General features: G+C 47.3%; 57 protein-coding genes and 1 riboswitch (2 of these 58 cut by a window edge). Of the genes, 21 read left to right on the top strand and 36 right to left on the bottom strand.

Going from position 1 to position 57,178, the window contains the following annotated elements; all coding sequences use genetic code 11:
- From ACN0TF_RS08695 to trxA, 5 genes are all read right to left on the bottom strand, one after another.
- Positions 1-175: the beginning of a TonB-dependent receptor gene (locus ACN0TF_RS08695; protein ID WP_417441603.1), read on the bottom strand. Its footprint begins 1,955 nt before the window's first position; 175 of the gene's 2,130 nt are visible here — the first part of the coding sequence; its start codon is at positions 173-175; the stop codon falls past the left edge of the window.
- A 49-nt stretch (positions 176-224) separates the two neighbouring features.
- Positions 225-323, bottom strand: a riboswitch (TPP riboswitch).
- A gap of 50 nt (positions 324-373) precedes the next feature.
- Positions 374-1,075, bottom strand: coding sequence for an NAD(P)H-flavin reductase (gene fre / locus ACN0TF_RS08690; protein WP_417441602.1), 702 nt, complete (start codon positions 1,073-1,075; stop codon positions 374-376).
- A complete protein-coding gene (gene ubiD / locus ACN0TF_RS08685) occupies positions 1,076-2,548 on the bottom strand; it encodes a 4-hydroxy-3-polyprenylbenzoate decarboxylase (RefSeq protein WP_034822675.1) in 1,473 nt (490 codons plus the stop codon). It abuts the gene before it with no gap.
- A gap of 7 nt (positions 2,549-2,555) precedes the next feature.
- A complete protein-coding gene (rho, locus tag ACN0TF_RS08680) occupies positions 2,556-3,824 on the bottom strand; it encodes a transcription termination factor Rho (protein ID WP_011235587.1) in 1,269 nt (422 codons plus the stop codon).
- 249 nt (positions 3,825-4,073) lie between these two features.
- The gene (gene trxA, locus ACN0TF_RS08675; RefSeq protein ID WP_011235588.1) at positions 4,074-4,400 is read right to left on the bottom strand and encodes a thioredoxin TrxA; all 327 of its coding nucleotides are present in this window, start codon (positions 4,398-4,400) and stop codon (positions 4,074-4,076) included.
- A 91-nt stretch (positions 4,401-4,491) separates the two neighbouring features.
- On the opposite strand from trxA, the gene rhlB reads away from it, so the two are divergent.
- Together rhlB and ACN0TF_RS08665 are read left to right on the top strand one after the other, a co-directional pair.
- Positions 4,492-5,769, top strand: a complete 1,278-nt coding sequence (gene rhlB, locus ACN0TF_RS08670; protein ID WP_417441601.1) for an ATP-dependent RNA helicase RhlB — start codon at positions 4,492-4,494, stop codon at positions 5,767-5,769.
- A 1-nt stretch (position 5,770) separates the two neighbouring features.
- Positions 5,771-6,697 carry a Ppx/GppA family phosphatase gene (locus ACN0TF_RS08665; protein ID WP_417441600.1) on the top strand — a complete coding sequence of 309 codons (927 nt, stop codon included), beginning with the start codon at positions 5,771-5,773 and terminating at the stop codon, positions 6,695-6,697.
- Here ACN0TF_RS08665 and hemB read toward each other — a convergent pair.
- Genes hemB through trmH form a run of 11 tightly spaced genes read right to left on the bottom strand, consistent with a single transcriptional unit; the run spans position 6,694 to position 17,428 of the window.
- Positions 6,694-7,701, bottom strand: coding sequence for a porphobilinogen synthase (hemB, locus tag ACN0TF_RS08660; RefSeq protein WP_417441599.1), 1,008 nt, complete (start codon positions 7,699-7,701; stop codon positions 6,694-6,696). The genes ACN0TF_RS08665 and hemB overlap by 4 nt on opposite strands.
- A 17-nt stretch (positions 7,702-7,718) precedes the next feature.
- Entirely contained in the window at positions 7,719-9,497 is a 1,779-nt protein-coding gene (locus ACN0TF_RS08655) for a diguanylate cyclase (protein ID WP_417441598.1), read from the bottom strand.
- Positions 9,490-10,281 carry a TatD family hydrolase gene (locus tag ACN0TF_RS08650; protein ID WP_417441597.1) on the bottom strand — a complete coding sequence of 264 codons (792 nt, stop codon included), beginning with the start codon at positions 10,279-10,281 and terminating at the stop codon, positions 9,490-9,492. Before ACN0TF_RS08650 ends, ACN0TF_RS08655 begins: the two co-directional genes overlap by 8 nt.
- Positions 10,271-11,005: a twin-arginine translocase subunit TatC gene (gene tatC / locus ACN0TF_RS08645; RefSeq protein WP_417441595.1), complete on the bottom strand. Its 735-nt coding sequence runs from the start codon at positions 11,003-11,005 to the stop codon at positions 10,271-10,273. Before tatC ends, ACN0TF_RS08650 begins: the two co-directional genes overlap by 11 nt.
- Positions 10,998-11,348: a Sec-independent protein translocase protein TatB gene (tatB, locus tag ACN0TF_RS08640; protein ID WP_272989508.1), complete on the bottom strand. Its 351-nt coding sequence runs from the start codon at positions 11,346-11,348 to the stop codon at positions 10,998-11,000. The genes tatC and tatB overlap by 8 nt, the downstream gene beginning before the upstream one ends.
- Positions 11,349-11,570 carry a twin-arginine translocase TatA/TatE family subunit gene (gene tatA, locus ACN0TF_RS08635; protein WP_011235596.1) on the bottom strand — a complete coding sequence of 74 codons (222 nt, stop codon included), beginning with the start codon at positions 11,568-11,570 and terminating at the stop codon, positions 11,349-11,351.
- 20 nt (positions 11,571-11,590) lie between these two features.
- The gene (ubiB, locus tag ACN0TF_RS08630) at positions 11,591-13,252 is read right to left on the bottom strand and encodes a ubiquinone biosynthesis regulatory protein kinase UbiB (protein ID WP_417441671.1); all 1,662 of its coding nucleotides are present in this window, start codon (positions 13,250-13,252) and stop codon (positions 11,591-11,593) included.
- Positions 13,253-13,254: 2 nt separating this feature from the next.
- Positions 13,255-13,860 (bottom strand): ubiquinone biosynthesis accessory factor UbiJ, encoded by a 606-nt coding sequence (locus ACN0TF_RS08625; protein WP_417441594.1) that lies wholly within the window; start codon positions 13,858-13,860, stop codon positions 13,255-13,257.
- The gene (ubiE, locus tag ACN0TF_RS08620; RefSeq protein WP_011235599.1) at positions 13,860-14,615 is read right to left on the bottom strand and encodes a bifunctional demethylmenaquinone methyltransferase/2-methoxy-6-polyprenyl-1,4-benzoquinol methylase UbiE; all 756 of its coding nucleotides are present in this window, start codon (positions 14,613-14,615) and stop codon (positions 13,860-13,862) included. The genes ACN0TF_RS08625 and ubiE overlap by 1 nt, the downstream gene beginning before the upstream one ends.
- 41 nt (positions 14,616-14,656) lie before the next feature.
- Positions 14,657-16,738, bottom strand: a complete 2,082-nt coding sequence (gene recG / locus ACN0TF_RS08615) for an ATP-dependent DNA helicase RecG (RefSeq protein WP_417441593.1) — start codon at positions 16,736-16,738, stop codon at positions 14,657-14,659.
- Between the two features lie 9 nt (positions 16,739-16,747).
- The gene (trmH, locus tag ACN0TF_RS08610; RefSeq protein ID WP_417441592.1) at positions 16,748-17,428 is read right to left on the bottom strand and encodes a tRNA (guanosine(18)-2'-O)-methyltransferase TrmH; all 681 of its coding nucleotides are present in this window, start codon (positions 17,426-17,428) and stop codon (positions 16,748-16,750) included.
- A gap of 96 nt (positions 17,429-17,524) precedes the next feature.
- On the opposite strand from trmH, the gene ACN0TF_RS08605 reads away from it, so the two are divergent.
- On the top strand, positions 17,525-18,733 hold the full coding sequence (locus tag ACN0TF_RS08605) for an EAL and HDOD domain-containing protein (RefSeq protein WP_417441591.1): 1,209 nt from the start codon (positions 17,525-17,527) through the stop codon (positions 18,731-18,733).
- Between the two features lie 5 nt (positions 18,734-18,738).
- Here the strand turns inward: ACN0TF_RS08605 and ACN0TF_RS08600 are convergent, their stop codons facing one another.
- Entirely contained in the window at positions 18,739-20,268 is a 1,530-nt protein-coding gene (locus ACN0TF_RS08600; RefSeq protein WP_011235603.1) for a bifunctional GNAT family N-acetyltransferase/carbon-nitrogen hydrolase family protein, read from the bottom strand.
- 122 nt (positions 20,269-20,390) lie between these two features.
- Here ACN0TF_RS08600 and ACN0TF_RS08595 point away from each other — a divergent pair, with 122 nt between their 5' ends.
- On the top strand, positions 20,391-21,731 hold the full coding sequence (locus ACN0TF_RS08595; RefSeq protein WP_417441590.1) for a Na+/H+ antiporter NhaC family protein: 1,341 nt from the start codon (positions 20,391-20,393) through the stop codon (positions 21,729-21,731).
- On the opposite strand, the gene ACN0TF_RS08590 is transcribed toward ACN0TF_RS08595, so the two are convergent.
- The 4 genes from ACN0TF_RS08590 to gmk all read right to left on the bottom strand — a co-directional run bounded on the left by ACN0TF_RS08590 (position 21,732) and on the right by gmk (position 25,304).
- The gene (locus ACN0TF_RS08590) at positions 21,732-22,124 is read right to left on the bottom strand and encodes a RidA family protein (RefSeq protein ID WP_011235605.1); all 393 of its coding nucleotides are present in this window, start codon (positions 22,122-22,124) and stop codon (positions 21,732-21,734) included. It lies immediately after the preceding gene.
- A gap of 1 nt (position 22,125) precedes the next feature.
- Positions 22,126-24,231, bottom strand: a complete 2,106-nt coding sequence (gene spoT, locus ACN0TF_RS08585) for a bifunctional GTP diphosphokinase/guanosine-3',5'-bis pyrophosphate 3'-pyrophosphohydrolase (protein ID WP_417441589.1) — start codon at positions 24,229-24,231, stop codon at positions 22,126-22,128.
- Positions 24,232-24,333: 102 nt separating this feature from the next.
- Positions 24,334-24,603: a DNA-directed RNA polymerase subunit omega gene (gene rpoZ / locus ACN0TF_RS08580; RefSeq protein ID WP_011235607.1), complete on the bottom strand. Its 270-nt coding sequence runs from the start codon at positions 24,601-24,603 to the stop codon at positions 24,334-24,336.
- 68 nt (positions 24,604-24,671) lie between these two features.
- Positions 24,672-25,304: a guanylate kinase gene (gene gmk / locus ACN0TF_RS08575; protein ID WP_417441588.1), complete on the bottom strand. Its 633-nt coding sequence runs from the start codon at positions 25,302-25,304 to the stop codon at positions 24,672-24,674.
- Between the two features lie 76 nt (positions 25,305-25,380).
- Between gmk and ACN0TF_RS08570 the strand changes: the two genes are divergently transcribed.
- The gene (locus ACN0TF_RS08570) at positions 25,381-26,628 is read left to right on the top strand and encodes a CynX/NimT family MFS transporter (protein ID WP_417441587.1); all 1,248 of its coding nucleotides are present in this window, start codon (positions 25,381-25,383) and stop codon (positions 26,626-26,628) included.
- Here the strand turns inward: ACN0TF_RS08570 and ACN0TF_RS08565 are convergent.
- Entirely contained in the window at positions 26,612-27,202 is a 591-nt protein-coding gene (locus ACN0TF_RS08565; protein WP_417441586.1) for a TetR/AcrR family transcriptional regulator, read from the bottom strand. The two genes, ACN0TF_RS08570 and ACN0TF_RS08565, sit on opposite strands and share 17 nt — an antisense overlap.
- A 143-nt stretch (positions 27,203-27,345) precedes the next feature.
- Here ACN0TF_RS08565 and pyp point away from each other — a divergent pair, with 143 nt between their 5' ends.
- Together pyp and ACN0TF_RS08555 are read left to right on the top strand one after the other, a co-directional pair.
- On the top strand, positions 27,346-27,723 hold the full coding sequence (gene pyp, locus ACN0TF_RS08560; RefSeq protein ID WP_114982259.1) for a photoactive yellow protein: 378 nt from the start codon (positions 27,346-27,348) through the stop codon (positions 27,721-27,723).
- Between the two features lies 1 nt (position 27,724).
- Positions 27,725-28,993, top strand: a complete 1,269-nt coding sequence (locus ACN0TF_RS08555; RefSeq protein ID WP_417441585.1) for an AMP-binding protein — start codon at positions 27,725-27,727, stop codon at positions 28,991-28,993.
- Here ACN0TF_RS08555 and ACN0TF_RS08550 read toward each other — a convergent pair.
- Positions 28,990-30,156 carry a PAS domain-containing protein gene (locus ACN0TF_RS08550; protein ID WP_417441584.1) on the bottom strand — a complete coding sequence of 389 codons (1,167 nt, stop codon included), beginning with the start codon at positions 30,154-30,156 and terminating at the stop codon, positions 28,990-28,992. The genes ACN0TF_RS08555 and ACN0TF_RS08550 overlap by 4 nt on opposite strands.
- A gap of 153 nt (positions 30,157-30,309) precedes the next feature.
- Between ACN0TF_RS08550 and ACN0TF_RS08545 the strand changes: the two genes are divergently transcribed.
- The gene (locus tag ACN0TF_RS08545) at positions 30,310-32,352 is read left to right on the top strand and encodes a BCCT family transporter (protein ID WP_417441583.1); all 2,043 of its coding nucleotides are present in this window, start codon (positions 30,310-30,312) and stop codon (positions 32,350-32,352) included.
- A 112-nt stretch (positions 32,353-32,464) separates the two neighbouring features.
- The gene (locus tag ACN0TF_RS08540; protein WP_417441582.1) at positions 32,465-33,355 is read left to right on the top strand and encodes a MaoC family dehydratase; all 891 of its coding nucleotides are present in this window, start codon (positions 32,465-32,467) and stop codon (positions 33,353-33,355) included.
- 17 nt (positions 33,356-33,372) lie between these two features.
- Here ACN0TF_RS08540 and ACN0TF_RS08535 read toward each other — a convergent pair whose 3' ends face one another.
- The 3 genes from ACN0TF_RS08535 to ACN0TF_RS08525 form a co-directional block, all read right to left on the bottom strand.
- Positions 33,373-34,647, bottom strand: coding sequence for an amidohydrolase family protein (locus ACN0TF_RS08535; RefSeq protein WP_417441581.1), 1,275 nt, complete (start codon positions 34,645-34,647; stop codon positions 33,373-33,375).
- Between the two features lie 94 nt (positions 34,648-34,741).
- Positions 34,742-35,194, bottom strand: a complete 453-nt coding sequence (locus ACN0TF_RS08530; RefSeq protein WP_417441580.1) for an RrF2 family transcriptional regulator — start codon at positions 35,192-35,194, stop codon at positions 34,742-34,744.
- 18 nt (positions 35,195-35,212) lie between these two features.
- Positions 35,213-36,154, bottom strand: a complete 942-nt coding sequence (locus ACN0TF_RS08525; RefSeq protein WP_414018726.1) for an META domain-containing protein — start codon at positions 36,152-36,154, stop codon at positions 35,213-35,215.
- A gap of 231 nt (positions 36,155-36,385) precedes the next feature.
- Between ACN0TF_RS08525 and ACN0TF_RS08520 the strand changes: the two genes are divergently transcribed.
- Positions 36,386-38,521, top strand: coding sequence for a TonB-dependent receptor family protein (locus ACN0TF_RS08520; RefSeq protein ID WP_417441579.1), 2,136 nt, complete (start codon positions 36,386-36,388; stop codon positions 38,519-38,521).
- A 65-nt stretch (positions 38,522-38,586) separates the two neighbouring features.
- Here ACN0TF_RS08520 and ACN0TF_RS08515 read toward each other — a convergent pair whose 3' ends face one another.
- Positions 38,587-39,534: an ATP-grasp domain-containing protein gene (locus ACN0TF_RS08515; protein ID WP_414018728.1), complete on the bottom strand. Its 948-nt coding sequence runs from the start codon at positions 39,532-39,534 to the stop codon at positions 38,587-38,589.
- A gap of 9 nt (positions 39,535-39,543) precedes the next feature.
- Entirely contained in the window at positions 39,544-40,767 is a 1,224-nt protein-coding gene (locus ACN0TF_RS08510; protein ID WP_417441578.1) for an APC family permease, read from the bottom strand.
- Between the two features lie 88 nt (positions 40,768-40,855).
- Here ACN0TF_RS08510 and ACN0TF_RS08505 point away from each other — a divergent pair, with 88 nt between their 5' ends.
- Genes ACN0TF_RS08505 through ACN0TF_RS08495 form a run of 3 tightly spaced genes read left to right on the top strand, consistent with a single transcriptional unit; the run spans position 40,856 to position 43,849 of the window.
- The gene (locus tag ACN0TF_RS08505; RefSeq protein ID WP_417441577.1) at positions 40,856-42,220 is read left to right on the top strand and encodes an SLC13 family permease; all 1,365 of its coding nucleotides are present in this window, start codon (positions 40,856-40,858) and stop codon (positions 42,218-42,220) included.
- Positions 42,221-42,280: 60 nt separating this feature from the next.
- Positions 42,281-42,619 carry a zinc ribbon domain-containing protein YjdM gene (locus ACN0TF_RS08500; RefSeq protein ID WP_034822721.1) on the top strand — a complete coding sequence of 113 codons (339 nt, stop codon included), beginning with the start codon at positions 42,281-42,283 and terminating at the stop codon, positions 42,617-42,619.
- A gap of 21 nt (positions 42,620-42,640) precedes the next feature.
- Positions 42,641-43,849: an ectonucleotide pyrophosphatase/phosphodiesterase gene (locus ACN0TF_RS08495; protein ID WP_417441576.1), complete on the top strand. Its 1,209-nt coding sequence runs from the start codon at positions 42,641-42,643 to the stop codon at positions 43,847-43,849.
- Here the strand turns inward: ACN0TF_RS08495 and ACN0TF_RS08490 are convergent.
- Positions 43,846-44,340 (bottom strand): DUF4199 domain-containing protein, encoded by a 495-nt coding sequence (locus ACN0TF_RS08490; RefSeq protein ID WP_011235625.1) that lies wholly within the window; start codon positions 44,338-44,340, stop codon positions 43,846-43,848. The genes ACN0TF_RS08495 and ACN0TF_RS08490 overlap by 4 nt on opposite strands.
- A gap of 103 nt (positions 44,341-44,443) precedes the next feature.
- Between ACN0TF_RS08490 and pgsB the strand changes: the two genes are divergently transcribed.
- Genes pgsB through pgsW form a run of 3 tightly spaced genes read left to right on the top strand, consistent with a single transcriptional unit; the run spans position 44,444 to position 47,387 of the window.
- Positions 44,444-45,649, top strand: coding sequence for a poly-gamma-glutamate synthase PgsB (gene pgsB / locus ACN0TF_RS08485; RefSeq protein ID WP_011235626.1), 1,206 nt, complete (start codon positions 44,444-44,446; stop codon positions 45,647-45,649).
- A complete protein-coding gene (gene pgsC, locus ACN0TF_RS08480; protein WP_011235627.1) occupies positions 45,646-46,221 on the top strand; it encodes a poly-gamma-glutamate biosynthesis protein PgsC in 576 nt (191 codons plus the stop codon). The genes pgsB and pgsC overlap by 4 nt, the downstream gene beginning before the upstream one ends.
- A 14-nt stretch (positions 46,222-46,235) precedes the next feature.
- Positions 46,236-47,387, top strand: coding sequence for a poly-gamma-glutamate system protein (gene pgsW, locus ACN0TF_RS08475; protein ID WP_417441575.1), 1,152 nt, complete (start codon positions 46,236-46,238; stop codon positions 47,385-47,387).
- A gap of 25 nt (positions 47,388-47,412) precedes the next feature.
- Here the strand turns inward: pgsW and ACN0TF_RS08470 are convergent, their stop codons facing one another.
- The gene (locus ACN0TF_RS08470; RefSeq protein ID WP_034822727.1) at positions 47,413-48,303 is read right to left on the bottom strand and encodes a TIGR00730 family Rossman fold protein; all 891 of its coding nucleotides are present in this window, start codon (positions 48,301-48,303) and stop codon (positions 47,413-47,415) included.
- A gap of 77 nt (positions 48,304-48,380) precedes the next feature.
- Positions 48,381-48,827, bottom strand: coding sequence for a GNAT family N-acetyltransferase (locus ACN0TF_RS08465; protein ID WP_417441574.1), 447 nt, complete (start codon positions 48,825-48,827; stop codon positions 48,381-48,383).
- 132 nt (positions 48,828-48,959) lie between these two features.
- On the opposite strand from ACN0TF_RS08465, the gene ACN0TF_RS08460 reads away from it, so the two are divergent.
- Positions 48,960-50,138 carry an MFS transporter gene (locus tag ACN0TF_RS08460; RefSeq protein WP_417441573.1) on the top strand — a complete coding sequence of 393 codons (1,179 nt, stop codon included), beginning with the start codon at positions 48,960-48,962 and terminating at the stop codon, positions 50,136-50,138.
- Positions 50,139-50,273: 135 nt separating this feature from the next.
- On the opposite strand, the gene ACN0TF_RS08455 is transcribed toward ACN0TF_RS08460, so the two are convergent.
- A complete protein-coding gene (locus tag ACN0TF_RS08455; protein ID WP_417441572.1) occupies positions 50,274-50,696 on the bottom strand; it encodes a secondary thiamine-phosphate synthase enzyme YjbQ in 423 nt (140 codons plus the stop codon).
- A gap of 86 nt (positions 50,697-50,782) precedes the next feature.
- On the opposite strand from ACN0TF_RS08455, the gene ACN0TF_RS08450 reads away from it, so the two are divergent.
- Together ACN0TF_RS08450 and ACN0TF_RS08445 are read left to right on the top strand one after the other, a co-directional pair.
- Entirely contained in the window at positions 50,783-51,217 is a 435-nt protein-coding gene (locus ACN0TF_RS08450) for a nuclear transport factor 2 family protein (protein ID WP_417441571.1), read from the top strand.
- Between the two features lie 26 nt (positions 51,218-51,243).
- Positions 51,244-51,522 carry a peptidylprolyl isomerase gene (locus tag ACN0TF_RS08445; RefSeq protein WP_417441570.1) on the top strand — a complete coding sequence of 93 codons (279 nt, stop codon included), beginning with the start codon at positions 51,244-51,246 and terminating at the stop codon, positions 51,520-51,522.
- Here ACN0TF_RS08445 and ACN0TF_RS08440 read toward each other — a convergent pair.
- Positions 51,519-52,961, bottom strand: coding sequence for a diguanylate cyclase (locus ACN0TF_RS08440; RefSeq protein ID WP_417441569.1), 1,443 nt, complete (start codon positions 52,959-52,961; stop codon positions 51,519-51,521). The two genes, ACN0TF_RS08445 and ACN0TF_RS08440, sit on opposite strands and share 4 nt — an antisense overlap.
- Positions 52,962-53,042: 81 nt before the next feature.
- Positions 53,043-53,513, bottom strand: a complete 471-nt coding sequence (locus tag ACN0TF_RS08435; protein WP_417441568.1) for a hypothetical protein — start codon at positions 53,511-53,513, stop codon at positions 53,043-53,045.
- A gap of 143 nt (positions 53,514-53,656) precedes the next feature.
- On the opposite strand from ACN0TF_RS08435, the gene ACN0TF_RS08430 reads away from it, so the two are divergent.
- Complete coding sequence (locus ACN0TF_RS08430; RefSeq protein WP_417441567.1) at positions 53,657-53,800, top strand: DUF2256 domain-containing protein; 144 nt, start codon at positions 53,657-53,659, stop codon at positions 53,798-53,800.
- 228 nt (positions 53,801-54,028) lie between these two features.
- Positions 54,029-54,928, top strand: a complete 900-nt coding sequence (locus ACN0TF_RS08425) for a diguanylate cyclase domain-containing protein (RefSeq protein WP_417441566.1) — start codon at positions 54,029-54,031, stop codon at positions 54,926-54,928.
- Between the two features lie 63 nt (positions 54,929-54,991).
- Here the strand turns inward: ACN0TF_RS08425 and ACN0TF_RS08420 are convergent, their stop codons facing one another.
- Both ACN0TF_RS08420 and ACN0TF_RS08415 read right to left on the bottom strand, forming a co-directional pair.
- Complete coding sequence (locus ACN0TF_RS08420) at positions 54,992-56,860, bottom strand: DUF885 domain-containing protein (protein ID WP_417441565.1); 1,869 nt, start codon at positions 56,858-56,860, stop codon at positions 54,992-54,994.
- Positions 56,861-56,959: 99 nt separating this feature from the next.
- Positions 56,960-57,178 carry the 3' portion of a hypothetical protein gene (locus tag ACN0TF_RS08415; protein ID WP_417441564.1) on the bottom strand. 78 nt of this gene lie beyond the right edge of the window, so 219 of the gene's 297 nt are visible here — the last part of the coding sequence; its start codon lies off the right edge, out of view — the gene reads right to left on this strand; it ends in the stop codon at positions 56,960-56,962.

Genomic DNA, 57,178 nt, shown 5'->3' with positions numbered 1-57,178 from the left:
TAATAGAAACACTGCTAGTGGTTTCATTTAAGGTGCGGCGGTGAAAGTCACCACTCACTTCAATAATTTCAATGTCTTTTGTATCTTGTGTGTCTTCTGCTGCAAAGGCAAAAGCAGGAACACTGGATAGCGCCGCGGCAATGCTGGCTGCTAAGTATGAATTGATTATTTTCATGGATCATTTCCTCAAAACAAAGTCAGAAACGATCCGGTAAGGCTGTATTAGACGGGTTTTCTACCATCCCTACGCCAGTATTAACCGGATCAGGTTTTAAGGGTTCGCTAATGCATCTCAGCCGTTGCCGGCACCCCTTGGTAAAGCGGCGTCAGTATAACGCAGCTTGTTACTTAAACAAATTTACTTTCAGTGCAATTAGATAAAGGACAGAGCGTCGCCGTAAAGGTTTTCTAACGGTACATCTTTAGCGACAAAATCGTCGCGAATAACGCGTATCATTTCAAAGCGGCCAGCCATGTAAATTTCACACTCAGGCAGACTTTGCTCACGGGCCATAACCGCGTGGTGCACTAAACCAATAGAATAAGCCCAGTTGTTATCCGCGTCTTCGACCACAGGGTGATAATCAAAGTGCTCGTACTGTCTTGCTAAACTTTCCAGTTCGTCATGCAAATACAGGTCGCTTAAGCTTTTTGCACCCCAGTAAAGTGTCAGAGGCCGCTCTGGCGACACACGTAAATGTTGCTGCAAGATAGAATAGGTGTAAGAGAAACCGGTGCCACCAGCAATTAACACTGCCGGCCTAGTGTTTTCTTGACGGTAAAAAGCCACACCATCCGGCGCATCAATTTCTAACTCTCCATCAGTACGCACTTTATCCAACACTTCCATTGCATAGCTGTTGTCCGGCGTAGCGCCAATATGAAGTAACCACTCACTTTTATTGGACGGGCACGACGCAATACTGAAAGGCCGTTTATCTCGTTCGCCCATCACCACCATAAGGTACTGGCCTGCTTTAAACTCTACCGGCTGAGGCAATTGTAAACGCACTTCCCACACAGCACCCGCCAACTGGCGAGAAATTTCAGCTTTACAGGTCATTTGTTGACTCATTCACGACTCCATAATATTCAGTTCGTCCCACAGCTCGTCAACACGCTGTTTTACCTCATCGCTCATGACGATTGGTTCGCCCCACTCACGGTCGGTTTCACCCGGCCATTTATTGGTGGCGTCCATTCCCATCTTCGAGCCCAGTCCGGAAACCGGTGAAGCAAAATCAAGGTAATCTATTGGCGTATTTTCGACCAGGGTCGTATCACGTGCCGGATCCATCCGGGTTGTCATAGCCCAGATAACATCTTTCCAGTCACGCGCATTTACGTCGTCGTCACACACAATCACGAACTTGGTGTACATAAACTGACGCAAGAAAGACCAGACACCCATCATCACACGCTTCGCGTGACCCGGGTACTGCTTCTTCATAGTGACTACGGCCAAACGGTACGAACAGCCTTCCGGGGGCAAATAAAAATCCACAATTTCAGGGAATTGTTTCTGCAGCAACGGAATAAAAACTTCATTTAAAGCAACGCCCAGCACGGCAGGTTCGTCCGGTGGACGTCCGGTATAAGTGCTGTGGTAAATAGGGTCTTTGCGATGGGTAACATGAGTCACAGTAAACACCGGAAACTCATCCACTTCGTTATAGTAGCCGGTATGGTCGCCATAAGGCCCTTCCGCCGCCATTTCGCCCGGCTCTATGTAACCTTCCAGAATGATTTCAGCGTGCGCCGGTACTTGTAAGTCATTACTGAGGCACTGCGTTACTTCGGTTTTGCTGTCGCGCAGCAAACCGGCAAAGGCGTATTCCGACAAGCTATCAGGCACAGGTGTTACCGCACCCAAAATAGTCGCAGGATCAGCACCCAAAGCAACTGACACCGGGAATTTTTCACCCGGATGCTGCTGGCACCATTCCTGAAAGTCCAGCGCGCCACCGCGGTGCGACAACCAGCGCATAATAAGCTTATTCGGACCCAGGAGTTGCTGACGATAAATGCCTAAGTTCTGACGCTCTTTATGCGGACCGCGAGTAACCGTAAGACCCCAGGTCACCAAAGGCGCAACGTCGCCCGGCCAGCAGTGCTGAATAGGCAGCTTGGTTAAGTCAACGTCGTCGCCGCTCATAACTACTTGCTGGCACGGTGCCTTTTTAATGCTTTTTGGCGACATGCTCAGCACTTTTTTGTACTTAGGTAATAAATTCAGCGCGTCGCGAAAGCCTTTAGGAGGCTCCGGCTCTTTTAAAAAGGCCAGCAATTTACCCACATCCCTTAAAGCGGTTACTGACTCCTGACCCATGCCTAAAGCCACGCGATCGGGTGTACCGAATAAGTTAGCCAGTACGGGCATATCATGGCCTTTCACATTTTCAAACAATAAGGCCGGGCCTTGTGCTTTTAACGTACGGTCTGATATTTCGGTAATTTCGAGGTAGGGGTCTATTTCTTGTTGGATGCGCTTAAGTTCACCGCGCTCCTCGAGGAGCGCGATAAAGTCACGCAGATCTTGATATTTCATACGCCACTTAACTGTTGCGTTGACGTTTCATCGATTCGAAGAATTCGTCATTGGTTTTGGTCATCTGCAGACGGTCAATCAAGAATTCCATGGCCTCAACTTCGCCCATTGGATGCATGATTTTTCGCAGGATCCACATTTTTTGCAGCTCGTCCGGCGTGGTCAACAACTCTTCACGACGCGTACCTGAACGGTTGAAATCAATGGCAGGGAATACACGACGTTCAGCCAACTTGCGGTTCAGGTGCAGCTCCATGTTACCGGTACCTTTAAACTCTTCGTAGATGACTTCATCCATTTTCGAGCCGGTATCAATAAGCGCGGTTGCAATAATGGTTAAACTACCGCCTTCTTCTACATTACGCGCAGCTCCAAAGAAACGCTTAGGTTTGTGCAATGCGTTAGCATCGACACCACCGGTTAACACCTTACCTGAGCTTGGAATAACGGTGTTATAAGCACGAGCTAAACGAGTAATTGAGTCCAGCAAAATCACCACGTCTTTTTTGTGCTCAACCAGGCGCTTGGCTTTTTCAATAACCATTTCGGCCACCTGAACGTGACGGCTGGCAGGTTCATCAAAGGTTGAAGCAACCACTTCGCCATGCACCAGACGGTGCATTTCGGTGACTTCTTCCGGACGCTCATCAATTAGCAGAACGATCAGTTCAGCATCAGGGTGATTCGCCGCGATAGAAGTCGCAATATTCTGCAGTAGTAAGGTTTTACCGGCTTTCGGTGGCGCTACGATAAGACCACGCTGGCCTTTACCAATTGGCGCTGATAAATCCAGTACCCGCGCAGTGATATCTTCTTTACTGCCATTACCGCGCTCTAAGTGAAAACGCTCTTCCGCGTGTAGCGGCGTTAAGTTTTCAAATAAGATCTTATTGCGGGAGTTTTCAGGTTTGTCGAAGTTAACTTCGCGAATTTTCAGCAGGGCAAAATAACGTTCGCTGTCTTTCGGTGGGCGAATTTTCCCGCCAATTGTGTCACCCGTACGCAGGTTAAAGCGACGAATTTGGCTTGGCGAGACGTAAATATCGTCCGGTCCAGCCAGGTAAGACGAGTCAGCTGAACGCAAGAAACCAAAGCCATCCTGCAAAATTTCCAGCACACCGCCGCCGTGAATGTCTTCACCACTTTTAGCGTGAGCTTTTAAGATAGCAAAAATGATGTCTTGCTTACGTAAGCGGGCCATATTCTCAAGGCCCATTGAGTCCGCGAGCTGAACTAGCTCGTTTACGGGTTTATCTTTAAGTTCTGTTAGATTCATAGGAGGGTTTTCGAGTTATCGATTGAACACAAAGCCTTTTTTAATTTGACTCTAGAAAGTAAAACAATTGGAACTTTCGGAATTCGCGAAGTGCGAAACCAGAAACAGACGTTTCATTTAAAAACAGGTTAACCGGTGGAGTTGGTGAACCCGTATGAACAGTTAATGAGCAGAAGTTATCACCAAAAAAGCAATTCGTCCAGTTTTCTCAACAAAAACGGCGCATAACACGCCGTTTTTTGACAATCATTAAATATGCTGGTCTAAAAACTCGGTCAGTTGAGCACGTGATAATGCACCCACTTTAGTTCCGACAACTTCGCCGCCTTTAAACAACAATAACGTTGGAATGCCACGAATATTGTATTTAGGTGGGGTTTGTTCATTGTGGTCGACGTTCAGCTTACCAATAACTAATTTATCAGCGTACTCGCTGGCAATGTCATCAAGAATAGGCGCTACCATTTTACATGGTCCACACCACTCAGCCCAAAAGTCGACTAATACGGGTTTATCGGAATTTATGACATCAGCATCAAAACTGTCATCACTTAGCTGAACTATTACGTCACTCATGGTACTCTCCGCTACTTTCTTCGCGTGGAAATATTAGAATAGTATTATTTCTGTTTTTGAATACAAGCGCAAACTGATATGCTTATAACTTATGACTAAAAAACATCTTACAGAAACTCGCTTTGCTGATTTGGCGCTTCACCCCAAAATCCAGCAAGCAATATCCAGTGCCGGATTTGAGTATTGTACTCCAATTCAGGCGTTAAGTCTGCCCGTTGCTCTGTCTAACCGCGATGTTGCTGGTCAGGCTCAGACAGGTACAGGCAAAACCTTGGCATTTCTGCTGGCTACTTTCAACCGCTTAATGCAGAACGAATCGTCCGAAAAAACCGAATCGGGCCCACGCGCACTGATTATGGCACCGACTCGGGAGCTCGCTATTCAGATAGCCCACGATGCTGACGCTCTTATTGAGCATTGCGGTTTGAAAATGGGCGTGATCTACGGCGGTGAAGGCTACGAAGGTCAAAAAGAACAACTGGCTGCACAACCAGATATACTGGTCGGCACCACGGGTCGTCTTATCGACTTTTATAAGCAGAATCTATTTAGCCTTAAAGATATTGAAGTTGTGGTGCTGGACGAAGCCGACCGCATGTTCGATCTTGGCTTTATTGATGACATTCGCTACCTGTTACAGAAAATGCCGGATCCATCCAAGCGTCTGAATCTGCTGTTCTCTGCAACATTGTCTTATCGTGTGCAGGAACTGGCGTATGAACACATGAATGCGCCGACTAAACTCGAAGTGGAACCGTTACAAAAAACGGCCACACGGGTAACTGAAGAACTGTTTTATCCTTCTAAACCCGAAAAGTTTCCGCTATTACTTACGTTGATTGAGGAAGACTGGCCGGATAAAGCCATTGTTTTCGCCAACACCAAGCACGGTTGCGAGAAAGTGCACGGCTGGTTGGTCGCGAACGAGCACCGTGCGGGTCTGTTAACCGGTGATGTTCCGCAGAAAAAGCGGTTACGCATTCTGGAAGACTTCGCCGAAGGAAAGCTCGACTTTTTAGTTGCTACCGATGTCGCTGCACGTGGTCTGCATATTCCTGAAGTGACTCATGTGTATAACTTCGACTTACCGGATGACTGCGAAGATTATGTTCACCGTATAGGCCGCACAGGTCGTGCAGGAGCCAGTGGCGCTGCAATAAGCCTGGCGTGCGAAGAGTACGTATACAACTTACCCGCTATTGAAGACTACATTGGTCACACCATTCCGGTTACCAAATACGATGGCGATGCTTTGCTTTCTGATTTACGACGTCCGCGTCCAATTCAGCGCCGTCGTCGTCATAACTCAGGCGGAGGCAAGGGCAAACCTCGCGGCCGTCGCTCGGGACCTCCGCGCAACGCGTCGTAATATGCCAGCCAAAAAGCGCAAACTTGCTGCCATCGACATGGGATCCAACAGTTTTCACCTGTTGATGGCAGAAGTTTCAATGACGGGGTTCTTTCCTAAGCCCCGAATTCTTTCCCAGCATAAGCAGAAAGTTCGTTTAGCCGACGGCTTGAATGACAATGACAGCATAGACGACGCTGCCATTTCCCGTGGCATAGATTGCCTTACTCTGTTTGCCGAAGAGCTTAAACGCTTCCAGCCCTTTGCAGTAAAAGCGGTAGCAACTGCAGCGCTGCGCAAAGCCAGTAATCAGAAAGAACTTCTTGCACGCTTTGAGTCGACATTAGGCTTCCCTATTGAAGTTATTACCGGAGAGCGTGAAGCTGAATTCATTTATGCGGGAGTTTGCAGTGCATCGCAATGCCGGGATAAAGTTCTGGTTATTGATATTGGCGGTGCCAGTACTGAGGTTGTAGCCGGTAATGGAACCCAGGCCAATGTGCTTAATAGTCTGGATATGGGCTGCGTGGTGTTTCAAAACCGCTTCTTTAAAGGTGGAGAAATTACCCCTGATAACGTAGAACTAGCTATTCAGGCCGCTACCAAGCTTATTACACCCTACACCGCTGATTACCAGCAACATGGGTGGCTGCGGGTGCTTGGCGCATCAGGTACTTTTCGTGCACTTACTGAAATAGCTGCGGCGGAGAAACAGCCAGGGCTTACTCAAAGCTGGTTAAGTGAACTGATTCAGCGTTGTATCCGGCAAGGACAAGTTGATAGTCTGAATTTTGCCGGATTACGTGATGACCGCCGCGCTGTTCTAATGGGTGGAATCACCATACTTTTGGCAGTTCTGAAAGTACTTAGTGTGGACGATTTTGAAGTGACTACCGGCGCGTTGCGCGAGGGGCTACTCGCGCAACTTGCTAATGAAATTACGGCTTAGCGTTTTTTCGTTGCCAGACGTTCAGCTACCGATTTTGCAAAGTAGGTTAAAATACCGTCAGCGCCTGCTCGTTTGAAACCCAGCAAACTTTCTTCAATAACGTCCTGGCCCAGCCAGCCATTTTTAATGGCGGCCTGGAGCATGGCGTATTCACCACTAACCTGGTAGGCAAAAGTCGGCACGCCAAAAGTGTCTTTTGCACGGCGTACAATGTCTAAATAAGGCATGCCCGGCTTCACCATTACCATGTCAGCGCCTTCCTGAATATCCAGTGCAATTTCCTGCAGAGCTTCGTCTGAATTAGCCGGATCCATCTGATAAGTCTTTTTGTCAGCCCCCTTCAGGTTGCCGGCAGAGCCCACCGCGTCGCGGAATGGGCCATAAAACGCGCTGGCATATTTAGCCGAATACGCCATAATTTGAGTGTTGATAAAGCCTTCAGCTTCCAGTGCTGAACGAATAGCGCCAATGCGCCCGTCCATCATATCCGACGGAGCCACAACATCTACCCCGGCCCGCGCATGGGACACTGCCTGCTTGACCAGAACCTCAGTGGTAACGTCATTGACTACATACCCGCTGTTATCGAGAATGCCGTCCTGACCATGAATGGTAAAAGGATCCAAAGCAACATCGGTCATTACTCCTAGCTCCGGAAACTCAGCTTTTATGGCTTTGACCGCACGCTGAGCCAGACCGTTATCATCATAGGCCGCCTCAGCCATCTCCGACTTAGCCGAAGCAGGAGTCACCGGGAATAAAGCGACCATAGGAATACCTAACTCAACCAACTGAGCGCATTCTTGCAACAACAGATCTATACTCACACGGTCAACGCCAGACATTGAACTGACCTGCTCACGCTGGTTCTCACCTTCGAGAACAAACATAGGGTAAATTAAGTCGTCCACGCTTAACTGGTTTTCTGCCACCAGACGTCGGCTAAAGTCGTGGCGGCGTAAACGTCTTAGTCGTCTGCCCGGAAAAGTACCCTGATTTGTCATTCTTGACTCCTGATTGGTTACTGCACCGCTAATCTGTCACGGCCTTCATTTTTAGCCGCATATAGCGCGTCGTCTGCGGCTTTAAAAAGCTCATCTACATTATCAAAAATACGTACGCTAGTGGAGATCACCCCAATACTCAGCGTGATCTTAAGCAAACCGGCATCGGTTTTAAATTCGGTATTACGAACCTTTTCCAGTAACTGACTGGCAAAAATTTCAGCCTCCTGAAGGTCGGTTTCCGGCAAGATAATGGCAAACTCTTCACCACCATAACGACAGACAATATCAGCGGCTCGTTTAGCGTGTTGCTGCATCAATTTTGCTAACTGTTGCAGGATTTGGTCTCCGGCAAGATGACCATAAGTATCGTTCACGGGTTTAAAATGGTCGACGTCGATCATTAGTAAGGCAAGCGGTAACTCGCGACGTAATGTACGCCGCAGTTCACGTTCCAGATGCTGCTGGAAATAACGGCGGTTATACAAACCGGTCAACGGATCTTCGGTATTCTTCTGTTCCAGCTCTGTATTAACGTCCTGGAGCTCGCGCAGAGCAACTTGTAGCTCGAACGTACGTTCGTCAACACTTTCTTCCAGCTCGCGGTTATGACGTTGCTCGGCCTGCAGCCGCTCTTTACGTTGCTCGCTGTAGCGTACGGCAAGAACCCAGGACAACAGCAAAATTTCAATGCCTGAACCTATCATAATGGCATGACGCTGGATGAACATGCTGTCGATGATGCCCAGATAACCGAGAGAATTGACAACTACAGAAACGAGCAAGCTACACCAGGCTAAGGTGAAAATGCGGGCGTAAACAAAACCCTTACGCCACATATATACGCCCACAACCAGAAGAAATAAACAACCAGGTACAGCTAAACTCAACAACACATGAATGCTAACTCTATAGTTGGCGAAAATAGCAATTAGCAGACTCAAACCGGCAAGGAAGGCCATCACCATTAGCCCTCTGCCCCAGGTATATCGGTAACGTTTTAGTTCGAGGAGCTGATAAGCAAACAAGGCAGCGGTTAGAAAGGTTAGACTACCGAATATAGGAATTCCTTTATCCTGCAAATACAGAGAGTCAGGCCATAAATAATGAAAGCCGAGCCCCTCTAATGACAGCATCAATCCGGCAAAAAACAGGGTGTAAAGAGAATAGACACCAAATTCGGGCTCGCGCGACGCAATAAAACCGAAAAGATTATAAACCGCCATACAAAGCAGTACGCCAAAGTAAATTCCTTCGGCAATACGACGATTCATTTGCGTCTCGAAAAAACCAACTTCGGTACGTACAGCGATAGGCAGGCGCATAGAGCTTTGCGTATTGGTCTTGATATAGATTTCACCACCGATGTCATTGGGTAACGGAACAGCAAATTCCGAGGTCGGTATTGGACGCTCGTAGAAAGGCAAAGTGTCACCCATCCGGTAAGTTCTTACCCCCTCCGGCCTCATAATATAAATGGTCAGCTCATCGAGCAAAGGGTAGGCAATATGCAAAATACGGTCATAAGGCTGAGCGTCTAGCTTAAAGCGAAACCAATATTCATCAGTGGTGTAACCAAAGGAGGCGCGGTCTGTATTCAGTTTATGCCAGTCAGTTGAAGGTAAGTTTTTTGCGGTTTCTAAGTCCAGCTTTTGCTGACTGTTAGTGTACTCAATTGCCAGCTCTGACTGGCTTTCGGGAAGTATTTGCGCCGCAGCAGCGGATGCAGAAAAAAGCAGAGCCACTAGAGCCAAAAATAGCCACTGCAATGCACTTATCCCGGAAGCTTTAGTCACTGTTCTCTCCCAGCCCGAAAAACCGTTCCGTATTAGCATAGGTCAGCTCGGCTAAATGCTGTACCGACACATCAAGATAGTTGGCCAGAGCCTCTCCAACTATCGGTAAAAGCGCAGGTTCATTCATTTTAGGTCGCGGCTTCAGCCCCCGCGGTAATAAAAACGGTGCATCCGTTTCAAGTACCAACCTGTTCAGAGGCAGATACGGCAAAGCTGACACCAGTTCCTGGTTACGTCGCTCGTCGCACACCCAGCCAGTAATACCAAACCAATGACCTCGCTTAGCATAACGATTCAGCGCTTCAGCGTCACCGGTAAAACAGTGGGTTAAGCAGGGAGTTGAGTCATCGCAGTACAGGTTTAACAACTCTATTTGGCGGTCGATTGCATCGCGTTCGTGCAAATACAGCGGGAGGTTTAGCTCATTAGCCAGCTCAATTTGAGCAGCGAATACCTTTTCCTGCGCATCACGGGGAGAAAAGTTTCGGTTGAAATCCAGACCACATTCGCCAATAGCCACAACATAGGGCAACCCGGCCAATTCCCGTAACTGCTCTTTGTAATTTGCTGGCGCCTCACCAGCGTCATGTGGGTGAATACCCACGGTCATCAGCAACTTCTCAGGAAACTGCTCGCACAATTTAACGGCTTGCTCCGCCTCTTCAATAGAGGTCGATATAATCAGTTGTTTTTGCACATTGGCCTGCTCGGCACGAGCCATAACTCCTTCCAGATCGTTCAACAACCGTTTGTTGGTTAAATTGACACCGGCATCAAACCACATCGTCATCTTCCTGTTGGGTGGGTGTATACCAACGGCTAACTTGCAGCCCTAGCTCAAACAGCAACCACATAGGTATCGCCAGTAAAGTTTGGGAAATGACATCGGGAGGGGTTAACAACATACCAATAGCGAACGCGCCAACAATGATGTAAGGCCGTTTTTTAGCCAATGATTCGCGCGTGCAGGTGCCGGTCCAGATCAACAGCATAATGGCAACCGGCGTTTCAAAGGCAATACCAAAAGCAACAAAAATCGCCAGAATAAAGTCCAGATAACGAGATATGTCCGTGGCAACCGTAACCCCCTCCGGAGCTGCACTGCTGAAAAATGCCATGGCAAGAGGCAGAACCACAAAATAGGCAAAGGCAATGCCGGCATAAAACAGCAAAGTGCTGGTAGCCAAAAGCGGAATTACCAGGCGCTTCTCGCGACCATACAAGCCCGGTGCGATAAAACCCCATATTTGCCACAGTAAATAGGGAACGCAAAGAGCCAGCGCCACAACCAGAGTTAACTTAAAAGGAGTGAAAAAAGGTGCAGCAACGTCTGTGGCTATCATTTGTGAGCCAACAGGCATGTTCATCAGCAACGGCTGGGCGACAAAATGGTAAATGTCATTGGCAAAGTAAGCCAACGCAGCGAACACAACCAGAATAACCAATACCGAGCGTAATAGGCGGTTTCTGAGCTCCAGCAAATGATTTAATAACGGGGAGTCACTCATTACCTTTACCCACGTCGGTTCCGGGTTTTTCTTTGGGTTCGGAATCTGGCTTAGAATAAGGTCGCTGAACCTCTTCTGCCGCACTTCTTAATTCGACTAGCGAGCGTTGCAGTTCCGGACTTAAATTTTCAAGATCCTGACTCTCGGCTTGTTTTAAGTGTTCGTGCAGCTCTTTTATGCGCAGTTCGTGGTCAAGCTCATTCTGTACTTTTTGAGAGTATTGCTTAATACTCGACAAGGTTCTCTGAAAGCCACGAATAGCCGAAGGCAGGCGCTCGGGACCAAGCACCAGCAAGCCGACTATTGCAATCAGCAATAACTCCCAGAAACCAATATCGAACATTTAAGATTTCCCGGATTTATCCGAATTGGACTTATCGTCATGTTCTTCTTTGTGCTGCAAAGAGTCGTCTTTATCTTTGCTGTCATCTTCGTCGCCCATAGACTTTTTAAAACCTTTTACCGCATTACCTAAGTCTGAACCCAGGCTACGCAGACGCTTGGTGCCAAACAGCAATACAACAATGACCAACAAGATGAGTAACTGCCAAGGTGATACACCCATGTTATTTCCTACCGTTTAAGTTAAACAAATTCACTATTCGTTGTTTTGGGGCGAGTACGCCAGGCCATAATGCCCAGCACTGCCGTGACAATACCTGCACCAATCGTCACTTCTGAAAGCTCAGTCTGGTTCCAGAGCAATGTCGTACAAATTAAGCCGCTGCCGGTTAACACAGTCCAGAACAGCGAGGTCGATGCTTGTCTTTGAGTTAATAACTGCTGCTTACGTAACTCTCGCTCACGCTCATCAATATTATGTTGTTGACGAAGGTTTTCATACAACATCATTGGCATTTCCGGCAATTTCTCCGCCCAGTACGGCGCATTCTCTTTTACCGACCGTACAATCGCGCGCCAGCCCAGCTGTTCCTTCATCCAACGCTCAAGGAAGGGTTTGGCTGTTTTCCATAGGTCCAGTTCTGGGTACAACTGACGCCCCAAACCTTCAATGTACAACAGAGTTTTCTGCAGTAATACCAACTGCGGTTGCACTTCCATTTCAAAGCGTCGCGCCGTATTAAATAAGTTAATCAGCACATGTCCGAATGAAATTTCCGCCAACGGCTTCTCAAAAATTGGCTCACAAACCGTTCTTATAGCCGATTCAAATTCTTCAATATTGGTATGCTTTGGTACCCAGCCTGAGTCAACATGAAGCTCCGCAACTTTACGATAGTCGCGGTTAAAAAACGCCAAAAAATTTTCAGCTAAATAACGTTTGTCGTCGCGGTTCAGAGTTCCGACAATACCAAAATCAATACCGATGTAGCGCGGGTTTCTCGGATCATCTTTCGCCACAAAAATATTGCCCGGGTGCATGTCGGCATGAAAAAAGCTGTCGCGGAACACCTGAGTGAAAAAGACTTCAACACCCCGCTCTGCCAGTTTTTTCATATCGACGCCGCGGGCTTTCAGGGCGGCAATATCACTCACCGGAATGCCATCAATGCGCTCCATTACCATCACGTTATGGCGACTGTAGTCACTGTAAACGACTGGAATATAGAGCATGTCAGAGTTTTCGAAGTTACGCTTCAGCTGTATCGCGTTTCCGGCTTCGCGCATTAAGTCCAGCTCATCCAGCAGAGTTTTTCTATACTCTTTAACCACTTCTTTAGGTTTTAAACGCCGCCCGTCGGGCAAATGGTGTGCAGCTACCGAAGCCAGGGTTTCCATCAATTCTAAATCCGCATTAATGGTCTCGCGAATATCCGGGCGAATAACTTTTATGACAATATCCGTTAGCTCACCGTCTCTGGTCTTCAGTTTCCCGGTGTGCACCTGAGCAATTGACGCTGACGCTAAAGGCGTTGTGTCAAAATCTGCAAAACAGTCATGGATGCTCTGCAAACCTAAAGACTTTTCGATAATACGCTGTGCGGCATGGCCGTCGAAAGGAGGAACTTTGTCCTGCAGGCGCGCCAGTTCAATTGCAATATCAGGCGGTAATAAGTCGCGGCGGGTTGAGAGCATTTGGCCGAACTTGACCCACACCGGGCCAAGCTCTTCCAGTGCCAATCTTAAACGCACACCGGCAGGCTTGTCTTTATGCTTATTGGGTAACCAGAAAAAAGCATGGCGGCCTAAACGAATAGTCCAGGGCAACCAACGCGCAGGGATGAGATCATCTAACCCATAACTCAGTAGTGTTTTGGTAATTTTGTAAAAGCGACGCGTCCGCATCATCAACCCTTCTTCTCACGACACTGGCGTTCAAGGCGCTCGATTTGAGCCCGCAGCTGTTGTAAATCGGTTTTAAACTGGTCAAATTCAGCTCTTACCGGTAATAATTTCTTCTCTTCGGTCAACACTCCATGCACCCAGCGCTGCTGCTGTTGCCAATGTTTTTTTACCTGCTCACGGCTGCGTCGCCAGAGCTTACCCAGCCAGTAGGCAGGCGCATCACCAATGGTTTTCGCCAGTTCGGCTTCCCAGTCAACGTTCAACGACTTAAACAAGCTAACCACTTGTTGCGCCAGCATGGGGTCACCATCAATATCCAGTAAGTCCGCTTTTATCAGCCGCGTGAGATTAGCGGTATCCTGCAACTCAGGCAGTACACCCATTTCTGTTGCAATACGACAGTCTACTTCGCTGTCATCGGAGGTACTGAGCTGAACACCGTGGGCATCGACACTCACGGTGACTTCAAAGGGCAGCTCCTTCAGATGAAAGCGCAGGCGCTTGCCGTTTAACCGCTGCAAACGTTCCGCCGATTCCGGGTCCCGGTGCAGCACATTGTTTGCTAACTTCTCGACCAACAAAATTGGAATAAGCGGTAATAACGTCATCAGAACTTATACCCTCGGTGCAGTGCAACCACGCCACCTGTCATGTTCTGGTAGTCGACTTTTTCGTAGCCAGCAGCTTCCATCATTGACTTCAGCGTTTCCTGGTCCGGATGCATACGGATAGATTCCGCCAAATACTGGTAGCTGTCAGAGTCGTTAGCAACAACCTGCCCCATTTTCGGCAAAATGTTGAACGAATAAAAGTCGTACACCTGGTTCAAGGTAGCCGATACCGGCTTAGAAAACTCAAGAATTAATACCCGACCGCCAGGTTTCAGTACCCGCAGCATAGAGCGAAGAGCTTTGTCTTTGTCGGTAACATTACGTAAACCAAAAGCAATGGTAATAACATCAAAGGTATTATCATCAAACGGAAGTTCTTCCGCGTCAGCCTGCACGTAACGAACATTGCCAATAATGCCTCTGTCACGCAGCTTGTCACGACCCACTTTCAGCATGGCGTCGTTAATATCGGCCAGCACAACTTCGCCCTCAGCACCGACACGACGTGAGAACTGAGCCGTTAAGTCGCCGGTTCCACCGGCAATATCCAATACCTTCATACCCCGGCGAACACCGCTGCAGTCAATGGTATAACGCTTCCATAAACGATGAATACCAAACGACATTAAGTCGTTCATAACATCGTATTTTGCCGCTACCGATTGAAAGACATCAGCGACCAGGTTTTTCTTCTGATTACGGGCGACTTTTTGGTACCCAAAATCAATGGATTCTTCGTTTTTATCGTTCATTCAACTATCCCGAACTGATTTTGTACTAGTGTACTTGATGATCACACCTGAGCATAGTGATCACGACGCGGTAACCAACGCTCAATTAGCGCTTCTGCGCTTTGCGGATAATGCTCTAATACGTGCTGAGCAATATTTTGGGCTTCTGGTATTAACGCTTCATCACGCTCTAAGTCGGCCACTTTTAATTCGGCTAACCCAGTTTGCCGATGACCCAGTAATTCACCCGGCCCGCGAATTTCCAGGTCGCGCTGCGCAATCACGAAACCGTCGTTACTTTCGCGTAAAACACCCAGCCGTTGTTGAGCCGTTTGCGATAACGGACTGTGATACAACAGCACGCAATGACTGGCTACCGAGCCCCGGCCAACCCGGCCACGTAATTGGTGCAGCTGCGCTAAACCTAACCGCTCCGGGTTCTCAATGATCATGAGCGACGCGTTGGGAACATCCACTCCAACCTCTATGACCGTCGTTGCGACCAATAAGTCAATATCACCCGCTTTAAACGCCTGCATCACCTGTTCTTTCTGCTCATGTTTAAGCCGGCCATGTACCAGCCCAATGCTTAAGCCTGGCAGTTGCTCCTGCAGATCGTTCGCAGTGTCTTCTGCCGCCTGACATTCAAGTACATCCGATTCTTCAATAAGGGTACAGACCCAATACGCCTGACGGCCTTCAGTGGCACAGACCTCACGCACTCGCTCCACTATTTGCTCGCGCCGGGTATCCGGAATGGCAACCGTAGTGACCGGTGTGCGGCCGGGTGGAAGCTCATCAATTACCGAGGTGGCAAGATCGGCATAGGCCGTCATAGCCAAAGTTCGCGGAATAGGTGTTGCAGTCATAATTAACTGGTGAGGATGCACACCCGCCTGAACGCCTTTTTCGCGTAATTGTAACCGCTGGTGCACACCAAAACGGTGCTGTTCGTCAATAATCACCAACGCCAGACGCCGATACTCAACATCCGCCTGAAACAACGCATGGGTACCAACCAGTAAATGAATATCCCCCTGCTTTAACTGTGCCAGCAATTCCCGACGGGACTTGCCTTTAGATTTGCCACTTAACCAGCCCACGTTGATTCCTAAAGGCATCAACCACTGGCTAAAAGTAATGGCGTGCTGTTCAGACAAAAGCTCGGTCGGCGCCATTAAAGCCACCTGATATCCGGCTTCAATAGCTGCCAGAGCACTGAGCGCAGCAACCAGAGTTTTGCCTGAACCGACATCCCCCTGCACCAGACGCATCATTGGTTGCCCTTGCGCCATATCGCTGGTAATTTCTTTCACCACTCTTGCCTGCGCACCAGTTGGTGAAAACGGCAATTGCTTTAAGAATGCCTCTTGTAACGCACCATTGCCTTTTATGGTAAAGCCCGCCTGAGCCTGTCGAGCCTGGCGTAGCTGCAACAAACTGAGCTGATGAGCAATAAGTTCTTCCGATGCCAACCGCTGCTGCGCCGGATGCTCGCCTTGCTCCAGCAGTGCCAGGGGAACATCAACCGGCGGCCGGTGCAGAGTCAAAATAGCCTGCTCCAGAGAAAGTTGATGGGGTCTTAAGTTTTCAGGCAGAAGTTCAGGTAAAGAACCGGGCTGAAGATACGTCAGTGCCTGTTCGATGATTTTACGCAAAATTCCCTGAGTCACGCCTTCCGTCGTGGGGTAGACCGGCGTAAGAGTTTCCTGCATATTCAATGGCTCGCCAGCTTTGACCGTTCGATACTCGGGGTGAATCATTTCCCAGCCGGTCATGCCCCGACGCACTTCGCCAAAGGCTAATAACTGCGTGCCTTGAGCAAATTGCTTTAACTGAGCTGCGCTAAATTGAAAAAAGCGCAGACTGATACTGCCGGTTTCGTCGCTGGCCTGACAAATCAGCATACGCTTACGACCGTACTTGATATCGGCGTGCCGCACCGTGACCAGAACATTGGTAGCCACACCCGCACGTAAACTTGCAACGTCAGTTACCTGAGTACGGTCCTCATATCGCAGCGGCAGATGCAACAGTGCATCACTGACAGAGGCTAAGCCCAGCTTGCGCAGCTTAACCGCAACCTTTTCGCCCACACCTTTAAGTACCGTCAGTGGAATGTGCTGCAGTCCTTTTACCGCCACTTTTGCTCCTTATCTTGCGCGCATCGCCAGCCACCAGGCTTCATCAGCGACAATTTGTCCATTTTCATCCAGCTCCGGATAAGGCATATTCTTTCGTTTACAAGCCTTTGCATAAATTGGATGACCGCCTTCAAATAACACCCTGTGCCGCTCTTCGGCGCTGATATGTGCTTTATCGTACAAACCCGCCTGCTCTCTTTGTCGCTGCGCTTCATACAACATCACAGCGCCAGCCACAGAGACATTAAGCGACTGTACCATGCCTACCATAGGAATCATTACGTGATGATCAGCAATATCTAAAGCTTCATCGGTAACGCCGTATTTTTCCTGCCCCAGCAGAATTGCGGTTGGTTTGGTGTAGTCCACTTCACGAAAATCCACCGAATGTTCCGAAAGGTGAGTTACCACCACTTGCATACCCCGACCTTGAGTTGCGTCCAGCGCTTCGCCAATCGTTTTATGATTATGGATTTTCACCCAGTTTTGACTGCCCAGCGCGGTACCACCCGACAAACGCGCCTTTTTGGTTAGCCATATCGCGTGCATTTCATGCACGCCTATCGCATCTGCTGAGCGAACCACCGCAGACAAGTTATGGTTTTTATGCACGTTCTCCATGACAACGGTCAGGTCTGGCTGGCGCTTGTCCAACATTTGGTTAATTCGTTGATATCGTTCAGGACTCATTGCTTTTTTATGAAAATAGGACTAGATATAAGCAGTATACCCGAGAGATTCGGTCAGAACTAACCCTATGCTCCACTCAGGATAATAAGAATAACAATGTCGTACTCCTACATTGCGCGGCAACCTATTTTAACCAGAGACCAAAAAGTTTTTGGTTATGAACTGCTGTTCCGCAACAGCACTGAAAACAGTTTTCCGAATATTGACCCTAACGAGGCCACCTCCAAACTGCTTTTGCAGCAACATTTACTGGGCGACATTCAGACGCTTTGTATGGGAAAGCAGGCGTTTATCAATTTTCATGCCCGTACTTTGCTAAATGACTTCCCTTCCTTTCTCAACGCCCGCACCGTGTGGGTAGAGCTACTGGAAACCGTGGGGGTTGATGCGCCTTTGTTAGAAGCATGCAGTGCCACTCGCGCAAAAGGTTACCGAATTGCATTGGATGATCATGATTTTGCCGGGCAATGGGAGCCTCTAATTCCCATGATCAACATGGTGAAAGTCGATATTCAGGAGCAAGGTTTAGAGCTTGACGAAAAAATTCGCTTCTTTAAAGAAAAGGGCGTTCCACTGCTCGCGGAGCGGGTTGAAACCCGGGACGAGTTCGAGCGTTGCCTGGAGTTAGGCTTTGATTATTTTCAGGGCTTTTTCTTCGAAAAACCGCAAATAGTCCAGCAAAAATCGCTCGCGCCTAACCGCATTAGTATGCTGACATTGTTATCTGAGGCGCATAAAAAAGAGCTCGACTTAGATACCATACGACAGGCTATTGAACAGGACTTATCACTCACTTACAGTTTGCTTAAACTGGTCAACAGCGCTCTATACGGCGGCCGTAAAAAGATTGAAAACATTCAGCATGCGCTGGTCTACTTGGGGACAACCGAAATTCGCCGTTTTATTACTCTGGTTGTTTTAGCTAATGTGTCAGCAGGGCAGCCTGAAGAGCTGACCATTAAGTCGGTAACCCGCGCCCGGTTTATGGAGTTAGTTACGGTTGAAATTCTTAACGAAAAGCACCGTTCCAGTGCTTTTTTAACAGGCATGCTCTCTTTACTGGATATTATACTGGGACTGTCGATGGACGATGTGCTTAAACAACTTCCGCTTTCTAAAGATATTACCAAAGCACTGAAAACCCGCGAGGGTGTGTGGGGTTACCTGCTGCAAATGACTGAGCTTTATGAGCGCGGCGAGTGGGAAGCTCTGGATAAACACCCGCTAAAACAAAAACTAAACGGCACCGATATTGGCCAGCTTTATATCGATGCCAGCCAATGGTGCCGTTTAGCCCTGTTCTAAACGCCCTAACTCATCCGTTTACGAGACACTTCATAGATATCCGTACGACGATCCTTTTTATTGGTCACCGAGCCTTCATGGTGCAAATAACGCAGCTCATCCAGATTTAAATCTGAGAACATTAGCATTTCCGTGTTCGGCGTGGTCTCCGACATGATGGCGTCATGCGGGAAGGCGAAATCCGAAGGAGAGAATACTGCCGACTGCGCATATTGCACATCCAGACTTTCCACTTCAGGCAAGTTACCCACGCTACCGCAAATCACCACATAACACTCGTTCTCTACCGCACGGGCCTGAGCGCAATGTCGTACACGCAGGTAGGCGTTACGGGTATCTGTCCAGAACGGTACAAACAGAATTTCTAATCCTTCGTCCGCCATTATGCGGCCCAGTTCTGGGAACTCCACGTCATAGCAAATTAAAATGCCAATGCGTCCGGCGTCGGTATCGAACACTTTAACTTCGTTGCCGCCTTCAATGACCCAGTCGCGCTTTTCGTGCGGAGTAATATGCAATTTGTACTGCTCTTCTACCGAGCCATCGCGACGACACAAATACGAGACGTTATAAATACTATCTCCGTCCTGCACCGGCATCGATCCGGTAATAATATTGACGTTATAGCTGACTGCCATTTGCGACATTTCACGCTTAAACAGATCGGTGTACCCAGCCAGAAAACGAATTGCGTCCATTTGCTGGCTCTGGTCAGTGAGCCCCATTAACGGCGCATTGAAAAACTCCGGAAAGACGGCAAAGTCACTTTGATAACCCGACAGAGCATCAACAAAGTATTCCACTTGCTTCAGCAGTTCTTCTACCGACTCCACCGAGCGCATTTGCCACTGCACGGCACCCACACGCACATTTTGAATACGGGTTGTCAGAATGTTATCTGAAGGCTCGTACAGAAAGTTATTCCACTCCAGTAAAGTGGCAAAGCCGCGTGACTTTTTATCTTCCGGAAGATACTTACCCAACAGGCGTTTTACGCTAAAGTCATTCGCCAGCTGAAAGGTCAGAATGGGATCATAAATTTCACGCCGCTGCACTTTATCCAGATACTGACTTGGCGTCAGCTCATTTGCATATTTGTGGTAATTGACAATACGACCACCGGCCAGAATAGCGCGCAGGTTGGCCTGCCGACACAGCTCTTTACGTGCATCGTACAAGCGACGCCCCAGACGGTAACCGCGATACTCCGGGTGAATTAATACATCCAGCCCATAAAGCGCGTCACCTTTTTTATTGTTAAGAATGGCCTCTCTGTGACCAATTAAATCGTCATAGGCGTGAGGGTTAGAAAACTTGGTGTAGGCCACCTTAACCGTTAAGGCGACACCAACAATGCGGCCATTATCTTCCAGACAAAACTGACCTTCAGAAAAATCTTTTATCAGCTTTTCTATGGTGAACTGGCTCCAGGAGCCGCCTATGTCTGTGTAAACAGCATCCATTAATTCTTTTAACTGTTCATAATCTTCCAGCCGCAAATTTCGTATTTGCAAATGCAGTTCATCGGGGCTCATTATCTCTATCCTGATCTAAAACAACTTTACCGACAGTCTACACGTAATTGGAATAAGGTTGCATCAGGATAATTAGCTGTATAAACTTCTGGACGTCCAAATAAAAATAAGAAGGCTGACACATGACCAATGCTTCGCCACAACCGGCTAGCGCTAAAGCGCTGTTACCTCTCGCTTTATTCTTGATCCTGTTCTTAGGAACCGGATTGTATTTTCAAAGCGAAGGGGTTGAATACGCGTTTTACCAATTACCCAGCCCGGTTGCGATTCTGCCGGCAATAGTCCTTGGTATTTTACTGAGTAAGCAGGCATTTGAAGAGCGCATCGAAACCTTCGTTGGCGGTGTCGGCGACAATAACATTATTACCATGTGCCTCATTTACTTGCTGGCGGGGGCGTTTTCGACGGTGGCAGAAGCAACCGGCGGCGTCGATGCCATGGTGGCACTGGGGCTAAATGTTATTCCGGCTTCTTTCCTGCTGCCCGGCTTGTTTATTATTGCAGGGGTTATCTCTACCGCTATGGGCACCTCTATGGGCACACTGGCGGCGCTGGCCCCGGTGGTTCTGGGCATTGGTGAAGCAACCGATATTAGTTTGCCGCTGCTGGCCGGGGTACTTGTTAGCGGTGCCATGTTTGGCGATAACTTATCCATTATTTCAGACACCACCATTGCCGCGACTCGTACACAGGGCTGTACCATGCGAGACAAATTCCGCGCGAACTTAAAAATTGCCATACCCGCGGCTATCTTTACCGTAATTTGGTTAGTGACATACGATACCAGCCAGGTGCCTTTAGAAATTCCGGAAGCCAACTTATGGCTATCATTACCTTATTTCATCATTATTGTTTTAGCGGTTATGGGGCTTAATGTCTTTGCCGTGCTCGGGCTTGGCATTGTCTTAGCTGCCGCTTTTGGCATGTTCACTGTCGACTACGAATGGGTAGCTTTTAGTCAGGATATCTACGAAGGTTTTGGCAGTATGCAGGAAATCTTCCTGCTGTCGCTGCTCATTGGTGGCTTGTCGGCGTTAATTCGCCAGCAAGGGGGGTTGGCGTTCTTAGCGGGCTTTGTCGAAAGCGCAGCCAATAAGGTCAGTAAACACAAACAGCGTGCATCAGCTATTGGCGTTGCTGCACTAACCGCTCTGACAAATTTATGCGTCGCTAACAACACCGTCAGCATCTTATTGGCCGGAGAAGTTAGTAAACGTCTGGCCAAAGTGGGGAATTTAGCGCCGCGCCAAAGCGCCAGCTTATTGGATATTTTTGCCTGCGTCGTGCAGGGAGCTTTGCCTTACGGGGCACAGGCACTGTTGATGGGAGCCAGTTTTAAAATCTCGCCGCTATCGGTCAGCCTGCATACGGGGTATTGTTTTATTCTGGCAGCAGTGGCTATTACCATTATCATCTGGCGCCGCCCTCTGGAAGACAGAGAGCCGACACCGGAATCAGCTTAGTTAATAGGTACTGGGCAGCTCCATAATACCGTCAATTTCAATTTGCGCGCCTTTCGGCAACTGCTTTACGCCGATAGCCGCGCGAGCCGGATACGGCTCTCTGAAATGCTTCGCCATGACTTCATTTACAATGGCGAACTGTCCCAGATCGGTCAGGTAAATCTGTACCTTTATCATGTCCTGCAGTTCGCCGCCGGATGCCTCACAAACAGCCGTCAGGTTTTTAAATACCTGCTCAGCCTGGGCCGTGAAGTCTTCGCTGACAAGCTCCATGCTTTCAGGAACCAGAGGAATTTGTCCGGAAAGGTATACTGTTGTACCAATTTTTACCGCCTGTGAATAAGTGCCGATAGCTGCCGGCGCTTTATCCGTTGAAATAATCACTTTAGACATATTACTTCCTTAAGCGCGTCACGCGCTGAACATCCGGCATCTTACGAATATGACGTATCACATCCGCTAAATGCTTACGGTTTTTTATCGTTAAAGCCACATCAATGAAATAAATGTTGGCATCAATTTCTTCAGTCTGCAGACCATCAATATTACAGCCCGTGGTTGCAATAGCCGATGTTAACTTTGCCAGCACGCCCTGATTATTGACAATTTCAATGCGAATTTCAGAAATAAACTCAGCTTCAGGTTTGTTATCCCACTCAACCGGGAAGTAACGCCCAGGATCATCTTCATGTCCGCGAACGTTTTTACATTCACGACGATGAATGACCAAACCTTTACCCGGACTAACATGAGCAATGATATCGTCGCCCGGAATAGGACGACAGCATTTGGCAAAACTAACCAGCAGACCTTCTGCGCCTTTTATTGAGAGGCTTTTCTGTGATGCATTGTCATCTTTTATTGGCTGTAAGTCGCCTAATAGACGCTTCGCGATGGCAACCGACATCATATTGCCCAAACCAATTTGTTTCAGCAAATTCTCACGGCTATCAATTTTCGTTTCCTGCAACACGCGGTTAAATTCCGACTCTGGAATTTCGTCGTAACTGACCTGCCCCAGCGCTGAGCGAAGTAAGCGCTCACCCAATTGTTGCGCTTCGTCAGCTTCCTGACTTTTCAGATACTGACGAATTTTAGCCCGAGCTTTACCCGTTACCACAAAGTTTAACCAGGCAATATTCGGCCGCGAATTAGGTGCTGTTTTTATCTCAACCGTTTGTCCGGTTTCCAGCGGCTTGCTTAACGAGTAAGTACGATGATTAACTCTTGCACCTATACAGGTATTACCAATGTCGGTATGAACCGCGTAAGCAAAATCTACCGCCGTAGCGCCCTGAGGTAATTCGGTGATACGCCCGTCGGGACTAAAGACATAAATTTCATCCGGGAATAAGTCAGACTTTACGCTTTCAATAAATTCAAAGGAATTACCCGCGCTTTGTTGTAGCTCCAACAAGCTTTGCATCCACTTACGCGCACGCACTTGAGCCGTGGTGCTGGAATCGTCTGATTGTTTGTACATCCAATGCGCGGCGACACCGCGGTCAGCCATCAGATCCATCTCTTCGGTACGAATCTGAATTTCTACCGGCACGCCATGCGGGCCTTTTAAAGAGGTATGCAACGACTGATAACCGTTCGACTTTGGAATAGCAATGTAGTCTTTAAACCGCGTTTCAATGGGCTTATACAAATTGTGCAACGCCCCAAGAACCCGGTAACAGGTATCGACACTGTCCACAATGACGCGGAAAGCGTATATGTCCATGACCTGTTCAAACTTCACTTCTTTGGCCTGCATTTTCCGGTAAATGCTGTGCAGATGCTTTTCACGGCCAGAGACCCGCGCCTGAATATTGTTACCGTCCAGACGCGAACTGATTTCGCTTTGCACACGCTCTGTAAACTCGCGACGGTTACCGCGGGCACGTTTTACTTCTGACTCAAGCAATTTCCCACGCCAGGGGTACAGCGCCCAGAAACCAAGTTGCTCCAGCTCATTTTTAATATCGTGCATACCCAGTCGGTGTGCCAACGGAGCATAAATTTCTAAGGTTTCACGAGCAATACGGCGGCGTTTATCGGGGCGCAGATGCTGAATGGTGCGCATGTTATGGGTGCGGTCAGCCAGTTTAATCAGAATAACCCGAATATCCTGCACCATCGCCATAATCATCTTGCGATAGTTTTCAGCCTGAGCTTCTTCCTTGGAGTTAAACTGCAACTTATCCAGTTTAGAAACACCCTCCACTAAACTGGCAACGGTTGCCCCAAAACGCTCGGCCAAATCTTCACGGCTGGTTTCAGTATCTTCAATAACGTCATGAAGTAAAGCCGCCATTAAGGTTTCGCAATCCAGTCTCATGTCGGCAAGCAGGCTTGCAACCGCAACCGGGTGCGTAATGTAAGGCTCGCCGCTACTGCGTTTTTGCGAACTGTGGGCTTCGTTTGCTACAACAAAGGCATCACGAATACGTTCCACCTGCTCGGACGGAAGATACTCACTAACCTGAGCCTTTAAGCCTTCAAATAAGTACACCAGTTAACTCCCCGGGTAATACCGGACTATGAATATACTTTCAGAATAAGGGGATTTGACGGAATTGCCAACGGCATTGATGCCGTTGGCGAACAGAAACTTTTATTCGATACCGCGCAGCGCATCTACCGCACGCAGTTCTTCAGCGTCTTGCTGCTTTTGAGCCGCCTGATCTTCAATATCAAGACGTTCGTTGTCGATAAGGCCTTGCTCTATTTCACGCAAAGCAATAACAGTTGGTTTTTCGTTTTTTGTTTCAACTAATGGCTCTTTACCATTGGCCAACTGACGCGCGCGGCGTGAGGCTAACAAAATTAAATCAAAACGGTTACCAACACGGTCTACAGCATCTTCTACAGTTACGCGAGCCATGGTTTACTCCCAATAAAGCGTGAGTCGTATTTTTCGAAAGGCTAAGAATTATACGGAATTAAGGCCTATTATCCAAGCAATTCCTTCAATACGCTTGAATATCTTATTTGCTGATGCGGCATTTTTTGTCGCTGAGCTAAAACGATATGCTCCAGCGATGCCAGGCTGTTGTTAAAGTCATCATTTACCAATAGGTAGTCAAACTCATGATAATGCGACATTTCTGCCTGAGCTTTTGCCATGCGCTCGGCAATAACTTCGTCGGAATCCTGTCCGCGAAAGCGTAAACGTTCCTCCAGAACTTCCAGACTGGGCGGAACAATAAAAACCGAACGCACTTCAGGGTGATGTTCACGAACCTGTTGAGCGCCCTGCCAGTCAATATCCAGAAACACGTCTTTGCCTTCAGCTAACAAAGACTCTACGACTTTGCGGGAGGTGCCGTAATAATTGCCAAATACACGCGCCCATTCGTAAAACTCACCGGCATCAATACGCTGTTCAAATTCTTCAGTACTGAGAAAGTGGTAGTGGACACCCTGAACTTCTCCCGGACGCGGAGCACGCGTGGTGGACGATACAGACACCTGCATGGACTGATCAGGATGCTTTTCCAACAAAGCCCGAATCAGGCTCGACTTCCCTGCGCCACTCGGGGCCGCAATGATAAACAAATTCCCTAACACCGGAGACGCGGTCATAACGGGTTCTCTTTTTAAGAAACGGACGATCACTGTTGGCGCGAAATAATAACACGGTTTCACACCGCGATGAAAATTGAGTAAAGTATGGCTTTTAAGGACTCGTGGTATTACTTTGCAGACTCAACCGGCACCTGTCGCAAAACCGTCTAAATTCCCCCTACTGTTCGGCTTGCTCGTACTGGTATTATTAGGGCTGAATCTGCGCCCCTTACTCACTTCCGTGGGACCGTTAACCGATGAGCTACAAACCATTACAGGTCTGTCTTTCAGTCAGGTATCGCTATTAACCACATTACCCATTCTAATGATTGGTTTAATGGCCTTATTTGCCGGACGAGTGACAACCGCTCTGGGCTACCGGCAGGGTATTGGACTGGGCTTGCTGATTCTTTGTGCAGGCCTTACCACGCGCCTGTTTGAGCCGACCAGCACCAGCATGATCACCAGTGCTTTAGTCGGCGGAGTTGGCATTGCGTTGCTACATATCGTTATTCCGGAACTGACCAAGCAACAGTATCTAAATCGCTTAGGTATGGTCACTGGTCTTTGGTCTGCAGCACTCATGGGCGGAGCGGCACTAGGTGCTGTCGCTACGCCATGGGCTGCAAATTTGTTACCAGAACGCTTTCAGGCATTAGGCAGCTGGTCTCTTTTAGCGGCGATAGTGCTGATTATTTGGTACTTACCATTTAACCACACACCGGTTGCCAGCATTCCTCCCCGGCACCTATTACTGCGGGCTCACCGTTATCCCAGGGCTTGGCTTCTGGGTATTTATTTCGCCCTGGTGAATGCCGGTTATGCCGGATTTATTGCGTGGATAGCGCCATTTTATGGTGAATTCGGTTGGCCGGCACAAAAAGCAGGGAATTTACTGGCGCTGTTTTCTCTGGTTCAGGTCATCGGCGCCCTGCTGCTGCCGGCTTTATCGCGCACACAAGACCGACGGTTATGGCTAACAATCGCAGTACTTATTCAAATGGCAGGCTTTGCGGGGTTAAGCTGGTTTCCGACCGAAGCTCCCTGGCTGTGGTCGGCACTTTGCGGCTTTGGCTTAGGTGGTGCCTTCCCGCTATGTATTGTTATGGCGCTGGACCATATCGATAACCCTGTGCAGGCAGGACGCCTGGTTTCTTTTATGCAGGGTATCGGTTTTATGTTTGCCAGCCTGATGCCGTTGTTGACCGGATGGTTCAGAGACGTTTCCGGTAATTACAGTTTAGGCTGGCAGTTACATATTATTGTCGGCATTCTTATTTTGCTCATAACCTGGCAATTTAACCCTAACAGCTACCGTGGCCTGTTTAACTTGCGGGAATAATTCTCGCAATTATATCATCGGCCAGGCTTTCCAGCTGCTGCCGCGGAATTTCTCGCCTGGCCATGGTGCGTAAACCAATGATATTCGTCTGTAATAAAAGGCCTAGACGTTCCGGAGACTGCGAACTACCAATTTCTCCACGCTGCTGCGCCTGCTGAAATGCCTCTGTAAAAAGCTGTTCAAATTTATCAAGATAACTTTGCACCGGCTCGCTAAACGCTTTGTCTTCCGGCGTAAATTCCAGCAAGGTTTTTACCAGCATACAAGCCTGCGTTGGTGCACAGGTTGCTGTCATTACCGCAATGTTACGAAGGTACAAACTTATTCCCTGCAGCACCGAAGATTTTTGCGCTAAGGCTTGCTTAAACTCTTCCTCTGCGAGAGAGGAATATTCTTCAAGGGTCTCTTTAAACAGGGCTTCTTTATTGCCAAATGCAGCATAAATACTTCCTGGCCTCATGTCCATTTCTTCCTCTATGTCTTTCATAGAGGTTGCGTGGTATCCCTTGCGCCAGAAAAGCTTCAGCGCATTGTTAAGCGCTGTTTCCCGGTGAAATTTAGGCGTTCTGGGCATTATTCTTATCCTTAATTATTTACCTGAAGGCAAGTATAGACCTGCTTGTTGTTAATTTCACTTTAAGAAGTGTTAAGAAGACATGATCCAAATGTCTCGGGCTCCACTATTAACCCATACATTTCGTACTTAGAGGTAACACAATGGAAATTGTTCAATTCGGTTCTGATGATATCGAAAACACTTTATCTAAAATGTCAGATGACAAATTAAATGACATTGCTTTTGGCGCTATTCAGTTAGACGCCAGCGGTAAAATTATTCAATACAACGCTGCCGAAGGCGACATTACAGGTCGTGATCCGGGCGCTGTCGTTGGCAAAAACTTCTTTAACGAAGTGGCGCCATGCACCAACAGCCCTGAGTTTAAAGGACGCTTCGACGAAGGCGTTAAAAGCGGTAATTTAAACACCATGTTTGAATATGTTTTTGATTACGAAATGCAGCCGACCAAAGTTAAAGTTCATATGAAGAAAGCTTTAACCGGCGACACCTACTGGGTATTCGTGAAGCGACTATAAAGTGACAGACTCACTTCAGCAGCACCTTGTTGTTACTGTCATCGGCGATATTATCGCCGATGAAATTGCGCGTATGCGCCCGACTGAAAGTGAGCACTGGAAACGTCGTCAATGGCATGAAGACGACACTTTAGTGGCAAAACACAAGTCAACCAAAGACAGTGGCGAGGATGAAGTTCCAGTTGATTCTTTGGAAAGACTGGCTTTAGCTGGCCGTGTAGTTCAGTTCTTTCATATGGGAGACAGCGGAGTTGAAGATTACCTTCTGCGCCGTAACAGTCTGGCCGAATGGGCTGAAGTTGTTCTTAAATCGCGGCAAGTTCACACCCAAAACTTAACAGTTACCACTTCCGGCAGCACCGGCCAACCTAAGGCCTGCGAGCATTCATGGAGTACATTAGTTGAGGAAGTGAGAGAGTTTGTCCGCATCTTTGAAAACGATTATGAGTTATCTCCAGCTCGTATTGTCGCTTTAGTTCCCAGCCATCATATTTACGGCTTCCTGTTTACCATATTGTTGCCGCATCTTGTTGATGCCCCGGTGCTGCGCGGCTTTAAAGCTTATAGCCATGTTCGCAACGGAGGCTTACGTGCCGGAGATGTTGTTGTCGGTTTCCCTGAGTTACTCACTCAGTTATCGTCAGAGATGCCACCATTACCGCCCGGAGTACTTTTTCTTAGCTCTGCCGGACCATGCCCGGCCAGTACGGTGCACCAGTTGTATGCTATAGGCGCAGCTCGCGCTGTCGAAATTTATGGTAGTTCAGAGACTGCAGGTATGGGCTACCGGAGTAAACCAGAAAATAACTACCGTCTGTTATCCCGCTGGCGCAAAAATACAGAAAACCAACAGCAGCTAATTGATAAAAAAACAAAAGTTAATTACGAAATACCAGATAATACCCGATGGCATACAGAGGATGAATTCCAAATTACCGGACGAGTCGACGAGGCTGTTTCGATACGAGGGATCAATGTGTTCCCGGCTCATATTGCTAAGTGTCTGCGTCAACACCCTGCAGTTGCCGATGCAACGGTACGCCCGATGAGAGCTGATGAAGGCTGTGGGCTGAAGGCCTTTATTGTTTTACAAGAAAGTATTAACGAAACGGTTACCGAGCAAAGTGTTCAAACCTGGTTAAGTGACAACCTCTGTGCCGCGGAAATACCTGAACGAATTAGCTTTGGGGAGCAATTACCCATAAATTCTATGGGTAAGGCGCAAGACTGGAGTATCGATAACTCGCCAACGGGTAAGCCGTTAGATTAATTCAACGCACGCAATAACACATCGTCAAATCTTAGATCCGTTATCTGTGCACACTCTAACGCTATTTTGTGCTCAATTTCGTGCTGCTCTAACAACTGCCGGGTAGCCTTTAGGCAGTTCTTATTTTGCTCAGCCGACAACGTTGACATGAGTACAACGATAATTCCTTTTCCCAAGCAACCCGGAGTGTCGTAATCCTGAATATTCTGACGAACAATTTTACTGACCGCTTTTAAAGTTTCTGCGTTGTTAGCAACTCGCACGACCATCAAATAATACTGATGCTCAGAATGAGCCTGATATAAGCTAAAGCGCCGTTGCAAAGACTGCAGCATCAGCCTGCGATTATAAAACCCGGTGTGTTCGTCATTACCACCAGTTTCTCTGAGCCTGAGCTCCAGCTCTTTATAATCGGTAATATCCTGCGTGGTACCAAAAATAATTTCACGCCCGGCTTCGTCAATACGGTAAATCCCCGAGCGTCTTAACCATCGAATTTCACCGTCACCCAACATAACGCGATGCTCGACATCTCTCGCGCCGGACTGTTTAACGGCGTTTATTGCTTCTGTTACAGCTTGTCTATCTTCAGGATGAGTTCTTTCTAAAGTCAGAGCCAAGGAGGGGGTAACTTTGGCCTTGTTCAGTCCATGCAAATGGTACATGGTATCCGACCACTGCGACTGCCCGGTTTCTAAGTCGAGCTGCCAATGGCCTAACCCGGCAACTCGTTCAGCAAGCATTAAATTTCGCTGGTTCTCTTCAACTTTCAGCTCCAGCATTTTTCTCTCAGTAATGTCCAGCATCTGTCCATTCCAGAGTGTACTGCCGTCGGCCTGTTGACTGGTCACTGCGTGCCCGTATATCCAGCTTACTCTTCCATTTTTAATCACTCGATACTCTTTCACCCACAAATATTGATAGCGGGCAGAGTTGTGCATACTGCTCAAAACAGATTGTAAGTCGTCGGGATGAATAATTTCACTCAGCAATGTCACGTCATTTGCCAGTGACTCAGCAGAGCACCCAAAAATGGCCTCAACGCCCTGACTGACATAATTAAATTTCAATTGCCCGTCCGGTGAGCGTTCAAGCTGGTATAGCGCACCCGGTACCGAGTTTGCTAAATGTTCAAGATTAACCAAGCTTTTTTCAAAATCCATAAACTGCAACATGACTCTTTATCGACAACTATAACAGCCATAATCTTAACCTACAGGCCAGAAACTAGACAGCAAATAAATGCAAAGTGACCCATTACAAATCTTTTTAAGTAGTCTATATATAAATAAATCATAATAAAAACAGGAGCTTTTATGTCAGCCGAGAAGCAAAAATGGCATTCTGCAATTTTACTGCCAGTATTTCTTCCTGCGGTTATCGTTATAGCTTTACTAGTTATAGGCACTTTAAGCGCACCGGAAAAAGCCGGCGAGTTATTTGAATGGACCCTGGCTGGTATTACCGACAATTTCGGTTGGTTTTATATGTTAGCAGTCGCACTTTTTCTCATGTTTATTATTGGTGTGGCCGTTTCAAGTTGGGGCAAAATTAAATTAGGACCCGACCATTGCGAGCCGGAGTACAGTTTTACGTCCTGGTTCGCCATGCTATTTTCCGCCGGATATGGTATTGCCTTGCTGTTCTTTGGTGTGTCCGAGCCCATACTGCATTACGCCGAACCACCGGCAGGCGCCGCAGAAACCGTCAGTTCAGCCAAGCAGGCCATGCAAATCGCGTATTTCCACTGGGGCTTTCATATCTGGGCGATATACGGCTTAGTCGGTTTAGTACTGGCTTACTTTTCATTTCGCCACGGGTTACCGCTTTCTATGCGTTCAACGCTTTACCCGCTTATTGGCGACAGAATCAACGGCCCTATTGGGCATACAGTAGACACCTTCGCCATCCTCGGCACCATGTTTGGTATTGCGACAACCCTTGGGCTTTCGGTTATTCAAATTAATGCCGGCCTCAACTATCTGTGGGAGGACATTCCGGTTGGTAAAACGGTTCAGGTTATTTCTATTGGAGTCATCACGTTAGCCGCAATCGCCTCGGTCGTTGCTGGCATGGATAAAGGCATTAAGCGACTGTCTCTGCTTAACATTACCTTAGTCATATTCCTGTTGTTGTTTGTTTTCGCGGTTGGGCCGACCATCCATATTCTGGAAACCTTCTTGCAAAATACCGGCGCTTACATAAGTGGCATTGTAGAGCGTACCTTTAACTTACAGGCCTATGAGCGCAGTGACTGGATTGGTAACTGGACACTATTTATCTTCGGCTGGACTATTGCCTGGGCGCCTTTTGTCGGGCTGTTTATTGCCAAAATCAGCCGCGGCCGCACCATCCGCCAGTTTGTTTTTGGCGTTATGCTGGTACCAACCATATTCACTTTCTTCTGGTTTGCCGTATTCGGTGACACAGCGTTGAATATGATCATGAACGAGGGTTACACAACCTTAATTTCAGAAGTTCAGGATAACCAGGCAGTAGCGCTGTTTAAGCTCTACGAAAATCTGCCTATGACCAGTGTCCTGAGCTTCCTGACAGTACTGTTAATCATCACCTTCTTTGTAACGTCATCGGATTCTGGCTCATTGGTTATTGATTCATTGTCCTCTGGCGGCATGATGGAAACGCCTGTCTGGCAGCGTGTTTTCTGGGCGAGCACTGAAGGTATTGTTGCATCCGTATTGCTCGTAGCGGGTGGGTTAGGAGCTCTGCAAACCGCAGCTATTACCAGCGCGTTACCCTTTGCGATCATTATCTTAATATCGGCGGCGGGTATGTGGCGTGCGCTCATAATTGAAGGTCATCAGTCTAAAAGTCTTCAGAGTCACCGCCATTCTCATCGTCGCGGAGTCAACGAGGGAGCCGACTATTGGAAAAAACGTCTGGCTGGGCTGGTAGACTTTCCAGACAAAGAGTCAGTACTTAAGTTTATCAACGGACCAGCTACCGAAAGCATGAAAAAGGTGCGGGACGAGTTAAAAGATCAGGACTGGCCGGCAGAATTCCGAGCTGACGAAGAGCATAACCGCATTATTCTCAGCGTTGAGCGAAAAGGCGACTTAGAATTTGCTTACGAAATTCGCTTAAAAGACTACCTGCTGCCAGAGTATGCTTTAACTAACGATGAAGGCAGAGAAGTTTATTATCGAGCTGAAGTATTTCTCAGACAAGGTGGGCAGTCTTATAATCTATATGGTTATGAGCAGACTGATATCATCAACGATGTGATTAATCAGTTTGAGAACTATCTGCACTTCCGTCATAACAGTCCCGGAGTTCTCCCGTGGGACCTTGAAAAGCATGACGAAGACCTGAATGAAGACCTTGAATCACAAAAGTAAAAGGAACGTAAAGAAGCCGCTCTCCGGAGCGGCTTTTTAGTGGTCGGACTGTTGATAGCAGGAGACATGTGCGAGAATAGCCATATTGTCAGTATGGAGTTTAACTATCACTATGGAACGTGTTGATACAAGCCCGCAAAAGCTAAGCCCGATGCCCAGCATGTTACTGCGTTCTCTGTTAACGTTACAACGCAGCGATGAGTCAGCAGCAGAGTCTGAAACTTTGCTCAAAGAGTATTCTATTCCTGCGCCAACAGCTAAGCATCTGAGCCGTTATCAACAGTCGTTTGGTGGTTTTGTCAGTGATGTTCCTCTGGCCATGCTGTACTGCATTGCGCAAAGAGCTCATTTATCGCAAATGCTCGATGACAGCTTTCCCTGGCCTGCGCCTGGTTTAGTTCATGTCAGCAATAAAATTGAGCGTCATCAGGTCATTTCTGCGCAAGCGCCTTTTCAGCTGGTATCCAGAGTAAAAATACCTAAGCGCGGCCCTGATGTTTCTCCGCGTCGCCTGCGCCCCCAGTTTGTGGTTGAGTTCTGGCAAAATAATGAGAAAGTGGCAACATGCTCCAGCGTTTATCAGGTGATGAGTGGACAGAATGCTGGAACAACGAAAAAATCGACGCCTCCGATAAAAACATTTGAGCCGGAAGCCAGCTGGGAAAATCTCAGTCACTGGCAATTAGGCAGTGGTATGGGCCGACGCTATGCACGCATTTCCGGCGACTTTAACCCAATTCACCTGCATCCGCTGGTCTCACGCTGGTTTGGCTTTGAAAAACCAATTATTCATGGCATGTATATGATGGCAAGAGCTCAGGCTGAGCTTGAGCAGCGTCAGCAAAAAGCCGTAACTTATATCGACGTTACCTTCAAGCGCCCGGTTATTTTACCTGCACGGGTGCAGCTATGGGCGTCAGAGCAAGGTGATAAAACCAAATACGAAGTGCGCAGTGCGGATCACAGTTCATTGAAACTGGAAGGGTCAGTTCGTTTCGACTAACCCTTCCGGGTGGTGCATTACTGGTGCTTATAAACCTTGCCGTCTTTCATCACGAAACTCACATTTTGTAATACCGTGATGTCCTCCAGCGGGTTTCCTTTTACAGCAACAATATCGGCCAATTTACCTTCTTCAAGATGCCCAATATTGTCATTCTTCAGTATTTTCGCTGCCGTTTTAGTCGCTGACTGAATTGCCTCAGCTTCTGATACGCCGGCCTCTACCATGTACTGGAATTCAAGCGCGTTATCGCCATGCGCCGAAACACCACTGTCGGTGCCAAAAGCGAAATTCACTCCAGCCTTGTACGCTTTAGCAAAAGTGTCCTGAATTTTAGGACCTATGGCACGGGCTTTGGGTCTGACCACATCCGGAAAATAGCCGTCAATTTCAGCTTTCTCCGCAACAAACTTACCGGCCAGAATTGTCGGAACCAAATAAGTACCATGTTCTTTCATAGCGGCAATCACTTCGTCATCCATGTAAGTGCCATGTTCCACCGAGGTGATACCCGCTTTTACAGCACGTAACATACCGGCTTTGCCGTGAGCATGGGCTGCAACGTGAAAGTTATAATCGTTGGCAATATCCACCAGAGCTTTTAACTCATCTTCGGTAAACTGCGGATTATCACCGCTGCTGGCCATACTTAAAACACCGCCGGTCGCGGTAATTTTGATGAAGTCCGCACCATCTTTATAATGCTGTCGTACCGCTTCACGGGCACCTGCGGCACTGTTGATTACGCCATCTTTAGGCGTAGGCCGCCCCATCAATTCCTCTTTCCAACTATTAGTCGGGTCAGCATGGCCGCCGGTTGTTGCCAGTGACTTGCCCGCAGAGTAAATTCGGGGACCGTCAACCACACCTGCATTCACCGCATCACGTAGAGCAATAGTCACATTATGAGAGTCGCCCGGATTTCTTACTGTAGTAAAGCCCGCGTTCAGAGTCTTCATCCCGTAATGCTGAGCAGTTAAAGCAAGATCAGCCGGATTTTCGGTAAACTGCTTTATATATGAGTTTGGCCCTGACTGACCGTCAAGATGCACGTGCAAGTCAATGAGGCCGGGTAAACAGGTATGAGAACTTAAGTCAGTAACCGAAGCATCGTCACCCGGACTGTTCACTTTTACCGCCGTAATTTTGTTATCAGTGACTTCAATATAGCGTTCGCCGGCCAGCCGACCACTTTCACTATCAAAAACGCTTCCGCAATGCAGCCATTCATCGGCTTGAGCAGAATGACCGGCTAAGGCAACAGTCAATCCGATGGCTATCTTTTTCAGCATAGTTTTCCCTCATCTTCATTTTAGTTATTGTTCTTCTTTGATACTCCGAACTCTAACCAATTGCAACGACAGTGGCTAACATTGAGACAAAAAGTCAGTCTTTGTCGATAGTTACCGGAATAGGGGTACCCCAAAACTCTCGAATTTGTGCGTCGTTACTCACCAATGAAGCAAGCGTATAGTTGGACAGAAAGTCATAGAAGGTCTCTTTGCCCTGGTTAATCACATTTTTCAGCTCGCAAACGGGAAAAATAGCGCACTCGGGTTTATGGCAGTCGACCCAGTGCTCATCACCTTCCAGTCGGCGTATGACTCTGTCCAGCCGTATATCAGCCGGTTCAATAGCCAGCAGGAAGCCACCATTTTTGCCGCGCCGCGTTTCAATTAAGCCTTCTTTGCCTAATTGATGAACGACCTTGTTTAAGTGATTGCGTGGCACATTGAATATGCCACTCAACTCATCAATAGTGGCGCGCTTCGTATCTTCTTTTGCAGCCAGATACATAAGAACTCTCAGACCGTAATCTGTGTACTTTTTCAATTGCATGGTGGCGCCCTTATGCCTTTATTCGCTCTGTTGCTTAAATGTCATCTGACGACCTCCGCGAGTGCTCAATATCAGGCGCCCTTTATCATCAATATTCACTTGATAAACTCGTTCCAGGACACTGCTGAACTCTTGCGAGAGTTCGTTCGCCTCGCCGCTGCACGCCATTTTTGTGCTTCCGGTAAGTCGAATCTGGGCAAGTTCGCCACCCATGTTGTAATTCCCGAAATAACGATTACAACCATTAAAACCGGCAAGCTGACCGTCTTTTAAAAACTGAATGGTTGCGGGTTTAGAATGAATGGCATGCCCTTCAAATTCTGACAACTCCCAACTGGCCCCCTGAAGTAGCCATTCACTGTCGCCACCGCAGCCAGAATACATGCGGTCGGATTCCTGTAAATCGACCTGATAGGGGTACAAACGTCCACTCATTGAATCACGACAAAGTCTGTCAATGACAATAAGATGTTTGTCGGTCGTCGACTCGATACGCCACTCATAGGGTTGCTCAGAAACAACCTCCGCTGCGACTAAGTCAATAATCGCTTCGCTTTCAGGGGTCGTCAGCGCCATATGCTGTGGATTTACAGCCACTTGCCAGAAAGGTTCATTGCCTTTCGCCGTAAAGTGTTTAGGTAAAGTGCCTTGCTCAACACACAGCGGCATTTCCTGACCCCGCCAGGTAATATCGGCTTCGTTACCTTTACTCCAGAACTGAGTTAATGGCTCTTTATCATTTGAGTAACGAGCTCCCGAGCCACTCACCGCCTGAGGTAACTCTTCCTGCTGCGATCCATAACTTAACAGCACACCTTGCTCTTTTTGCAGTACGCTGAGTTCGCTTGCACCACATTGGTAATATGTCGGCACTTGCTCTTCCGGAGTTAACAGAGCGCAACCTGACAGCAGCATTACAACGAGAATAGAGACACTTCCTTTCATATGTATCGCAGGCATACTTGCCATCCTTATGTTTTTAACCGTTAAGTTAGAATTCTATAGATCGCACTGGTAATTGCATTAATTCTTCCAAGTCTTTTTCAAATCTGCCGAAGGAGCGCCACAATAAAGAGCTAGATCAAAAAACACCGCAATCTATTATTGCGAATCATTCTTATTTTAATTATCATCCCTCCCGAATTTAATTAATCTAAAATAACTTTTCAATAAAGGTGAAACGAGTCCGTTATGAAGAAAACGATCTTAGCCAGCACCATACTGACCGCTCTTGCAGCTCCCGCTATGGCCAACAATGCCGCCGGCGATACTGATATCGAGCAAATCAAAATTATTGGCAGTAAAACAGACGCCCGCAATGTTGCCGGCTCCAGCGCTGTTATTGACGAAGAACAGATGCGCATTGAGGTTCCTAGCGACATCAACCAGTTAATGAAAACCATCCCGGGTGTTTATGTCCGTGAAGAAGATGGCGAAGGCCTCCGTCCTAATATCGGTATTCGTGCTGCAACCGCAGGGCGTGTCAGCAAGGTCACTCTGCTGGAAGACGGCGTCATGATGGCCCCGGCACCTTATTCAAACCCGGCCGCCTACTACTTCCCGACGACCTTCCGTATGTCGTCAGTTGAAGTATTAAAAGGTGCACCTTTATTACGTTACGGCCCGCAAACAACCGGCGGCGTTTTAAACCTGGTTACAACACCTATTCCAGAAGACTTTGGTGGGCAGGTTCTGACTCAGTTTGGCGAAAACAGTAGCCGTGACATTCACGCTCATGTGGGCGGCACTGAGGGTCAATGGGGCTTTTTATTAGAAACCGTGCAACGCAGCAGCGACGGCTTTAAAGAAATTGACCGTAGCAGTCGCGATGCCGGTTTTGATATTGAGGACTATGTTGCAAAACTGCAGTGGACTGGCGATCGCCAGAGTCTATTAGCTAAAGTTCAGTACTCCGAAGAAATCTCAAATGAAACCTATCTTGGCCTGACTGATACCGATTTTGCTGAAAATGAAAATCGCCGTTATGGGCTTTCTGAAATTGATCAGATGGATAACTCCCACAAAGGCTACAGCTTAAACTACGCGTTTGAAGCGACTGATAATCTTACTTTTAATATTTTAGGCTACTACAACGACTATGCTCGCAACTGGTTCAAACTGGATGGCGGTAATGCATACGTCAGTGCGGCTAATAACGGTGACGCCGATGCATTAGCTATTTTGCAAGGCACTCAGGATGAAGCCGGTTTGAACTACAAAAACAACAACCGAGCTTATGAATCTAAAGGCATTGAAGCCAATGCTCAGTTTGCTTTAGGAACTCATAACCTTGAAGTAGGTGTTCGTGACCACAGCGACGAGATGGATCGTTTTCAGCCGGTTGAAATTTATGATCAGGTTAACGGCAGCCTCGTCTACCAGGGCGAAGTTATGCCTACCGGCGGCAATAACCGTTTAGAAGGCGCTGACGCAATCAGCTTCTGGCTGACAGATCAGTGGCAGGCAACAGAAGACCTTAATGTACACTTTGCGCTGCGTTATGAAGACGTAGAGTCTTATCGTAATCAGTTTGCTGATTCAGCCCGCGAGCAACTGGACAGCACGCGTTCAAACGATAGCGACGAGTGGTTGCCGGGCTTATCCTTCACTTATGACGTGAACGAAAACTGGCAGGTTCTGGCTGGCGCACATAAAGGGTTTTCTCCTTTAGGCGGCGGTGCGAAAGGCTTCCAGGAACCAGAAACCAGCAATAACTACGAAGCCGGTGTTCGTTTTAACCAAGGTTCATTCTTTGCGGAAGCCATTGGTTTCTACAGCGACTTTAGCGACACCACACAACAGTGTTCAATTGCTAATCCGTGTGACAACGGTGCTGAATCGGGCTCTTATGTTCTGGGTGAATCGACCGTAACGGGTCTGGAGTTACAGGCAAGCAATACCTTTGAACTTGGTCAGTTCCTTATGCCAGTTGATTTTGCTTACACCTACACTAAAGGTGAAATCAGTCAGGACAATGCGGTGACAGGTTTGATGGACGGCGATGAACTGAATGACATTCCGCAGAATACCTTCAGCGTTCGTGTTGCGCTAGATAACAACAAAGGCTGGGTAAACTATGTGGTCGGTAAATACATTGACGAAATGTGCGTCTCTGTTGGCTGCAACCGCGACAACAGCCGTTTTAACAAAACCGAATCATTGTTTGTGACCGATTTTGTCAGCCGTTATGAAGTGGATAACAACATGGCGGTTTATTTCAAAGTTGAGAACCTGTTCGATCAGCAGAAGATTGTTGCTCGTTCACCACATGGTGCGCGTCCGAACAAACCTCAAACAGCCTCTTTAGGTGTGGAATACACCTTCTAAAAACCAATCCCTCCCTGGATTTATCGTGGCCCCATTTTTATGGGGCCATTTTTTTCTGGGCCACCTTATTGGGCTAAGCTAATCAGGTAATCCGCTAACGCGCCCATGCCTGTTTTCTTAACACCCGCTTCGCGTTCTGCACTTTGATTATAGTTAGTGTTGGTGTTCACATCGTAAACGTACAGCTCGCCTTTTGCGTCTTCGATAAACTCAATGCCAGCCACATCAATATCATTGGCTTTTAAAAAGGCTTCCAGCGCAAAAATAATTTCATGATCATTAAAGCGCTGCGTAATAGTGAATTTATTGGGTTGATTGCCATCAGCAGGCGCTTCGCTGGTTGGACAAAACGCATCATCCACACTGCACACATCGGCAGGGCATAACTCGAAGCCTTGCTCAGTATTAACGTTAACCGCGTAAACAAATTTCTGCCCGACAAATTCGCTGCGCGTAATATGCGGCTGCTTTGGCTGAATGTATTCTTGTAACAGCCAGATGCCATCTAAAGGCTCTTCATAATCGTCGCTGTTTATGTATCTCTTTAAGCCAGCAACATCATCAAACTTAATAACACCTAAACCTTTACCACCGCGGTTAGGCTTTAAAATCAGTGGCCACTCGGCAAATTTCTCAGCGGCATCTGTCAGCAGTTCTTTCCCCACCACAGCCTGTGTTTTAGGCACATTAAGCCCGGCTTTTTGTAACGCCGCATATTGCGACAGCTTACACACTTCCAGCGCCAGCACCCGGGTACCATTAACCACAGTTCGGTTACTGTTTTCCAGCCAGGTTAACGCCATGCGAGTCAGTTCCGGTGCAAACCGATGGCCCCTGGTGTGCGAAGAGGCGCTCATACGGTTATAGTAAACCGCATCTTCCGGAAGCTCGGAAAAAGGTATAACTCCCGTATCCAGAAACCATTCTTTGGCTTCTACGCCGCGCTTTTCAAACTCTGCTCTTAGCGGCACCAGCCACTCTTCATTTTCGTGCAGAATAACAATATCTCGCATGGTTACCTCTTAGCGTCTCAGCTGATGTATCAGCAGAACTACGACAATAAAAATAAGCCCTGACAACAACACCTGCCAGGGAACAAAAACGGCCAACCCAAGACAGCTGACTAAACCTAGTATGGATACCCACTTAGGCACAAAACGATCACTTTTTGTGACCTTCAGTGCCGCTAAATTCGTGATGCCATAATACACTAAAACCGTAAAGGCACTGAACGACCATGCGGTCTTTATATCGCCAATTGCGACCAACACCAGCATGACAATACAAGTTAACCAGGTTGCAGGTGGCGCCGAGGTTTGTTGGTCGTTTAAATTAGCAAAGCGCATGGGCAAATCAGCTCTGCGGCCCATTGCCAGAACCACCCGCGAAACGCCTAAAATTAAGTTCAGGATCACTCCGCCCATAGCAACCACCGCACCAAGGGCCACCAACCATTGTATTGGTCCGCTCGGCAGCAAGCTCGCCAAAGAGAAGTGCTCCGCCTGAAAGTCCGATATGCTGGGAAAATGCAATAGAGCACTACCAACACCTAAATAAAGAAGCGTTACAACCGCCAGAGTTAAAACAACAGCCAGAGGAATGACCCGACGCGGGTTTTGTACTTCTTCCCCCATGGTGGCAATGCGTCCGTAGCCTGTGTAGGCAACAAAAAGCAGAGCTGCCGCCTGCAAAACTTGCCACCATTCTACCGAAGCCCGCTCAACAACAACGGAAGTTTGTTGATGTCCGTTAACAATAAAAACCAGCAGAGTAACTATGCTCACCGTAACAATGGCTGCATTAACCCAATTTGTGCGCTTAACACCACCCAGTACTAATAACGTAAATAACACCAAGACTGCGGTGGCTATCCACTGTGCGAGATATTCCGGTATTGCCATGACATTCGTTACGTACCAGCCTACCGCCAGGGCGGCAGTTGCCGCTGACGCACTTTTTGCTACTATGAACAAGCTGCCCGCCGTTACGCCATAAGCCGGGGTCAGAAACCGGTAACCATATTCATAGGTACCGCCGCTTACTGAGTGTGCGGAAGCTAACTGAGCCGAAGACAGACCATTGCATAAGGCCGTTACTGCCGCAATGAGAATGGCCCATAAAACGGCACCACCGGCAATATCCGCACCAATACCCACACTAACAAACGCACCGGTACCTAAAATGGAACCCAGTCCTAAAACAATAGCGCCTGCCAGCGAGGTAGAACGCACGAGTTGTTGATTCATAGACTGCCCTTTTTTCTTTCGTTGGTGATTCAGTCACTTCTCTATTATCTTACAGGGTAAAACATGAAATGGATGTGACAACCGCTTAATGAAACATTTAGCACTGGGCCCAATAACCGCCCTTATTGTATTACTCACAACACAGCTGGCAAATATGCCGTTACCTGCGGCGCTAACCCTAAGCACTGTGGTCTGGGTAGCCTGGTGGTGGGTAACCGAGTGCATTCCTTTACCTGTCACCTCGTTACTGCCTTTTGTATTGCTTCCAACGTTTGGGGTTATCGACACACAAACCGCCGCAGGCGCTTTAGGTGACAACATCATTCTGTTGTTTATGGGGGCATTCATGCTGGCCAAAGCCGTTGAAGCCAGCGGTGTTCATAAACGCATGGCTCTGTCTTTGATTGCCCGCATTGGTGCTGACAACGGCCGCAAAGTGGTTATTTCCTTCATGGCTGCAACCGCTTTTCTGTCCATGTGGATATCGAACACCGCCGGTGTGCTGGCACTTTTACCAGTTGCATTAGCATTGGCCGATGCCAGTGACGACGAGAACTTCCAGCGGGCTTTGCTGTTAGGCCTGGCCTACGCCGGCTCACTTGGCGGCGTCGCGACTTTAGTGGGAACACCACCAAATCTGATTTTTGCGTCTATTTACCAGAATATTACCGGCGCTGAATTCAGCTTTACCCGCTGGCTGGGTATTGGTTTACCCATGGTTCTACTAGGCTTACCCGTTATTGCACTTTGGTTAACGCGTAACGTCAAACTGTCAAAACCACTTGAGTTGCCAGCCCCCAGTGAAATGACAACTTACGAAAAGCGCGTGCTGATGGTATTTGGCGTGGTGGTGTTTCTATGGATAACACGCACCGAACCTCTTGGTGGCTGGACCGGCCTGCTGGGTATTGGCAGCCTCAATGATGCGACCGTTGCTCTGGCCGGAGTTGTCGCTATGTTTGTTATTCCTACCGGAAATGTGAAAAACGAAAAACTGTTAAACTGGCCGTTGGCGAAAGATATTCCCTGGGGCATTCTGCTACTGTTTGCCGGTGGGATTTGCTTAGCCCGCGGCGTTATGGAAAGCGGGCTTGGCGAACTTATTGGTCAGTCTCTCACTGCGTTAGACGCCCTGCCGTTGTGGTTACTGATTTTTGTTTTGAGCCTGACCGTGTCCTTCGTTACAGAAGTCACCTCCAATACCGCAACCGCTACCTTACTTATGCCCACTCTGGCAGCCACGGCAACGGCACTTGAATTACCTATCGAGTTACTCATGATACCTGCGGTGATTGCCTGCAGTTGTGCCTTTTGCATGCCGGTGGCCACACCGCCAAACTCTATTGTTTTTGCCTCTAATAGAGTCACTATAAAAGCCATGGCGAAAGAAGGCCTGGTACTGAATATTTTGCTGGCCATTGTCACAACACTAGTGGTATTAATTTTTGTCTAGTGCGCCGACAGCTCTGACAGGCTATAATCGCACGCTTTCATCTCCTCAAAAGGATCTGACATGAGCGACTTCCCAGCCTGCCCTGAGTGTAAATCAAGCTTCACCTACCACGATGGTACCTTATTAGTTTGTCCTGAATGCGGACACGAATGGTCTGAAAACGAGCCAGAAACAACTGACGATGCACCCACTTTTCGCGATGCCAACGGTGCTCCACTGGAAGACGGCGATACTGTCACTGTCATTAAAGATCTTAAAATTAAAGGTTCATCATCAGTGGTTAAAGTCGGCACCAAAGTTAAAAATATCCGCTTAATTGATGGTGACCATGACATCGACTGTAAAATTGATGGTATTGGTGCAATGAAACTGAAATCTGAATTTGTTAAAAAGGTCTAAAACCGGATACCGGAAATTACTATGAGAACGCTTTTAGCTGTCTGCCTTGTTCTTTTTTCGTCATTTACTTTCGGAAAAAGTAATGAGCAAACTGTAGTGCTTATCTCAATTGATGGCTTTCGCCACGATTATATTGAAAAACATGATGCCAAGAACATTGCAGAATTAGCTAAAAGCGGTGTGCGCAGTAAAGGCCTTATTCCCGTTTATCCGTCAAAGACGTTCCCAAATCATCTATCTATTATCACCGGCCGTTATCCCACTAATCACGGCCTGGTGGATAATAATTTTTACGATACCGAACGCCAGCAAAAGTACAGCATGGGCGACGGCTTAGAGGACAGTAGCTGGATTACCGCTTTACCCCTATGGAACCTTGCCGAATTTCAGGGCGTAAAAGCGGCGACCTTTTTCTGGCCTGAGTCTGATGCCCGCATTAATGGCCGGACGCCCAGTTACTTCTATCATTACAGTACACCGGTTCCTAATAGCCAACGAGTAGACCAAATTATTGAATGGTTAAAGTTACCGGAGAAAGCGCGTCCAAGACTGGTTACTGGCTATTTTTCTGTCGTTGACACCATGGGTCATCGGTTTGGCCCGGGCGCTAAACAAGTGAAAGGTGCAGTTCAGCACGTTGATAAGCTTATTGGCGAGTTATGGCAGCGAATGCAAACGGAAGTGGATGCGCCGGTTAATCTGGTTCTGGTTTCTGACCACGGCATGGCGCCGATAAAGGCCAACAAGATGATTGATGTTAATGAGCTGAATATTGATGAAGAGCTTTTTAACGTTGTAAATGCACAAACTCGACTGCTTATTTACGCAAATGAAGAGACTTCGGACAAGCAAGTGGACTTACTCCGACAACGCCTGAACCAAGTGGCTGATGCCCCCTTTTATACAGAATCGGAAGAAGCGTTAGCGCAACGACACTTCGTGAATAGCCCGCGGGTTCCTTCCATCGTTCTAGCGACAGATGCCCCTGTCACTCTCGCTACACGCCCGCGAGAGCAATGGTCAGACGGCGGCACCCACGGGTATTACGGCACCCGCGATATGGACGGCTTTTTTGTTGCAGCCGGAAGCGGTTTTCATCGTGGCCAGCAAATTGAGCGTTTTGAGAACATCCATATATACCCAATGCTGGCGGAATTACTCAATTTAGAGCTGCTCACCGAAATTGATGGCCGGGCTGACGTACTCCGGCCAATCTTAAAAGCGAATTAATTATCGTCAAGTTGCGGTGTTTTCATAAATATCGCGACTATTGCTGCCGTGATGGTGCCGACAACAAGGGCAAAAAGCATTGACTGAATAATATAGCTACCTAAAGTAAAATAAACTTCTGCTTGCTCAGCGTCCATTCCACCTTCATTAACAGCAAAGTTACTGACGTTTTCAAAATAATTCGGTGAAATAATAACGTGTGTTATCCACTGGCTAATTGGCGTTAAAACCGCCACCACAATGGCTATAATCAGACCACTGATAAACCCCTGTTTCCAGGTCATTGATCCGTTAAGATCTTTTTCTCGCTTTTCTCTAAGTGCTAATACATAAATGGCGATAGCAATAAGTGCAAAGAAGTTCGAGTAAGTTGAATGGTAAGCAATGTAATTGTCATGAAGACCAACTAGCCTTGCTATTAATACCCACAACATACTGACTATAATAAAAATAACGCCCCACTTTATTTCTGTTGTTCGTGTTTTAAGCATTCTGGATTACCCTTTTGTAAAGATCCCTAAAAACAATAGCACTATTAAGGGATAGTCTGTAATTATAGTGCCGTTTTAAACGAATTAATTCAGGAGGATTCTCGTGGAAATACCCAGCATGCTCGCTATCGTGGCTGCACTGTGGGTTGTTCTGGTGATAGCCGGCGCTTTTGAGGCCGTTCGCCATTGGGCACTTGTCCGTAAAATTCCAGTGCGAGTCCATGTAAATGGTACTCGGGGAAAAACCAGCGTTACCCGGTTAATTGCGGCAGGATTACGCAGTGGTGGTAAACGCATTTGTGCTAAAACAACTGGTTCTGCAGCAGCTATTACCGACCCGGATGGTCGCGAATTTCCTATTTACCGAATAAGCGGTGCAAATATTATTGAACAAATGCGCACACTCAAAAGAATGGCAGCATTAAAGCCTGAAATTGTGGTTATGGAATGTATGGCACTGCAGCCTCAGTATCAGTCTTTGAGTGAATTGCGAATGGTTCGCTCAACTGTTGGTGTTATTACCAATGCCCGTGCCGACCATTTAGATGTTATGGGCCCCGGTGAGAACGATGTCGCCTTAGCTCTGGCAGGTAGCACCCCACTAAAAGGCGACTTATTCACCGCCGAACGCGACTTACTGGATGTGTTTAAACATTCATGTAACGACCGTAAAAGTGAACTGCATGGCGTAACCGAGGACGAAGTTAACGCTATTACCGATGACACCATGAAGCGTTTCCGTTACGCAGAGCACGCCGAAAATGTTGCTTTAGCTCTGAATGTCTGCCAGCACCTTGGTGTTGACCGGGAGAAAGCTCTGGATGGCATGGTTGCATTAGAGCCGGAAGCGGGTGCCATGCAGGTTCTTCACGTTAACTACTTCAAGCGCGAAATTGTATTCGTCAACGCCTTTGCAGCCAATGACCCTGAGTCTACAGGACGCATTTGGGAAAATATGCTGGAAAAACATGGCGAAGAGCGACGTAAAATTGTTTTGATCAACTGCAGGGCTGACCGCCCTCACCGCTCTCAGCAAATGGCCGAAGACATCGTCAAATGGAGTCCGGCAGATAAATATCTGCTGATGGGCTCAGGAACCTTCATTTTCGTCCGTAATGCCGTGAAATACGGCCTTGACCCCGAAAAGCTACTTGTTATGGAAAATGCTGAGATGACCGAAATTACCGAAACTATTTTAGAAGAATCCGGCAGCAGCGCATTAGTTGTCGGTATGTGCAACATTCACGGAGGTGGCGAAGAAGTCGCTCGTTTCTTCCAGAACCGGGCAATCAAGGAGGAAGATTTATGATTGCATTAAACATTCTTGCCGTTGCCATTGGTGTCGGTTTATTTTTTACTTTGTTACTCACACAAACATTAGGTTTAGCCGCCGGTGGCTTGGTTGTTCCCGGTTATGTTGCATTGCAACTGACTGATCCTCTAAGCTTGGCTATCACGCTTGTTGCGGCGCTTATTACCTACCTAATTGTCAGAGTTATCGCTAGCTTCGCTATTATTTATGGCCGTCGCCAAACCATTATCATGATTCTTACCGGTTATCTCATTGCCGGCTTGATGGATTTATTCCTTGGTAACATTGTTAACTGGGTAGATTTGCAAATGATAGCAGGCGGTGGTGATGCACAGGCTCAAGTTGCCACTCTTGAATCTAGCTTTATGATGTCGATTATGGAAAGTAGCATCGTCGGCTACATTATTCCCGGGCTTATCGCTATTTGGTTTGATCGGCAAGGCGTACTGCAGACCTTATGCGGACTCGCAGTAACTGCGGTACTGGTCCGCTTGGCACTTATCATCATTATGCCCGAATCATTACAAATGTACGAAGCAAGCCAAGCATTTCAGATGCCAGGCTGGTAACAGGAGGACGAATCATGAGTAGTTTTACAAAGATTTATTGGCGTTCGTCGGGCGTACCAACCTGGGGACTTATTTTTCTTATCGTACTGTCAGTAATCGTTATGGTTGCGGCAGAAAATGTTAAACAGCGTGATCCCGTTGTTGATGACAATTATGCCACCATGGTCAATGCGTCAAAAATAATGCGTGAAGGTATGCAGGTTCTTAAACCGTTACGCGCAAAACTGGCTCCAATTAACCCGGAGTTCGACCCCCAACGCTCTGGCATGGTTGGTTTGGAAAACAGTATTGTTACCACTAACCATGGTAGTCGCGAATCCAAGCAAACCACTGTTAACCCTAACTGGGCAGCGGTCGCGGTCAAATTAATGGCAGATGCTGGTGTGCAGGAAGGAGATTTAGTTGCAGTTACGGTATCAGGCTCCTTTCCGGCAATGAACCTGGCCGTCTATTCAGCTATCGAAGCGATGGGAGCAGAAGCGATTATTATCGCTTCCGCATCATCCTCGCAGTGGGGCGGAAACGTACCCAACTTTCTATGGCTTGATATGGAGCGAGAACTCCGCGAAGCCGGCGTACTCAGTTCAAAACCCGTTTACGCTTCTATTGGAGGTATTGAAGATCGGGGAATTGGTATTCCCGAAGAAGGCATTACCTCAATACGAAATACAATAGAAAGAGCCGGTATCAATTTTATTGATCCTGCAAGCTACCAGGAAGCCGTCGCTGACCGTATTGCCATATTTCGTGAATATTCAGCTGACCGTCAATACAAAGCCTTCATAAATGTTGGTGGTGGCGCAACTATAGTAGGCCCTCCCGGTATTGATGATATGTTCAAGTCAGGTCTTCAGAGGGACGCTCCTTCACGAGCTTTTGCTGTCGACACCATGATGGGCTATTTCCTGCAAGAAGATATTCCGGGTATTCACTTTAGTGGCATTAAAGATATGGCCACACGACATGGCCTTCCGTTAATGCCACAAGAAGTTGTGCCCGTTGGCAATGGCGGTATCTATTCAGCAACCGTTTATAACCGCTGGTTAGCACTTGGTTTAGGCCTTGGTTTATTCGCCATGACCTGGCTTATCGTCCGCTCTGCACGCATCACTAGCTTGTGGCGCCGAACCGGCGAAAGCGGTAAGAGCACGAAACCGATGGTTTAATAGAACCAAGCGCAACGGGAGCAAGTTAACCTTTGCTCCCGTTTTTTAAGTCATAACAATGACAAATTGCCTGCCACGCGTCTTCCGCACTATCTACAATCTGGAACAAATCTAAGTCGTATTCTGCAATAGTGCCTTCTTCTACCAGTAAATCGAAATCGATTGCCCGACTCCAAAACTCAGAACCAACCAAAACGATAGGTACTGGCTCAGACTTTTTGGTTTGTACCAAAGTTAAGGTTTCGAATAACTCATCGAGTGTTCCAAACCCTCCGGGAAAAGCAACTAACGCACGGGCTCGTTGCAGAAAGTGCATTTTGCGAATAGCAAAATAATGAAATTGAAAGCAATATTCAGGCGTTATATATGGGTTCGGGCGTTGCTCATGAGGCAGTACGATATTCAGCCCAATACTTTCGCCTCCGGCTTCCATCGCACCACGGTTTGCAGCTTCCATTATGCCGGGACCACCGCCACTAACAATCATCAGGTTTTCTTCATCGTGCCTCAGGTTATGTTCAGTCGCAATACGCGAAAAATCCAATGCCTGCTGATAATAAGCGCTATTTTTTAATGCCCGCTGAGCACGCTTTAAGTTACCCTTTAAGCTGTCGTTATCCGGGTCTTCTGCTAATGCCTGCTCGGCCATTCGGGCATCATGCTGCGCCTGTTCGGGGGATAAAAATCGTGCACTACCAAACACAACAATGGTTGCGTCTATCTGATGCTTTTCGAGGGTTAACTGAGGCTTTAAATACTCCAGTTGCAAGCGTACCGCGCGCAAATCGTCCTGCAGTAAAAATTCATGGTCGGCAAATGCCAGCTTATACGAACCTTGCCCTTCTATCTTGGCAATAGATTCTTCAGACTGCTTTGCTGAAATTAAGCGGCGTCGATGTAATTCATTTTCTGTCATGGGAAGCCCGTATGCATAGATTTAGTGTTGACCAATAACGGCCAGTTTATCTTAAATACAGAGCAAAGCCTTTTGAATTATTCTCTCTCCAGCCGCATAGAGACCATGTCATTATTCTCGCCCACCTCTTGAAATCCCAAATCTTTATAAAGTGACCGGGCCGGGATATTTTCAGGATATACATTCAACGTAATAAACCGGGTTTGCTGCTGCGCCCAGGCATTTTCCAGTAATGCTTTTACAAACAACCGACCAACGCCTTGGCCTCTAACTTTCGGGTTAACAATAAGGCAGGCTATGTGAATACCGTTCTCTACTTTTTCATAGGCCTGAGCAAAACCAACCAGCTCTTCATTCTGATAAAACGTAAAAGTCCCGCGTTCGTTGCCTTTAATTTGTTGCCAGATAGCATCCGCCGGGCTGCCATACCGAACTTTATCGCCAAACCACAACCGGAACTCTGCGGCATTTTCAGGCCAGGTCAGCGCCATTTTTAACTCGTTGATTTCAGCTTTCTTTAACATCGCTCTTTATCTTAACAATGGGTTTTCAACGTAAATTATCACAGAAAAAAACCCAACGTCGCATTAGTTCGTTAACTAAGGTAATGTAAAGCCGATAAAAATAACCTCCTATAAGATGTAATTAACAGCGCCATGCTAAGCAATACCAAACTGCACCAGAAACTCGCTTTACCCTTAATTATTCTCTCTCAATTACTCGGTACTTCCTTGTGGTTCAGCATTAACGGAGTCTGGCATCCTTTATCGGCAGAACAGCAACTTACTGAGTCAGACTTAGGCGCTCTAACACTGGCCGTGCAGCTAGGCTTTATTATCGGCACTCTGACGCTGGCATTAACCGGGTTGGCTGACCGTTATCGGGCAAGTCAGATCTTCCTGTTCTCAAGCATGCTTGGTGCAGTCGTTAATGCACTCTTTATCCTTACCGTTGATATCGCCAGCATAGCCTGGTTGCTGCGCTTTTTAACCGGGCTGTGCTTAGCCGGAATTTACCCAATGGGAATGAAACTGGTGATATCCTGGGTGCCTCGTTACGCCGGCAGTGCACTTGCCTGGCTGTTGGCAATGCTGACTCTGGGCACGGCCTTGCCTCACCTCATGCGCGGCATAACTCTGGACTTTACATGGCAGATCCCGTTACTGGCATCTTCGCTATTGGCATTGCTTGGTGGTTTATTAGTGGGTTGGCTTGGTAGTGGGCCTCATTTACCTAGCGTAACGACACCCCACACTTTTCGTTCCGGATTACGCGCACTAATCCAACCTAAATTTCGTGCTATAGCCATAGGTTACTTTGGTCATGCCTGGGAACTCTATGCTTTTTGGATGCTGACACCTTTATTGGTATTGCACCCACTAGCGACCCTAAACTTGCCATTAAGTGCAGCGCCCTGGCTGGCATTCAGTATTATTGCTATTGGCAGTCTGGGCTGTATTGGCGGCGGTATCATGAGTAAAAAAATAGGCGGTTTACGCGTTGCCCGACTGGCTTTATTCAGTTCCGGTGCCATTTGCTTACTATACCCTTTAATGACAGGGCTTTCAGCAGGGTTAACTTTCGGTTTGTTACTATTGTGGGGCCTAACTGTTATCGCCGACTCCCCACAATTTTCGGCACTAGCCGCCCAGTTTGCGCCAAAGGAGAATATTGGCTCGGCACTAGCTATAATGAATGCTATTGGCTTTTCTTTAACACTACCGGCAATATGGCTAACCAGCAATCTGTGGTCTATACATAATGAATGGGTCACTTGGCTTTTACTGCCCGGCCCAGTTATTGGTTTATGGGCAATGCGTAAATTATCAGCATAGAGAAAAGACATGACGACAGAACAGAAAGACCAGCGTATCTACAAACACGGCATTTTCACCATTGTCGGGGTGATTGCTGCTTTAGCCCTTATTTTTCTTATTGCCAGGTTTGGCTAAGTGAGTACTAGCTCCCTCTCACTCACCCTGCAATGTCAAAACTAAAGTACGGCCGCCACCATGATCTCTATGTTCACATAGGTATATACCTTGCCATGTTCCCATATTCAAACCACCGTCGGTAACCGGAATCGTCACGCTACTTCCCAGAATACTGGACTTTAAATGCGCAGGCATGTCATCAGGACCTTCAAATGTATGCCGATAATAAGGCGCATTCTCTGGCACCATCTCATTAAAGTGGCTTTCGAAATCCTGACGGACTGTTGGATCGGCGTTTTCGTTGATGGTCAGCGATGCCGATGTGTGTTTTATAAATACGTTTAATAACCCAGCTTTAACCGAGCCGAGTTGCGATAAAGCTTGTTCTACTTCATGACTAATAAGATGAAAACCACGCGGCTTAGCCGCTAACCGAAGTTCCGTTTGTTTGATAAGCATTTGTAAACCTGTTTGCCGTATATCAGAGCTTGCCATATGCTGACAGCATACAGAAAATTAAAGTGAAACTTAAAGGAACACTGACGATGCGATACTTAATTATAGTTTTCAGCCTGCTATTCAGCAGTATAGTTTTAGCTCAAGAAAGTGTAGAGGAAGCGACAACGAAAGCTGTTGAGGGCTTTCTTTATGGCGCCAGCATCAATGACCACAAGGTTCACGATAACTTCTGGGCAGAAGAGCTAACTTACACTAGCTCGACTGGAAACCGCTTTGGAAAAGAACATCTCATGTCCGGCGTGAAAAGCTCAAAGACCAAAGTTCCGGAAGAAGTTGAAGTGTGGTACGAGGCCGAAGATATCGAAGTAAAGCAATTTGGTGACACTGTGGTTTTTAATTTCACACTAACCGCCGAAGAAGAAGGAAAAGTGACAAAATACTATTACAATACCGGCGTTCTTATTGAACGGGACGGTCGCTGGCAGGCTGTTAACTGGAACGCGACTGAAGTCCCTGAATAAAACCGATATAAACGCCGGGGGTAAAAATGGCAAGAGCACACGCATTACATATTTTAGTTGAAACTAAAGATGAAGCCGAAAAACTAAAAGAGCAACTTACCAAGGGTGCAAAATTTTCTGAGCTTGCACGTAAGCATTCACTTTGCCCATCGGGTAAAAAAGGTGGTGACTTAGGTGAGTTTAACCGCGGACAAATGGTTCCTGCTTTTGACAAAGTGGTGTTCGGCAAGCCCACTCTCGAAGTGCATGGCCCGGTCAAAACCCAATTTGGCTGGCACTTAATTAAGACGTTGTCTCGCAGCTAGCTAGCCGGGGCGGTGCCTGGCTCGCCGCCCCACGACCAAGTATCACGACCTTTATTCTTTGCCCGATACAACGCCTTATCTGCTCGTTCAAGACATTCATTAACAGTTTCATTTTCTACCAGACGCGCGCCACCTATGCTGCAAGTTAACTGAGACACAGGTTCAAAACTTTTTTGCCTAACCGAGATTAGTAAACGCTCACAAAGTAATTGAGCATCTTTCACATTGGTTTGTGGGCAAAAAATAACAAACTCTTCTCCGCCCCAGCGGGCAACAACATCGGTTGCTCTCACTTCCTGTCGCAGAACATCGGCGAATTGCCGCAGAATGTTATCTCCTACACTGTGGCCAAACTTATCATTTACTTGTTTAAAGTGGTCAACGTCGACAATCAACACGCAGGTGTCCCCCAGGTCTTCCACCCGTCTTTGCAGCTGCTGATTAAAATGATGCCGATTATAAAGCTGAGTCAGGGGGTCATGGCTAGAAGAATAGGACAGCTCTTTATTGGACGCTTCTAATTGTCGGCGCAACATTTCCAGCTCGTTATTCTGTCGCTGTAATTTACGGTTCATCCGCCACAGCATTAAAAAGTAAACCAAGGCTAAAACAAATACGACTCCGGTTACTGACGCGGCTTTCCAAATCAAGCGATAATCTGGCTCGTTCACTATTTTTACATTGCTCCAGCGCTGGTAAATATCCATACGTTGGCCATCATTAATTTCGCCTAATACGGTATTTATTGCTGGCAGCAAATATTCATATTGTTCAGTAACACCAACTCTTAAACGGTCTTCTAACAGAGTCCAGCCCGCTATTTTCAAATTATTAAGCTCGGCCGACTGAATGTAACTATTAGCAGATAGAATGGAAGTGATGGTGAGGTCGATATCTCCTTTTGATACCGCTATTAAAGCCTCTTTTTCATTCTCCATAAGACGGAATTCTATGGCGGGATAATAACGCTCCAGAAATTCCACCATGCGGTACCCCCGGGGCATACCTAATTTACGTTCGCCAATGTTGTCGACGTCTTGTAAAAAAGGTTGATTGTCGGTTGATACCAGAACATTCGGCGCAGAAAAGTATACCTCACTGAATTTAAGGTACTGGGAACGACTTTCTGATTCGTTTAGTATAGGTACTAAGTGGCATTTACCCTGTTGCAGAAACTCGAGCGTTTCCAGCCAGGTATCAGTCGGAATTAAGCGAAAGTCCACATTGAGTTTGTTTGCCAGAATAGCCAGATAATCAGATGAAATGCCAACGTGTTTTCCGTCACGAATCGCTTCGTAAGGAAGCCAGTCCGGGTCGACGCAATAACGGATTGTCTCCTGCTCAGCGCCTCGCGCCGCTTTACTTATGATGACAAGCAGCAATAAAGCGATAACAAATAGCAGTGAGACTCGGCCGGGGGCAACCCTTTTGGTTAGCATGGTTCATTTATAGTGATTATTATTTAGTCATCACTATAAATTGACTTAGATCTTTATACCACTAATTTTAGCGGACTGGATTTACTCATTTCCTGCTGGCTCAACGTCTTTCTCATTTTCAGGTTTTACGTAAATAGCAATGCCTTCTCCGGTTTTATCAGTCAAACCAAAAGCCTTACCCACACTCACTCCTAAGCCCAAGTTACCAGAGTATTTCCCGGCACCGGTGCCGACATAAACAGAGTTACCTTCTTTTTCACCCGTTTTTTGAAGCAAAATTCCATTCGCACCAACTTTTGCCGCTTCCTGTTTCAAGCGCTTTAATACAGCATCCATTTTCGCCTGCTCACCAAAGCTCCATGAGGAGTCGCTGGTTGCTTCAATTAAGGCGATTTCCTCATAGTTCTCTGGTTTCTCTAAATAGACTTTTACCTGTTCAGCCGGAATTTCCAGACGAGCATCCCCAATAAGCACGGAAGAAGATGGTGATGCACAGCCCGCCATTAACACCGCCAAAACAAAGATTAAACCATAGAAAATTTTGTGTTGCATAATACCGCTCTCGTTCTCAATTCCATCCTTAATCAATAGCACAGAAGTGAAGGTTTCACTCAACTCTTTCAATATCTTTAAGGAATCGTAGAATGCAGTTGGAATAAACGCTGTTCATGCGTTATTAAAAAAGGAGCTTTCAATTGGCGCACCAAAAGCCGCACCTACCCAGTAAGCTATGTCCGGTTTGCCAACGTCCGTTTGTCTGGCGTAAAAAATGGAAGGACTGCTGGGGCGAAGTTAAATACTGTTCTGAACGCTGTCGAAGGCAACGTCGTCAAAACTAGCGACAACCGTATTTCTTCCGTCAGCTTTGGCTTGATAAAGGTTTTTAGCCGCTTTTTTTCTATGCTAGCGCGGTTTTGTAAAGATTGGAATGTGTATACTGAACCTACGAACACAAAATTGCGTATTAGTCGCACAGGGAAAACCTGCTTAAAACAGTAGACAATGGTTTTACTTATGCGCAACCATGTCCATATTCCTATTTACACCAGTCGGGTCCTATATTTTCAATGAATAAAACCGCGTTCGCCGATCTTGCCGAATACATGGATTTGCTATTAGATGCGATTTGCGTCGTTAATAAGCAGCATCAATTCAGTTATTTGAGCCCAGGAGCGGCCCGTGTTTTTGGTTATGCCCCTGAAGAAATGATTGGTCATTCAATGTTTGACTTTATGCACCCCGATGACCATCAGGCAACCATGGCTGTCGCTCAACAAGTCAACTCAGGTAACGAGGTTGTTCAGTTCGAAAACCGATACATACGTAAAGACGGCTCTATAGTGCATCTGCTGTGGTCGGCGCGCTGGTCTGAACGAGACCAGATGCGAGTTGGCGTTGCTCGGGATATATCCGAACACAAACAACTTGAAGCAGAACGTGAAGCTTTAATAGCGCGCTTAGAACATATGGCACTGACCGATCCATTAACCCAGCTCCCCAACCGCGCACTATTTTATGACCGGGTTCGTACATCGCAAACACGAGCAGAACGGGATGGCGGCGGCCTGGGTCTGTTGTATTTAGATCTCGATAAATTCAAAGTTATTAATGATGCCTATGGGCACTCAACCGGAGACCAGTTACTGAAGGGAGTTGCTGAACGGATTGCAGCTTCAGTTCGTGCAACCGACACAGTAGCGCGCTTAGGTGGCGATGAGTTTGTAGTACTTATTGATGCGGTTCCGACAACAGATGAAGGAGTCGATATAGTGCGAACCGTTGCTGACAAAATTCATCAGGCAATGCAGGCACCATTAATACTGCCGCATGGAGAAGAGGTTGTTACCGCCAGTATGGGAATGGCTCTGTGGCCTAAACACGGCGACACCGTAGACACTTTAATAAACCGGGCAGATCAGGCTATGTATCAGGCCAAGCGCGACGGTGGGAATCGACTGAGTGAATAACCAATGAAAGCAGCGCATCATCACAGAGTTAGTGCGATGATGCGCTGTATTTAGAGAAAAGGTCTAAGAACTTTTCGTTTCGCTAATATAGTCGTTAACGAATTGCTCAAGTACATTAAGTGGTACCGGACCACTACCCAGCACAACGTCATGGAACTCACGAATATCAAAGGCATCGCCAAGCTCTGATTTGGCTTTTTCACGCAATTCCAGAATCTTGATCATACCAATTTTGTACGCAGTTGCCTGACTTGGCATGACAATATGACGCTCAACCATTTTTACGGCATCGGCTTTCGCGTTCGGCGTATTGTTCACGTAGAAATCGATCCCCTCTTCACGAGTCCATTTTTTGTCATGGATACCAGTATCCACTACCAAACGAACCGCACGCCACAGTTCCATCGCTAAACGACCAAAGTCGGAGTAAGGGTCTTCATAAAGGCCAATCTCTTTTGGAAGTTTTTCGGTATAAAGCCCCCAACCTTCGGTATACGCGGTATAACGACCATACTTTCTGAAGCTCGGAATACCTTCCAGCTCCTGCGCCATTGCAATTTGCATATGGTGGCCAGGAATGCCCTCATGATAGGCCAAGGCTTCCATCTGATACGTCGGCATAGATGACATATCGTACAGGTTAGCGTAATAAATTCCCGGACGTGAACCATCCATTGACGGCTGCTGATAGAAAGCTTTACCCGCAGATTTCTCGCGGAAAGGCTCTACCGCTTTTACCGTTAACTCAGCTTTTGGCTTATTAAGAAACAGTTCGTCAAGACGCCCACGCATATTGTCAATGTAGGCGGTCGCTTCATCTAAGTAGCGCTGACGACCTTCTTCAGTACTAGGGTAAGTAAAGTCGTCACTGTTGCGCATATGCACAAAGAATTCCTGGAGCGTGCCGTCAAAGCCAACTTCCTTCATAATGCCGCGCATTTCTTCATGAATACGCTCTACTTCGTCCAGACCAATTTGATGAATTTCATCTGAAGTGAGGTCAGTCGTGGTGGTACGCTTCAGCGCGTTATTATAAAAAGCTTCGCCATCAGGAAATTTCCAGGCACCGTCTTTGGTATCGGCTTGCTCAGCAATACCTTCCACAGAGGTGATCAAGCTTTCATAAGCCGGTTTTACCGATTCCAGCATCGCTTTTTTCGCTGAATCTAAAAGCTCATCGCGCTGGCTGTCATCAATATCTAAGCTGTCTATTTTCTTAGAAAAATCTGCCCATAACGCGCTGGGCTCACCATCATCAAACGGCGCACCGGTAATGATATTTTCGCTGTCGCTAATGACATAAGGATAAACGAACTTAGGTGCGATAATACCTTTCTCAGCCCGCAATTCCAGGTTCTCTGCCAACTGCTCAAATAATTCCGGCAGACCATTAAGACGCGCAATATAGTCTTCTGCGTCATCTACTTCGCTAATACCGTGCTGATTAATTAGCAACGAGGCAACGCTGGAGTGCATACCAAACATTTGATTAACTGGGTAGTTATAATGACGCCATTTAAAGTCAGCAATGTCGTTTTCCAGCTTCTGCTTCATTAGAGTCCAGCTAATTTTAGTCTGCTCATTCAGTTTAGACTCATCAATAGCCATTACCCGTTCCAGCTGTGCTTTCTGAAACTCTAGATCTTCTTTTGCGCGCTCTTCAGAAATATCGTCCCATTTATCCTGATCATCTTTAATGCCAAGGTAAGACTGATACATTGGGCTGCGCATGACCGTTATCATGAAAATATCTTCAAACAGCTTATTAGCCTTTTCCGATTCGGTTTGCTCCGCATTCTGGGTAGCATTTTCAGTCGTCGCTGTTTTCGACTCCGCAGTTCCCGTCGTCGCTTCTTCTTTGGAAGCGTCAGAGCAGGCTGTTGTCATTAACACTAGCGAGACCGCCAGCGCTATCTTTTTATATTCAAACATGTGTTCTCTCCTTTAGGTTTATAAACTTACATATCTGTTGTAGCACAGTATGTCAACGCAGACACGACCGCAGGGTAAATTGTTAAGGCAGGCAGTGACTTATTGCAGTCTATGTTCCCGGCAGGCTTCAATTTGCGCTGCGGGCAAGGGCTCACCTATTACCGGTTCAAGTGCTAATTGCACTTTTGGGATCAGCGCCCGAAACTCCGTCAGCAAAACTTCTTCGCTTACGCTTTCATTAAACACAAGTGTCACCTTTAAGCTTTGCGGAAAGCGCTGGTAGTTCACTTCATGAGTCAGCCAGATAAAGCCCTCATG

This window comes from Idiomarina sp., assembly GCF_048265525.1.
Classification (GTDB): domain Bacteria; phylum Pseudomonadota; class Gammaproteobacteria; order Enterobacterales; family Alteromonadaceae; genus Idiomarina.
Note: the sequence above shows the minus strand (reverse complement) of the source record. Positions and strands in the feature narration are given on the sequence as shown.

Bases quoted from the DNA above. Each gene is read 5' to 3' on its own strand.
- ACN0TF_RS08650 (WP_417441597.1), bottom strand. From the start codon at position 10,281: ATGTGGTTTGATGCCGGTGTCAATTTAACCAACAAACGGTTGTTGAAC.
- ACN0TF_RS08550 (WP_417441584.1), bottom strand. From the start codon at position 30,156: ATGGATTTTGAAAAAAGCTTGGTTAATCTTGAACATTTAGCAAACTCG.
- ACN0TF_RS08455 (WP_417441572.1), bottom strand. From the start codon at position 50,696: ATGCTTATCAAACAAACGGAACTTCGGTTAGCGGCTAAGCCGCGTGGT.
- ACN0TF_RS08625 (WP_417441594.1), bottom strand. From the start codon at position 13,860: ATGACGTTATTACCGCTTATTCCAATTTTGTTGGTCGAGAAGTTAGCA.
- fre (WP_417441602.1), bottom strand. From the start codon at position 1,075: ATGAGTCAACAAATGACCTGTAAAGCTGAAATTTCTCGCCAGTTGGCG.
- hemB (WP_417441599.1), bottom strand. From the start codon at position 7,701: ATGACAAATCAGGGTACTTTTCCGGGCAGACGACTAAGACGTTTACGC.
- ubiB (WP_417441671.1), bottom strand. From the start codon at position 13,252: ATGCGGACGCGTCGCTTTTACAAAATTACCAAAACACTACTGAGTTAT.
- tatC (WP_417441595.1), bottom strand. From the start codon at position 11,005: ATGAGTGACTCCCCGTTATTAAATCATTTGCTGGAGCTCAGAAACCGC.
- tatB (WP_272989508.1), bottom strand. From the start codon at position 11,348: ATGTTCGATATTGGTTTCTGGGAGTTATTGCTGATTGCAATAGTCGGC.
- pgsW (WP_417441575.1), top strand. From the start codon at position 46,236: ATGAGTAGTTTTACAAAGATTTATTGGCGTTCGTCGGGCGTACCAACC.
- ACN0TF_RS08515 (WP_414018728.1), bottom strand. From the start codon at position 39,534: ATGCGAGATATTGTTATTCTGCACGAAAATGAAGAGTGGCTGGTGCCG.
- ACN0TF_RS08490 (WP_011235625.1), bottom strand. From the start codon at position 44,340: ATGCTTAAAACACGAACAACAGAAATAAAGTGGGGCGTTATTTTTATT.
- ACN0TF_RS08425 (WP_417441566.1), top strand. From the start codon at position 54,029: ATGAATAAAACCGCGTTCGCCGATCTTGCCGAATACATGGATTTGCTA.
- ACN0TF_RS08460 (WP_417441573.1), top strand. From the start codon at position 48,960: ATGCTAAGCAATACCAAACTGCACCAGAAACTCGCTTTACCCTTAATT.
- ACN0TF_RS08530 (WP_417441580.1), bottom strand. From the start codon at position 35,194: ATGCAATTGAAAAAGTACACAGATTACGGTCTGAGAGTTCTTATGTAT.
- ACN0TF_RS08440 (WP_417441569.1), bottom strand. From the start codon at position 52,961: ATGCTAACCAAAAGGGTTGCCCCCGGCCGAGTCTCACTGCTATTTGTT.
- gmk (WP_417441588.1), bottom strand. From the start codon at position 25,304: ATGACCGCGTCTCCGGTGTTAGGGAATTTGTTTATCATTGCGGCCCCG.
- rpoZ (WP_011235607.1), bottom strand. From the start codon at position 24,603: ATGGCTCGCGTAACTGTAGAAGATGCTGTAGACCGTGTTGGTAACCGT.
- pgsC (WP_011235627.1), top strand. From the start codon at position 45,646: ATGATTGCATTAAACATTCTTGCCGTTGCCATTGGTGTCGGTTTATTT.
- ACN0TF_RS08520 (WP_417441579.1), top strand. From the start codon at position 36,386: ATGAAGAAAACGATCTTAGCCAGCACCATACTGACCGCTCTTGCAGCT.
- ACN0TF_RS08420 (WP_417441565.1), bottom strand. From the start codon at position 56,860: ATGTTTGAATATAAAAAGATAGCGCTGGCGGTCTCGCTAGTGTTAATG.
- ACN0TF_RS08535 (WP_417441581.1), bottom strand. From the start codon at position 34,647: ATGCTGAAAAAGATAGCCATCGGATTGACTGTTGCCTTAGCCGGTCAT.
- ACN0TF_RS08505 (WP_417441577.1), top strand. From the start codon at position 40,856: ATGAAACATTTAGCACTGGGCCCAATAACCGCCCTTATTGTATTACTC.
- ubiD (WP_034822675.1), bottom strand. From the start codon at position 2,548: ATGAAATATCAAGATCTGCGTGACTTTATCGCGCTCCTCGAGGAGCGC.
- ACN0TF_RS08465 (WP_417441574.1), bottom strand. From the start codon at position 48,827: ATGTTAAAGAAAGCTGAAATCAACGAGTTAAAAATGGCGCTGACCTGG.
- ACN0TF_RS08600 (WP_011235603.1), bottom strand. From the start codon at position 20,268: ATGAGCCCCGATGAACTGCATTTGCAAATACGAAATTTGCGGCTGGAA.
- ACN0TF_RS08435 (WP_417441568.1), bottom strand. From the start codon at position 53,513: ATGCAACACAAAATTTTCTATGGTTTAATCTTTGTTTTGGCGGTGTTA.
- ubiE (WP_011235599.1), bottom strand. From the start codon at position 14,615: ATGAACGATAAAAACGAAGAATCCATTGATTTTGGGTACCAAAAAGTC.
- ACN0TF_RS08450 (WP_417441571.1), top strand. From the start codon at position 50,783: ATGCGATACTTAATTATAGTTTTCAGCCTGCTATTCAGCAGTATAGTT.
- ACN0TF_RS08590 (WP_011235605.1), bottom strand. From the start codon at position 22,124: ATGTCTAAAGTGATTATTTCAACGGATAAAGCGCCGGCAGCTATCGGC.
- tatA (WP_011235596.1), bottom strand. From the start codon at position 11,570: ATGGGTGTATCACCTTGGCAGTTACTCATCTTGTTGGTCATTGTTGTA.
- ACN0TF_RS08595 (WP_417441590.1), top strand. From the start codon at position 20,391: ATGACCAATGCTTCGCCACAACCGGCTAGCGCTAAAGCGCTGTTACCT.
- ACN0TF_RS08525 (WP_414018726.1), bottom strand. From the start codon at position 36,154: ATGCCTGCGATACATATGAAAGGAAGTGTCTCTATTCTCGTTGTAATG.
- rho (WP_011235587.1), bottom strand. From the start codon at position 3,824: ATGAATCTAACAGAACTTAAAGATAAACCCGTAAACGAGCTAGTTCAG.
- pyp (WP_114982259.1), top strand. From the start codon at position 27,346: ATGGAAATTGTTCAATTCGGTTCTGATGATATCGAAAACACTTTATCT.
- ACN0TF_RS08565 (WP_417441586.1), bottom strand. From the start codon at position 27,202: ATGCCCAGAACGCCTAAATTTCACCGGGAAACAGCGCTTAACAATGCG.
- ACN0TF_RS08545 (WP_417441583.1), top strand. From the start codon at position 30,310: ATGTCAGCCGAGAAGCAAAAATGGCATTCTGCAATTTTACTGCCAGTA.
- trmH (WP_417441592.1), bottom strand. From the start codon at position 17,428: ATGAGTCCTGAACGATATCAACGAATTAACCAAATGTTGGACAAGCGC.
- rhlB (WP_417441601.1), top strand. From the start codon at position 4,492: ATGACTAAAAAACATCTTACAGAAACTCGCTTTGCTGATTTGGCGCTT.
- ACN0TF_RS08470 (WP_034822727.1), bottom strand. From the start codon at position 48,303: ATGACAGAAAATGAATTACATCGACGCCGCTTAATTTCAGCAAAGCAG.
- ACN0TF_RS08605 (WP_417441591.1), top strand. From the start codon at position 17,525: ATGTCGTACTCCTACATTGCGCGGCAACCTATTTTAACCAGAGACCAA.
- ACN0TF_RS08500 (WP_034822721.1), top strand. From the start codon at position 42,281: ATGAGCGACTTCCCAGCCTGCCCTGAGTGTAAATCAAGCTTCACCTAC.
- ACN0TF_RS08495 (WP_417441576.1), top strand. From the start codon at position 42,641: ATGAGAACGCTTTTAGCTGTCTGCCTTGTTCTTTTTTCGTCATTTACT.
- ACN0TF_RS08665 (WP_417441600.1), top strand. From the start codon at position 5,771: ATGCCAGCCAAAAAGCGCAAACTTGCTGCCATCGACATGGGATCCAAC.
- ACN0TF_RS08445 (WP_417441570.1), top strand. From the start codon at position 51,244: ATGGCAAGAGCACACGCATTACATATTTTAGTTGAAACTAAAGATGAA.
- ACN0TF_RS08510 (WP_417441578.1), bottom strand. From the start codon at position 40,767: ATGAATCAACAACTCGTGCGTTCTACCTCGCTGGCAGGCGCTATTGTT.
- trxA (WP_011235588.1), bottom strand. From the start codon at position 4,400: ATGAGTGACGTAATAGTTCAGCTAAGTGATGACAGTTTTGATGCTGAT.
- ACN0TF_RS08540 (WP_417441582.1), top strand. From the start codon at position 32,465: ATGGAACGTGTTGATACAAGCCCGCAAAAGCTAAGCCCGATGCCCAGC.